The following is a 55,919-nucleotide window of genomic DNA, read 5'->3' as shown; positions in this document are numbered from 1 at the left end:
CGGCCGATCTTCCTGGTCCATCGTCTGGACCGCGCCACCAGCGGCTGCCTGCTGCTGGCCTTCGACCGCGATACCGCCTCGGCGCTGGGCAAGGTGCTGATGTCGCGCGAAGTGGAAAAGGACTATCTGGCGGTGTGCCGCGGCTGGCCGGCGGACGATGCGTTCGAGGTCGACCACGATCTCGACGGCGGCCCCGGCAAGCCGCTGAAGAAGCCGGCGCAGACCCGCTTCGCGGTGCTGGCGCGGACCGAGCTGGCGATCGCGTCCGCGGGTTTCGACACCTCGCGCTACACGCTGCTGCGGGCGCAGCCGCTGACCGGGCGGTTCCGCCAGATCCGCCGCCATCTCAAGCACCTTTCGCATCACCTGATCGGCGACACCAGCCACGGCGACGGCCGCCACAACCGCAGTTTCCGCATGCTCGGCATCCACCGCATGCTGCTGCACGCGCAGCGGCTGGCGTTCGTGCATCCGCACAGCGGCGAGCGGGTCGAGGCGATGGCGCCGGCGGACGCGGAATTCGCCAAGGCGCTGGCGTTGTTCGAGGGCGGCGAGGGGGCGTAGCGGCGGAGCGGAAAGCATCGGGCCTGAAGGCCCTGCCACCAGTCGCCGGCAGGCCTTCGGGCCCGAAGCGAACTCGTGGCAGGGCCTTCAGGCCCGATGCTTTCCGCTCAGCCGCCGCGACCTGTCGCCGCGGCGATCAGGGCCGGCGGCCCTGCTGCTGTTGGTAGTAGTACGGATTGCCCTGGACCTGCACCCGCGGCCCGATCGAGCGCTGGATCGCGGCGTTGGTGATGTCCTGCAGCAACGCGCCGCCGAGCGAACGCCCGGTCGAGGACTGCGGCTGCGGGTAGCCGCCGCGGCTCTGGCCCGGACCCTGCATGCCGTCCGGGTACGCCTGCTGGTAGAGCCGGTCGTAGTCGTTCTGCGCCTGCGGCGCGCGCTGGTACTGCTGCTGCGGGTACTGCGCCTGCGCTTGCGGATATCGCTGCACGCCGCCGCCGCGGCGCCGTTCCGCCATCACCTGCTCGAGCACGTAGCGGCCCTCCGGGGTTTGCTGCATCTGCTGGATCGTGCGCTCGTCGAGCTCCTGCTCGCCTGGCTGGCCGTAGCGCGGGTCGGGCTGCGGCATGCGGTCCAGGGCGTTCTGCATCTGGTTCAGGGCCTGGGTCTGGACCTGGTCGAACTGGCCGAGGATGCGCTGGTCGGTGGCGTTGGCCGAGCGGCCGACCAGGCTTTCGGCGACCGACTGCGCCGACTGGCGCATTTGCCGCTGGAACACCGGATTGTTGACCCGGCTGTTGACGTTGGCGGGGTCGTAGCGTTGATCGACCTGGGCGCCGGCGACGGGCGCGGCGGCGGCCAGCACCGCCAGAGCGAGCAAGCGCAGGGCCGGCGCGGCGAGGCCGCGCGGGGCGAACGGACGGGATGGGCGCTTCATGCGGGGTCCTCCTTGGATCGCATCGAGGGGGTCGCACACATCGGGTGTGGATCGCCATGGTCCCCCCGCGGCGCGGGCCGAGTCAACGACGCGGCCGGGGCAGGGCGACGACATGGCGCCATCGCGCCGGCAACGTCGCCCAATCCGCGCGCAGCGGCCGGCGACGGGCGCTGTCGACGGTCTGTCATGGACGAACGGCCGGCGCCGACTACAATCGCCGGGGGAGGAACCCATGACCATCACCATTCCCGAGACGGAACTGGTCGAACGCTTCGTGCGCTCGACCGGTCCGGGCGGGCAGAACGTCAACAAGGTCGCCACCGCGGTGGAATTGCGCTTCGACGTCGCCCAGTCGCCGTCGTTGCCCGAGGCCGTGCGCGAGCGCCTGCTGGCCAAGCGCGACCGGCGGGTGACCAACGACGGCGTGCTGGTGATCAGCGCCCAGCGCTTCCGCACCCAGGAACGCAACCGCGAGGACGCGCGCGAGCGCCTGGCCGCGTTCGTCGACAGCGGCCTGCGCGCGCCCAAGCCGCGCGTGGCCACCAAGCCCAGCCGCGCCGCCAAGGAGCGCCGTCTCGGCGCCAAGCGCGACCGCAGCCAGACCAAGCGCGCGCGCTCGCAGCGCGAGTGGGATTGACCCGCGAGCCCACGGAGACTGCATGTCAGCCGAACCCGACACCCACACCGACGGCACGCCGCACGGCGCGTCCAAACTCCAGCATCCGCCGGGCGCGCCCGACGGCTCGGTGGTGCTGCCGTTGCCGCCCAACGTGCCGCGGGTCAAGCCGAGCCGGCTGGCGCGCTGGCTCGGCCGCGCGATCCTGCGCCTGGGCGGCTGGCGCATGGTCGGCCAGTTCCCCGACATCCCGCGCGCGGTGCTGATCGGCATCCCGCACTCGTCCAACTGGGACGGGGTGTGGGCGTTCGCGGCCAAGGCGGCGATGGGCCTGAACGTCAACATCATCGCCAAGGAATCGCTGTTCAAGGTGCCGGTGGTGGGCTTCATGCTGCGCCGCTTCGGGGTGATCCCGATCAACCGCAACGCCGCCCACGGGGTGATCGACCAGGCGGTGGCGATGATCAAGGGCGCGGAGAAGTTCTGGCTCGGCATCGCGCCGGAAGGCACGCGCAAGCGGGTGGAGAAGTGGAAGGCGGGATTCTGGAAGATCGCCAAGAACGCCGATGTGCCGGTGGTGCTGGCGTATTTCCATTATCCCGACAAGGTCATCGGAATCGGGCCGGCGTTCCATCTGGGCGAGGACATGGACGCGGACATGCTTCGGATTCGCGAGTATTGCCGGCCGTTCATTGGGAAGAATCGCGGGACGGTGTGAGCGGAGTTGCGGCTTTGGCGACGGCGAAGTTGCGTGCCCGATTGTAGGAGCGGCGAGAGGCGCGACCGTGGTCATTGCTTTCGCTTTCGCTTTCGCTCTTGCTCTCGGCTTGGACGCAACCTCGAATGAGGCCGCAGTTCCGCAGCCCCGAAGGGCGCGCGCATGGATGCGCGCGCGCGCCATGGGACAGGATGTCCCTTATGGCGCGGCCCCGCGCAAGGTGCTGGACCTGGTGGCTTTTGACCTTAAACAAGCGTTTTTCTTTGGCTACTTTCTTTTGTCGCGCTGACAAAAGAAAGTAGCTCGGCCGCTTGCGGACGAAAGCTCTTGATGGTGGCTTGTCGTCGCGCGAGACATCGATAACGGCGAAAGCAGCAGCAACGTCAACATGGGTTCCGGCTTTCGCCGGAATGACGGCCGTGAGGATGCGTATCCGACTGTAGGAGCGGCGCAAGCCGCGACCGCGGCAACGCAACTACGCCGTAACTTTCGCTGCAGGCGCGATGGCGCGGTCGCGGCTTGCGCCGCTCCTACAGGGGGCGTGCCGCGGTGGGGTTCGTCTTTGCGTGTGCGTACTTGTGACGACAAGCGATCATCAAGAGCTTCCGTCCGCAAGCGGCCGGGTCACTTTCTTTGTCTTAAGCCACAAAGAAAGTAACCAAAGAAAAGGCCTTATCTTTTTCGGATCAAGAGCCACTATGGCTCGGAAGGGGCGCGGGGCCGCGCCATAAGGGGCATCCTGCCCCATGGCGCGCGTGCGCATCCATGCGCACGCCCTCCGGGGCTGCGGAACTGCGGCCTGGTTCGAGGTTGGGTCCAAGCCAGGAGCAAAGCGCAGCAACGGCAATAGCAACGGCAAAACCAAAATGGATTCCGGCTTTCGCCGGAATGACGGACAGGGAGAGGACGTCCCCACCTGCCGTCATTCCGGCGAAAGCCGGAATCCATTTTGACTTTGTCGCGCTTGCGCGTTCGAGGGCCTGTCGCGTTCTCTGGTCCGCTTAAGCCAGTTCGCTCAAGCCAACTCACTCAAGTCGATTCGCTCAAGCCCGTCCGCTCAGGCCGGTTCGCGGCGGCGGCGTGGGGCGCGGCGGAAATCCGGGAGCGTCGGGCCGGTCTGCGGGATCTGTTCGAGTTGCGCGCGCAGGTCGTGCAAGGTGCTCAGGATGTGGGTCGACAGCAGTTGGTCGACCCGGGCGGCGTCGCGTTGCAGCCAGGACTGCAGGATGCCCAGGTGTTCGTTGGCCGCGCGCGCTTCGCGTCCGGCCGGTTCCAGGTGCTTGCGCACGTAGCGCTCGGCCAGCACTTGCAGGCGTTCGACCAGTTGCGCGGTGATCTGGCGCCCGCCAGGGGTCACCAGGGCCAGGTGGAAGGCGCGGTTGCAGCGCACGCTGGCATTGGGGTCGGCGTGGTCGGAGCGCTCCCAGGCCTCGAACGCGGCGCGCGCGGCCTCCTGGCCGGCCTCGCAGGCGACCAGGCAGGCCTGGGCGGCGGCTTCGGGCTCGATCTTCAGGCGCAGCGCGAACACTTCCTCGGCTTCGGTCGAGCTCAGCGGCGGCACGAAAAAGCCGCGGTTCGGGTGCGAGGACAGCAGGCCCTGTTCCTCCAGCCGGCTCAGGGCCTCGCGCAGCGGGATCTTGCTGATGCCCAGTTCCTCGGCCAGCAGCTCCTGGCGGATCGGCGCCAACGGCGGGATCTGGGTCGACAGGATCCGTTCGCGTACCACTTCGAAGGCTTGGTCGGACAGCGAACGGGGCAGGATGCTCATGCGGCCAGTCTATCCAAGGGCTGCGTGCGAAATGTGGCGGGGATCGCGTCTGCGCAGCGAGTGCGGGCGGGACGCTTAGTACTTTAGTGGGATGGGCTTCGCAGAAGCGCGGTCCATGGGTCATGCGTACGTCCGACACATTGCCGATGAACGGCAACGAAGGCATGCCGAGCCACGAACGCAGTCACGGAATCGCCACAGATTCCACACATATCGTATACGGTATACCGATTAGCAGCCATTGAAACCGTGCGCATCGCCGCACGCAGGCCGCGGCCGATCGGGGCGCCCGCAACCGTCAGGGGCGGCCGTCGTCGAAGCAGCGCATGCCGGGTTCGGCCTTGGGTCGGCCGTGCCGGCATGGGCCGGCGCGACGCGGCCGGGCGGCCGGGACAGCAATCGAGCAGCGCAGACGGGCCGGCCGCGGCGACGCGGCCGCCACGGGACTGCGCGTCCCGCGCGGCGGCCGCCCGCGCCCGTTTTCCGGAATCGCCGCCCACCGCATCGCCGTTGTGTACCGCCGTCGTCCGATTCGTCCCCGGCCGCAGCGAGCCCCGCTCGCCGGCCCGCGCCCTGCGCGGCCGCCGCGGCCGTCCTTCCTTCGAGGAGATTCGCGATGTCCTTCGTGTTCCGTCCGGGCCCGCTGCGGGCCCTTCTGGCCGGCACGGCCGCGCTGGCGGTGTTCGCCAGCTTCGCCCTGCCGTCCGCGCTGCAATCCCCGCCCGACCATCCTCCCGCCGCATCGGTTGCGCCGAGCCTGGCGACGGCGGGCGCCGCGTCCGTCGCTGCGTCCGCATCCCGGCCCGGTTCGGACCGCGCGGCGTCGTTCGCGGCGTCGCGCGTCGCCGTCGGCGGCGCGCGCAAGCAACCGGCTACCGAGCGGCAACTGTTCGGCGAACACCGCCAGCCGCGTGCGCTGGCGCCGGCGCAGCGCGCGCCGCAGCAACCGCTGTTGCCCGAGCGCGCCGACAGCGCCTACGACGGCGCCGCGCTGCGCCGCGATCCGCTCAAGCGTCCCTCGCTGCTGGCCGCCGCGCGTTCGACCAAGGCCGCCGCCTGCGATCCGGCCAGCTTCGGCGCGCTCAGCGGCGCGGCATTGGCCTCGGCGGTGCGCGCGGCGGCGCCGGATTGCATCAACCAACTGTTCGGCCTCAGCGGCAGCCAGGCCTATGCGACCTTCCGCGAAGCGCAGATGGTCAGCGTCGCCGACGCCTTCGCTGCCTCGGCGCGCGCCTACGACGGCACCAACAACGCCGGCACCCTGCAGTTGGTGCTGTTCCTGCGCGCCGGCTACTACGTGCAGTACTACGACAGCGCGGTCGGCAGCTACGGCGCGAACCTGCGCAACGCGATCCGCCCGGCGCTGGACGCGTTCGCCGCCAACGCCAACTTCGGCCGCGTCGACGACGCCCACGGCGAGATCCTCGCCGAGTACGTAACCCTGATCGACAGCGCCACCGAGAACGCGCGCTACCTGTACGTGGTCAAGCGCCTGCTCGACGCCTACGACAGCCGCTTCGACGCGTTCTACTGGATGAAGGTCGCGGTCAACAACGCCTACACGGTGACCTTCCGCGGACACCAGGACGCGGCCTTCCGCGCCTTGGTGCAGTCCGACACCTCCATCGTCGACACGCTGTACAACTTCGCCAACCGCAACTTCGCCCTGCTCGGCGGCGACCGCGCCTACCTGGTGTCCAACGCCGGGCGCGAGATGGCGCGCTTCCTGCAGTACGACGGCGCGCTCAAGACCCTGGCGCGTTCGCGCGCCAAGGCGCTGATCGAGCGCAGCGCGATCACCGGCGCGACCGCGCGGCTGTGGGTCGGCATCGGCGAGATGGCGCAGTACTACGACGCCGGCAACTGCGCCTACTACGGCCAATGCGATTTCGCGGCGCGGCTGGAAGCGGCGGCGTTGCCGATCCGCCACACCTGCAGCGCCACCTTGACCCTGCGCGCGCAGCAGATGAGCGCGTCGGAACTCGCCGGCGCCTGCGCCACCGTCGCCGGACAGGAAGCCTACTTCCACCGCGAACTCGCCACCGGCGGCGTGCCGGTGGCCGGCGACAACAACGCCAGCCTGGAAATGGCGGTGTTCGACAGCAGCGACGATTACGGCATCTACGCCGGCGCGATCTTCGGCATCGACACCAACAACGGCGGCATGTACCTGGAAGGCGATCCGTCGGCGCCGGGCAATCAGGCGCGCTTCATCGCCTACGAGGCCGAGTGGCTGCGCCCGAACTTCGAGATCTGGAACCTGACCCACGAATACGTCCACTACCTCGACGGCCGCTTCAACATGTGGGGCGACTTCCAGGCGGCGATGCGGCAGAAGACCGTGTGGTGGGTGGAAGGCTTCGCCGAGTACCTGTCCTACCAGTATCGCGAGGTCGCCAACGACGGCGCCATCGCCGAGGCCGCGCGCGGCACCTATGCGCTGAGCACGGTCTACGCCAACGACTACGACAGCGGCACCAACCGGGTCTATCGCTGGGGCTACCTGGCGGTGCGCTTCATGTTCGAACAGCGGCGCACGCAGGTGAACGCGATCCTGGCCAAGTTCCGTCCGGGCGACTACACCGGCTACGCGACCTACATGGCCGGCATCGGCCAGAGCAACGACGCTGCGTTCAAGGCCTGGCTGCCGTGCGTGGCCGACCCGGCCGGCAGCGGCTGCGGCGGCACCCCGAACCAGCCGCCGACGGCGAACTTCAGCGTCGCCGCGAGCGGACTGAGCGTGAACTTCAGCGACACCTCCAGCGACAGCGACGGCCGCATCGTCGCGCGCAGCTGGAACTTCGGCGACGGCACCGGCTCGACTGCGGCGAACCCGAGCAAGACCTACGCGGCCGGCGGCAGCTACACCGTCACCCTGACCGTCACCGACGACCGCGGCGCCACCGCCACCGCCACGCGCTCGATCAGCGTCAGCGAACCGGGCCTGCCGGAGTGCGCCGGCAGCGATGCGCGTACCTTGGGCCGCAATTGTTCGCGCAGCAATGCGGCGGCCACGGTGGGCAACTACGCTTACTTCTATCTGTACTTGCCGGCCGGCGTTAGCCAACTGCGTATCGACACCGCCGGCGGCAGCGGCAACGCGGATCTGTACGTGAGCGCCGGCAGCTGGCCCTCGCGCGATTCGTATCAGTACCGCTCGGCCAAGGCCGGCAATGCGGAATCGGTGACGATCGCCAATCCGCCGGCGGGGTATGTGTATGTGGCCGTGCATGCGGCGAGCGCGTTCTCGGGCGTTAAGGTGAGCGCGCGGTACTGACGGGACTGCGGGCGTTCGCCCTCACCCCAACCCCTCTCCCGCAAGCGGGAGAGGGGCTTTTGCAGGCCGCGTAGCGACGAGGGCTCCCTGTAGGAGCGACGCCCCAAAGGGATTTCCTTCGGTCACGAGTCGCGACTGCGACACCGCGCTTGCGACGCGAGCTTGCGACCCCGCGGTCGCGACTCGCGTCGCTCCTACAGGAAGCATTCAATCAGCGATCGGATTGGCCGGTCGCGTAGTAATCCCCACGCTCGAACAACGCCGGCTGGATCAGCTCGGTGAACGCCCGCGCTTGCGGCGACAAATACTTGCCCTTGCGCACCACCACGCCGTAGCTGCGCGACGGGAAATACTCGGCCAGCGAACGCGCCGACAGCCGCGCGCGGTCGGCCTCGGTCAGGCAGATCGCGGTGACGATGCTGATCCCCAGGCCCATCGCCACGTATTGCTTGATCACCTCCCAGCCGCCGACTTCCAGCGCCACGGTGTACGGCACGCGGTTCTGCTGGAACACCAGGTCGACCATGCGGTACGTGGTCAGGCGCTGCGGCGGCAGGATCAGGCCGTACGGGCTCAGGTCTTGCAGGGTGAGGGTTTCGAGCTGGGCCAGCGGATGGTCGCGCGGCGCGATCAGCATCGGCTCGAAGCGGTAGACCGGGGCGTAGCTGAGGTCGCCGGGCACGTCGAGCATCGAGCCCACCGCCAGGTCGACGCCGTCGGAGCGCAGCAGGTCCAGGCCGCCGGCGCCGGTGACGTTGTGCAGGGTCAGCCGCACCTCCGGATGCGCGGCGCGGAAGGCTTCGACGATCTTCGGCAGCAGGTAGAGGATGGTCGAGCTGCCCGCGGCGACGTTGAGCTCGCCCGCGTCGAGGCCGCGGATGCGCTCGCGGAACACGCCCTCCAGCCCGTCCAGGCCCTCGACCAGGGGGCGGGCCAGTTCGTACAGCGCCTCGCCCTCGCGGGTAAGGGCCAGGCGGCGGCCGCTGCGCTCGAGCAGGCGCACGCCCATTTCGCGTTCCAGCGCCTGCAACTGCAGGGTCACCGCCGGCTGACTGAGGTAGAGCGCCTCAGCCGCTCGTGAGACCGAGCCCAGGCGCGCGGTCTGGCAGAACGCGCGCAGCGGCTTGAGCTTGTCGCTTTTGTAGGCAAATCGCGGACTTAGCGAACGCGTCGAAGTCACGTGAATTCCATATATAAGCTAAGCAAATGATATGCATTGAAAAAACTTGATTGTCAAATACAACACGCCGCCGCATGGTCTGGTCCAGGGACTCGCTCGCTGGGAGCGGTCCTCCCCCACAGGAGTCGCACCATGTCGGCAGTCATGACGCAGTGGCAGGAACCCCATCCCGGGCAACGCGGGCCGGGCGAAGGCATCGAGCTCAGCGGCCGCGCCGCCGGCCAGGAGCAGGTGCTGACCCCGGCCGCCCTCGAGTTCCTGGCCGACCTGCACCGCCGTTTCGAACCCGCCCGCCAGGCACGGCTGGCCGCGCGCCGCGAGCGCCAGGCCTTCTTCGACGCCGGCGGCGTGCCCGGCTTCCGCGCCGACACCGCCGCGATCCGCGCCGGCAACTGGCGGGTCGCCCCGCTGCCGACCGCGCTGCTCGACCGCCGGGTCGAGATCACCGGCCCGGTCGATCCGAAGATGGTCATCAACGCGCTGAACTCCGGGGCCAAGGTCTACATGGCCGACTTCGAGGACAGCACCGCGCCGACCTGGGCCAACCTCATCGCCGGCCAGCGCGCGCTCGCCGCCGCCGTCGCCGGCACCCTGGAATTCGCCGCGCCCGACACCGGCAAGCGCTACGCGCTCAAGCCGTTCGAAGACCAGGCCGTGCTGATGGTGCGCCCGCGCGGCTGGCACCTCGACGAGAAGCACCTGCGCGTCGACGGCGCGCCGGTCTCCGGCGGCCTGTTCGACCTGGGCCTGTTCGCCTTCCACAACGCCGCCGCGCTCGCCGCCAAGGACCGCGGCCCGTACTTCTACCTGCCCAAGCTGCAGTCGATGGAAGAGGCGCAGCTGTGGAACGACGCACTCGACCACATCGAGCGCGAGCTGGAGCTGGAGCCGGGCTCGATCAAGGTCACCGTGCTGATCGAGACCTTGCCGGCGGTGTTCGAGATGGACGAGATCCTGCACGCGCTGCGCACGCGCATCGCCGGCTTGAACTGCGGCCGCTGGGACTACGTGTTCTCCTACCTCAAGACCTTCCGCGCGCACCGCGACAAGCTGCTGCCCGAGCGCGGCCAGGTCACCATGACCCAGCCGTTCCTGCGCGCCTACTCGGAACTGCTGATCCAGACCTGCCACAAGCGCGGCGCGCACGCGATGGGCGGCATGGCCGCGCAGATTCCGATCAACGGCGACGAGGCCGCCAACGAAGCCGCGCTGGCCAAGGTGCGCGCGGACAAGCTGCGCGAAGTCACCGCCGGCCACGACGGCACCTGGGTCGCGCATCCGGCGCTGATCCCGCTGGCGATGCGGATCTTCGACGAACGCATGCCGACCCCGCACCAGCAGCACGTGCTGCGCGAGGACGTGCTGATCATCGCCGAGGATCTGATCAAGCCGTCGTTCGGCACGATCACCCGCGCCGGGTTCGAGGGCAACGTCGAAGTCTGCGTGCGCTACCTCGCCGCGTGGCTCGACGGCAGCGGCTGCGTGCCGATCCATTGGCTGATGGAAGACGCCGCCACCGCCGAAATCGCCCGCACCCAACTGTGGCAGTGGCTGCACGCGCCGTCGCTGTTCCTCGACGATGGCACCCCGGTCGACTTCGCCCTGCTCGAACGCGCGCTGATCGGCCTGCCGAGCAAGTTCGCCGACCGCGCCGCGCTGCCGGGCGGGGCCAAGCTCGACGAGGCCATCGCGATGCTCGACGAGCTGACCCATGCGCCGACGCTGGCCGAGTTCCTGACCCTGCCGGCCTACGAACGCATCGATTAAGCCCCTGTAGGAGCGGCGCGAGCCGCGACCGCGACATCACGCTTGCGACGCAACCGTGCGCCCCCGCGGTCGCGACTCGCGTCGCTCCTACAGTCGGCTCCCGAACACCTGCTTCGCCTCATACCCACGTCGCTACGACCCACACGCAAGGAATCGATGTCATGAGCCACACGCTGCCGACCGCCGACCAACTGCGCCACGAATGGGCCACCGACCCGCGTTGGGCCGGCATCACCCGCCCGTACTCGGCCGAAGACGTGGTGCGCCTGCGCGGCACCGTGCCGGTCGAACACTCCATCGCCAAGCTCGGCGCCGCCAAGCTGTGGAACTCGCTGCACACCGAGGACTTCGTCAACGCGCTCGGCGCGCTGACCGGCAACCAGGCCATGCAGCAGGTCAAGGCGGGGCTCAAGGCGATCTACCTGTCGGGCTGGCAGGTGGCGGCGGATGCCAACATCGCCGGCGAGATGTACCCCGACCAGTCGCTGTACCCGGCCAATTCGGTGCCGCAGGTCGTGCGTCGGATCAACAACACCCTACTGCGCGCCGATCAGATCCAGTGCGCGGAAGGTACCGGCGACATCGACTTCCTGCAGCCGATCGTCGCCGACGCCGAAGCCGGTTTCGGCGGCGTGCTCAACGCCTTCGAACTGATGAAGGGCATGATCGAAGCCGGCGCCTCGGGCGTGCATTTCGAAGATCAGCTGGCCTCGGTCAAGAAGTGCGGCCACATGGGCGGCAAGGTGCTGGTGCCGACCCGCGAAGCGGTCGAGAAGCTGGTCGCCGCGCGCCTGGCCGCGGATGTGATGGGCGTGCCGACGCTAATCGTCGCGCGCACCGACGCCGAAGCCGCCGACCTGCTGACCGCCGACATCGACCCGAACGATCAGCCGTTCACCACCGGCGAACGCACCAACGAAGGGTTCTACAAGACCCGCAACGGCCTGGATCAGGCGATCAGCCGCGGCCTGGCGTACGCGCCGTACGCCGACCTGGTGTGGTGCGAGACCGGCAAGCCGGATCTGGAGTTCGCGCGCAAGTTCGCCGAAGCGATCCACGCCCAGTTCCCGGGCAAGCTGCTGGCCTACAACTGCTCGCCGAGCTTCAACTGGAAGAAGAACCTGGACGACGCCACCATCGCCAAGTTCCAGAAGGAAATCGCGACTTACGGCTACAAGTTCCAGTTCATCACCCTGGCCGGTTTCCACAGCCTCAACTACGGCATGTTCAACCTCGCCCACGGCTACGCGCGCCGGCAGATGAGCGCGTTCGTGGAGCTGCAGGAAGCCGAGTTCGCCGCGGCCGAGAAGGGCTTCACCGCGGTCAAGCACCAGCGCGAGGTCGGCACCGGCTACTTCGACGCGGTGACCCAGACCATCCAGGGCGGCCAGTCCTCGACGGTGGCGCTGAAGGGCTCGACCGAGGAAGAGCAGTTCCACGAGTCGAAGAAGGCGGCGGCCTGAGCCGCCCGACGCTCGCCGAGGCAGCGGACGAATCCAGCGCGTAAGCGAAGCGTATAAACCAAGGCAACAAGACGAAGGGCTCCGCGAGGAGCCCTTCGTCGTTCGTTGCCGTTGCCGTTGCCGTTGCTGTCGCGGTTGCGGTTGCGGCGCGAACGCGCCGGCCGCCGGCGATCAGGCCTGGTAAGCGTCGATCAAGCTCAGCTGGCCGAAGTTCTGGTGATTCACGATCAGGGCGCAACGGCCGCGTTGCACGAATTCGTACACGCCGCCGTTCTCGGACTGATAGATGCAATGCCAGTACAGCGGCGCGATCGCGTTCGCGGCCCGGCTCGGGCCGTCGGCCGCCGCGGCGATGCCCGACAGGCCCAGGGTCAGCGCCAGGGCGGCGCAAGTCGATGGTTTCATGGCGAATTCCTTCTCCGGTTCGACGCCGGACCGACTGTCCGGCCCGCCCGACAGTAGAGAAAGAACCGCGCCGGCACGATGCCCGGGCGCACAGGCGGGCGTTTGCCTGCTTCGTTCTGCACGCCAGTTCGCAGTTGGCGGCCGCACCGGGGCGATCCGGACGGGCCGGCGCCGTGTCCGGCGCCGACCCGTCGGCGGCCGCCTGCGCGCGAGCGGGCGGCTTACTTCTTGACTTGCTGCGTGTGCGTCTTCAACGCCTCGCTCAGTCCCTTGACCCCGTCCGCGCCGGCCGGCACCGAGATGCTCGAACCCTTGAAGTCCGCGCCGATCGGCTGCGCGCGTCCGCCCAGGCACTGCGCCAGGAAGCCTTCGGCCACCGCGTTGAACGCCATCGAGTTCTCCGGCCGGGCGAAGCCGTGGCCTTCGTCGGGGAACAGCACGTAGGTGACCGGGATGTTCTTCTTGCGCATCGCCTCGACGATCTGGTCGCTCTCGGCCTGGTTGACGCGCGGGTCGTTGGCGCCCTGGCCGATCAGCAACGGCTTGTCGATCTTGTCCACGCGGGTGATCGGCGAGCGTTCGGCCAGTTGCTTGCGCCCGGCTTCGGTGCGCGGGTCGCCCATGCGCCGGGCGAACTGTTCGAAGATGCTGGCCCAGTACGGCGGGATGGTCTTGAGCAGGGTTTCCAGGTTGGACGGGCCGACGATGTCGACGCCGCACTTGAACGTGTCGGGGGTGAAGGTCAGCCCGACCAGGGTCGCGTAGCCGCCGTAGCTGCCGCCCATGATCGCCACGTCTTCCTTCTTGCTGACGCCTTGCTTGACCGCCCAGTCGACCGCGTCGATCAGGTCGTCGTGCATCTTGCCGGCCCATTCGCCGTCGCCGGCGTTGATGAAGTTCTTGCCGAAGCCGGTGGAGCCGCGGTAGTTGACCCGCAGCGTGGCGTAGCCGCGGTTGGCCAGCCACTGCGAGCCGGCGTTGTAGCCGTAGTAGTCGCGCGCCCACGGCCCGCCGTGCACCAGCAGCACCAGCGGCACCGGCTTGTCGGGCTTGCCGTCGCCGTTTGCGTCGGCGCTCTTCGGCAGAGTGAGGTAGCTGACCAGGGTCTTGCCGTCGCGCGAGGGGATCTCGACCGGCCACATCGGCACCAGCGGCTGGCCGTCCAGCGCCGGGCGGCTGGAGAACAGCCGGGTCAGTTCGGGCGCGGCGCCGCCGCGGCGATACAGATAGGTGGTGCCGGGTTCCTCGGCGGCGCCGTAGCCGACCACCCAGGTCTTGTCGTCGAGGCTGCGCGAGGCGACCGAGACTTCGCCGGCGCCGAGCTTGTCCTGCAGCCACTGCAGGTCCTTGCCGATGGCCGGGTCGAGCGGTTTCCACTGCTGGCGCAGGTAATAGACCGAGGCCGCCTGGACCCGGTCGCTGACCGGGTCGGTCAGGCGCGCGCCGACGTCGGCGCGGGCGTCTTCGAGCAGCAGCGATTTCTTGCCGGCCGCGTCGATGGCGTACAGCGCGGCGGTGTCGCGGCCGCGCGAGTCGGTCAGGTACAGCAGCTGGCCGTCGTCGCTGTAGCCCTCGTACTCGGTGGTCTGGCTGTCTTCGAACGGGACCGTGTCGACCACCTTCCAGCCGCCCTTGCCGTCGCCGGCGAGCAGTTCGCTGCCGCCGTCCTCGCGCGAGCGGGTGGCGCGGCCGACGTTGAGGTCGCCGTCGGCGAGGTAGCCGGCGAGGCGGTCGTTGTTCTGCAGCGCGAGCTTGCGCTGGCCGCTGCCGAGGTCGACCTCGTACAGGTCGTGCCACTTCGGATCGCGGTCGTTCATGCCGACCAGGATGCGGTCGGGATGGCGGTGGGCGAGGCGGACCAGCGAGGCGCGGGTCTTGGGATACGGGGTGAGGTCGCGCGCCGCGCCGGGTTGGGCGACATCGACCGAATACAGGTGGAAGTTCTCGTCGCCGCCGCTGTCGCGCAGGTACAGCAGGGTGCCGCTGCGGTAGCTCCAGGCGTAGCTGCGGATGCCGCGCGCGGCGTCGTCGGTGACCGCGCGCGCCTTGGCCGGTTCGCCGGCCGGCGCCACCCACACGTTCATGACCCCGTTCACCGGCGCCAGCCAGCTCAGGTAGCGGCCGTCGGGGCTGATCTGCGCGCCGCTGCGTTCGGGATTGCCGAACAGCGCCGAGCGCGGGATCAGTTCGCCGTCGGCGGAGGCGGCGCTCGCGGCGAAGGCGGGCGCGGCCAGCGCCAGCGACAGGCCCAGGGCGAGGCCGGTACGCGACGCGAGCGAGGGCGGATGGATGGGCATGGCGGTTCTCCGTTTCCGTGACAGTCGAGGGTTGAATATGAACAGCGCGCGGCCGGCGGCGCAGTGCCGAAGGCCATGTGCGTGGCGGCGCGCCGCATGTGCGCCTGCGGCCCGCGCGCCGCCGGACGCCCCAGGCGCACGATGAGCGATTCAGTTCCGCAATCGCGACACCCCGCGCCCGAGGCGAGCGCGCAGGCGTGGGCGTTGCGTACGCGCAACGCCCGACCCGGATGTTGCGCGGCGCCCGGGGATTACACTCCCCGGCCATGGGGTGGAGTGTGTATGTATGTGCGGCGAGGGCGAGCGCGAGGGGTGGCCGCTTCTCCCCCCTGCCAGCGTTAGCTGCACAGACCAGGTGTTATCCTGCCGTCAAGGCTCCACAGGGGATGTGGGGCGCGGGGAGATCGGGATGAATCGCGACATGGCGGCGCCATCGGCGGGCCGCGATACCGACAATTCGGCGATGACCGCGGCGCCGACGGATGTGGCGATGGCGGTGCTGACGCCGGGCGAATTCGAATTGTTCGCCGAGATCGGCCGCCCGCGCCGGGTCGAGGCCGGGCAGGTGCTGTTCCGCCGCGGCGAACTGGGCACCACCATGTTCGTGATCGCGCGCGGCGCGATCGTGCTCGACTTCGGCGACGACCTGGTCACCAAGCGCCTGGGCGTGCGCGAATTCTTCGGCGAACTCGGCCTGCTGATCGGCGACCACGCGCGCAGCGCCGACGCCATCGCCGCCACCGACGGCCTGCTGGTGGAACTGCGTCACGAGGAATTCCAGCGCCTGGTCGATCGCGACCCGTCCCTGGTCTCCTACTTCCTGCGCCGCGCGATCATGCGCGTGGTGCTCAACGAACAAAGCCTGATCCGCCGCCTGCGCCGCCGCAACCAGGACCTGGAAGCCGCGCTCGACAGCCTCTACGCGACCACCCACCAGCTCAACCAGACCGAAGAGCTGGTGCGCACCGACGACCTGACCGGCCTGTACAACCGGCGCGGCCTGACCCTGCACCTGCAGGACGCGCGCGCCGCCGGCCTGGCCGAGACCCTGGGCCTGGTGCTGGTCGATTGCGACCGCTTCAAGCAGGTCAACGACGAACACGGCCACCTCGCCGGCGACCGCGTGCTGCAGAGCGTGGCCAACATCCTGCGCTCGGTGGCCGGGGTGGAGGACATCGCCTGCCGCCTCGGCGGCGACGAGTTCTGCCTGCTGGTCGCCGCGCGCACCCGCCAGGACGTGATGCGCTTCGCCGACTTCATCGTCCACACCGTGCACGGGCTGCTGATGATCCCGCAGTCGCCGCCGACGATCTGCCCGGTCAGCGTCGGCGCCTGCCTGGTCAGCGCCAAGCGCGACTGGAACGATTGGTACGCCCAGGCCGACGCCGCGCTCTACCAGGCCAAGCGCCTGGGCGGCAATCGCGTGCATTGGCAGGACGCCGAGCTCAGCGCCGTGTGAACGGCGCGACCAGGAAGCCGCGATGAACGATGCCCACCGCCCCGACGCCGACGGCCCGCAGCTGCGCACCCTGCTGCTGACCGACCTGTGCGACTCGACCACCCTGGTCGAGCGCATCGGCGACGGTCCGGCGGCGGAGCTGTTCCGCGAACACGACCGCCTGGTGCTGGCGCTGCAGCAGCGCTGGCGCGGGCGTTTGATCGACCGCTCCGACGGCCTGCTGCTGTTGTTCGAGCGGCCGATCGACGGCCTCGGCTTCGCGCTGGACTACGCCCGCGGCCTGCGCGAGATCGGCGCGGCGCGCAAGTTCGAACTCAAGGCCCGCGCCGGCCTGCACGTCGGCGAAGTGCTGACCTGGCGCAACAGCGACGAGGCGGTCAAGGTCGGCGCCAAGCCGGTCGAAGTCGAAGGCCTGGCCAAGCCGATGGCCGGCCGGCTGATGGCGACCGCGCGGCCGGGCCAGATCCTGCTGTCGGCGGTGGCCGAGCCGCTGGCGCACCGCGCCGCGCGCGAGCTCGGCGAGCGCGGCCAGCAACTGCTGTGGAAATCGCACGGGCGCTGGCGCTTCAAGGGCGTGCCCGAGCCGCAGGAAATCTACGAGGTCGGCGAACCCGGCATCGCCCCGCTGCGCGCGCCGCCGAACGGGCCCAAGGCCTGGCGCGACATCCCGCTGTGGCGGCGGCCGGCGGCGCTGGCCGCCGAGGTCGCGGTGCTGGCGATGATCGGCACCGGCGCCTGGTTCGCAACCCGGCCGCAGCCGGCGATCGCCTTCAACCAGCGCGACTGGGTGGTGGTCGGCGACCTGCGCAACCTCACCGGCCAGAACGTGCTCGACGATTCGCTGGAACAGGCCTTCCGCATCAGCCTGGAGCAGTCGCGCTACGTCAACGTGCTCAGCGACCTGAAGGCGCGCGACACCCTGCAGCGCATGCAGCGCCAGCCCGACACCACGCTCGACCGCGCGATCGCTTCGGAGATCGCGCTGCGCGACGGCGCGCGCGCGGTGATCCTGCCGACCGTGGCCGAAGTCGGCGGGCGGGTGCGGGTCAGCGCCGAGGTCATCGACCCGCACACCCAGACCACGGTCTACGCCGAATCCGCCGACGGCCACGGCAAGGAATCCACGCTCGCCTCGATCGACAGCGTCACCGCCGGGCTGCGCGAGAAGCTCGGCGAGGCGATGAAGTCGATCGAGCGCGACTCCGAGCCGCTGCCCAAGGTCGCGACCAAGAACCTCGACGCGCTGCGCGCCTACGCCCTGGGCCTGAAGGCCTACGGCGAGCGCCGCCAGGCCGAGGCGCTGCGCTACTTCGACCAGGCCATCGCCCTGGACCCGGAATTCGCCCTGGCCTACCTCGGCGCGCTGCGCGTGCACGTCGGCGACGCCGACAACCGCCGCGCCCAGCCGTACCTGGAAAAAGCGGTCGCGTTGCGCTCGCACCTGGCGCCGCGCGATGCGCTGTACCTGGACGCGTGGTCGTCCGAGTACGGCCCGCAACCGGCGCTGCGCGCGCCGGCGCAGTGGAAGCTGCTGGCCGGCCTGTACCCGGACTATTACGCCGGCCACTACAACTACGCCTGGGCCGCGTTCGCCGCCAACCGCTTCGGCGAGACGCTGAGCTTCGCCAAGGCCGCGACCGCGCCGCAGAACCCGCTGCGCAGCAGCGCGATCGAACTGATGGGCCGGGCCCAGCTCGCCCAGGGCGACGCCAAGGCCGCGCTGGCCAGCTTCGAGCAGGGCGAGAAGGTCGGCCGCTACGGCCCCAACCGCCGCCGCGCCGCGGCGCTGGCGACCCTGCGCCGCTTCGACGAAGCCCAGTCGCTGCTCGCCAAGCTGCCGACCGACAGCAGCACCGACGGCCTGACCAACAACCTGGAACGCATCGCGGTCGCGGTCGATCGCGGCCGCTGGGGCGAGGCGGAAAAAGCCGCCCAGCGCGCCGAGCGCGACGCGGTCGCCGGCACCCCGGTGCTGGCCAACCAGTTCGCGCTGATCCGATTGATGGTGGACGCCTTGAACGGCCGCCCGCCGCGCACCCAGGTGCTGGCGACGCTATGCCGCAAGTCCGCCGAGCAGGCCGGCGACGAGGCCGATCCGCTGCGCAACGAACAGGCCTTCGTCGCGCTGAGCGCGGCCTACCTGGCCCAGCGCGAAGGCGACGCGGCGGTGGCGCGGCAATTGCTGCCGGTGCTGGAGCCGTTGGTCAAGCGGATCGGCGATCCGCTGCTGGCGCAGTTGCTGACCGTGGTCCAGGCCGGGCAGTCGCGCCTGGACGGCAAGCCGGAGGAGGCGATCCGCCTGCTCCGGCCGCTGCTGCGCGGCGACGAACTGTTCCAGGTCCACAGCGCGCTGCGCGCGGCCTACGCCGCCGCAGGCCAGGACGAGGACGCGCTGGCCGAGGCCCGCTGGCTGGCGCAGCACCGCGGCCGCGCCTATATCGAAACCGGCGGCAGCCAGGTGCTGCAGACCCTCAACGTCGCCGATACCACCCTGGCCCTGCGCGATCAGGCGCGCAGTCTCGCGCGCCTGGGCCGGGACGCCGAAGCGCAGCGGCAGGAGGAGGCCTTCCGCCGCGCCTGGCCTCAGAGCGGTTCGTCGCCGCCGGTGCCGCCGATGCCCTTGGCGCGCGCCTCGGCGCCGAGCAGCCCGGTTTCGAAGCAATGAGGATTGGTGTGCGAGGCCGCTGAGGTCAGCATGCCCTTGATCTCCAGGCGCGCGGCTTCGATCTCGGCCTTGGTCGCGATGTTGGCCGCGGCCATGCAGCCGTAGGCGGTCGGCGAATAGCTGCCGCTGGCGATCATGTCCTGCGCCGGCGCGTGGCCGGCCTGCGCCAGCGCCGCGGTGGCGTCTTTCTGGAACAGCTGGCGGAAGTCGTTGTCCTTGCTCAACAGGTCGAGCAGCTTGTCGGCGACTTCAGCGCTCAACGGCGTATGGCCGCCGGATTCTTTGTTTGCCATGTCCTCATTCCCCTCGTGATTGACGTGCCGTTCCGGCGTGAAAACAGCGTGAAATCTAACCTTCCCTCTCTAACGGTACAACCGGAACGCGCCGGACAAATGCGGCATTTCGAGGGTTTTTCCGCCGCACTGCAGCGCGGCCGGCATAAACCAAGCTGAAGTTGCTGAACGGGTCGGTGCGCGTGCCGCCCGGCGCACGCCGCCGCGCCGACGGGCGCCCGGCGCAGTATCCGCGCGGCGCATGGCATGCGCATGCCAGCTCCGGCGAGCGATGGCCGGGGACGCCGGCGGCGACATTGCTGCCCCGGGCCCGCGCGGCCGACAATGCCGGCCCCGGCGCGCCGCGCGCGACGCCGTCCGATCCGCCGCCGGCCGCGGCGGCGCCTGCCCGCGAGCCCGCGATGCGTATCCGCCGTTGCGCCATCCTGTACCTGGAGCCGCGCGAAGACGCCGGTTTCGACCTGGCCTCGTTGCTGGCCGGCGAGGCCGGCATCCGCCGCAGCCTGCGCTGGCTGGCGCTGGCGCCGCATCTGGACGCCGAGGTCGAGGTCGACGCCGCGGCGCGCGAGCTGCTCGGCCGGATCGGCCCGGGCGCGTGGGCCGACGCCGCGCCCTGGCTGCGGACGCATGCCGCGTTGGTCGCCGAACTGCTCGATCGCGGCCTGTTGCTGTGCGAGGACGACGCCGCCGCCGACCGCCGCGAGCACCGCCGCCGCGACGAAGCCCTGCGCGAAACGCATTGGTGGCCGCCGGCCGCGCTGGTCCACCGGCTGGGCCGCTGGCAGGGCCTGGACAGCGCCGCGGCGATGGACGCGGCCGAGATGAACACCGCCGCCGACCTGCGCCGCCAGCTCGGCGCGCCGCCGCCGCACGTGGTCGAGCGCGGCGAGGCCGCGCACCGCCAGGCGCTGCCGCGCCAGGACGACGGCGAATTCGAGCGCCTGCTCGCGCGCCGTGCCACCTGCCGCAACTTCGACGCCGGACGCGCGCTGCCGCTGCCCGCGTTCGCGCGCATGCTGCAGCGCGTGTTCGCCGCGCAGGCGCAGGTGCGCATCGGCGACGACGCCGTGTTCCTCAAGAAGCACACGCCCTCCGGCGGCGGCCTGCACGCCACCGAGGCGTATCTGATCGTGCGCAACGTCGAAGGCGTGGCGCCGGGGCTGTACCACTACCACCCGCTCGAGCACGCGCTGGAGCCGATGCCGCCGCCGCCGCAGCCGTTGGCGCAATTCGCCGCGCAGGCGGTGGCCGGGCAGCACTGGTTCGCCGACGCGCACGCGCTGGCGGTGCTGGCGCCGCGTTACGCGCGCAGCTTCTGGAAATACCGCCGCCACGCCAAGGCCTATCGCGCGCTGCTGCTGGATGTGGGCCACCTGTCGCAGACGCTGTACCTCAGCGCGACCGAACTGGGGCTCGGCGCGTTCGTGACCTCGGCGATCAACGAGGTCGACATCGAGCGCGCGTTCGGCCTGGATCCGCTCGTCGACGGGCCGCTCGCGGTGTGCGGCTTCGGCTGGCGCGGCGAACGCATGCAGACTTCCGAATTCGATCCGGCCGGCGAGGTGTGGCGGCAGGAGTGAGCGCGCGCGTCCGGTCTGGGTCGGCTGGCCGGCGTCGGCCGACGGTGCGCTGCAACGCCTCGCGCGGCGCGCGTGCGGATTTCGTCCGCCCGGCGCATCGTGCGCTTCCGCGCGCGTCGTGGCGTTCGCGCCGCTAATCCCGCGCCCCTGCGTTTCGCGTCCGCGCATCGGCATCGCATAACGACAGCGCCGGCCAACACGGCGCGCGCGGCCGGTGGCATGCTGCGCCGAGGTCTTCGCTGGAGTGCGCACCGATGTGGCCCGACCGCCGTATCCAGGAGCTGTTCGGCATCGCCTTGCCGATCGTGCAGGCGCCGATGGCGGGCGCGCACGATGCCGCGTTGGCCATCGCCGCCGCGCGCGCCGGCGCGCTGGGTTCGCTGCCGTGCGCGATGCTCTCGCCGCAGCAGGCGCGCGAACAGGTCGCGCAGTACCGCGCGGCGACCGACGCGCCGGTCAACCTCAACTTCTTCTGCCATCGCCTGGCCGCGGCCGATCCGGCGCGCGAAGCGGCCTGGCGCGAACGCCTGCGCCCGTACTACCTCGAATTCGGCCTGGATCCCGATGCGGCCAGCGCCGCCGCGGCGCGCGCGCCGTTCGACGAGGCTTGGTGCGCGCTGGTCGAAGAACTGCGCCCGCAGGTGGTGAGCTTCCACTTCGGCCTGCCCGCGCCGGATCTGCTGGCGCGGGTGCGCGCCAGCGGCGCGCGCGCGATCGCCTCGGCCACCACCGTGGCCGAAGCGGTGTGGCTGGAGCAAAGCGGTTGCGACGCGATCGTCGCCCAGGGCAACGAGGCCGGCGGCCATCGCGGTGTGTTTCTGGAAGGAGAGGATGTGTCGGCGCAGGCCGGCCTGTTCGCGCTGCTGCCGCGCATCGCCGACGCGGTGACGGTGCCGGTGATCGCCGCCGGCGGCGTCTTCGACGGCCGCGGCATCGCCGCGGCGTTCGCGCTCGGCGCGGCGGCGGTGCAGGTCGGCACCGCGTATCTGTTTTGCCCGGAAGCCACGATCGCGCCGCTGCACCGGCGCGCGCTGAGCGCGGGCGAGGGCGACGACACCGCGCTGACCAACGTCTTCAGTGGTCGGCCCGCGCGCGGCATCGTCAACCGGGCGATGCGCGAGTTGGGGCCGTTGTCGCCGCTGGCGCCGGCGTTCCCCGGCGCCGGCGCGGCGTTGGCGCCGCTGCGCGCGCGCGCCGAACCCGCCGGCGACGACGGCTTCATGTCGTTGTGGTCGGGCCAGGCGCGGCGTGCGCATGCGTTGGGCGCGTTCGAACTGACCCGCGAATTGGCGCGGCAGGCGCAGGACCTGCTCGACCGCGGCTGAGCCGGTCGCCGCGGCTGCGCGCGGCGCGAACGCCGCCGCCGCGCCTCAGCGCACCCGCTGCGGCGCCCACGCCGCCCACAGCCGCTGCGCTTCCTCGGCGATCACGTCGGGCCGCTCTTCCGGCCAGAACAGCTTGTAGCCCTCGAGCTTGCGCAAGCCGCGCGACCGGCCGAAGGCGTCGGCCAGCGGCTGCGCCTGGGCGGGATCGAAGATGTCGTCGGCCATGCCCCACAGCACCCGCGCCGGCGCGCGGCTGCGGCCCAGGCGCGCGCCGATGCCTTCGAGCACGTTGCGCTCCAGGCCCAACGCATAGGCATGGGTCAGCGCCTTGCGCCGCTGGGTCGACAGCAGCGGGCCGAAGTACATGTCGATGGCGTCGTCGTCCGGATGCGCGGGATCGGCGTAGCACATGCCGCCGAAACCCTGCGGCGAGCGCGCCAGCGCCTTGTCCTGCCACCACGGCGCCAGCCATTCGTCGACGAAGCGGCCTTGCCTGGACAACTCGATCACCGGCAGCAGTTTCGGCGGCGGGTTGTCGAATTCGGTGTCGCAATTGGTCAGCAGCACGGTGCGCACGCGCTGCGGATGCGCGGTCAGCAGCAACTGCGCGATCGCGCCGCCGCTGTCGTTGGCGACCAGGTCGGCGCTGTCGATGCCCAGCGCGTCCATCAGCGCGAGGATCATCGCCGCCTGCGCATGCGGGTCCACCGATTGGTCCGGCGCGACCCGGGTGTAGCCCAGGCCGAGCCAATCCGGCGCGATGCAGCGCCGGTACGGCGCCAGCCGCGGCAGCGCGCCGCGCCACTGGAAGCCGTTGAGCGGGAAGCCGTGCAAGAACAGCGCCGCCGGCCCCTCGCCGCGTTCGACGTAGGCGATGTCGCCGAAAGCCGTGCGGGCGAACTTGCGGCTGGCGTGGAATTCGGCGGCGTCGAGGTCCGGGCGCGCGTCCGCGCCGTCGGTCGCGGCGACGGCCAGGCCGGGCACGCGGGCGATCGCGCCGAGGCTGCCGGCGGCGAGCAGGCCGCTGCCGCCCAACAGGAAGGTTCTGCGGTTCATGGGGGAAGTCCTCGTTTCTCGCGATGGCGCGGACAGGCGGTCGGATGCGCGCGCGCACGGGTCCGTTGCGGCGCCGGCGCGCCGCTTCGGAATGTCGGTGTGGGGATGCGGCGACGGGCGTCGCCGCGCCGGCTCAGGCGTCGGCGGCGGCCAGCCAGTGTTCGCGCAACAGCAGGTTGAACTCGGCCCAGCGCTCTTCCGGGAAGAAGATGCGCGCGCCTTCCAGCACCACGCGCCGGCGGGTGCCGGGAATGGCCTCGGCCAGCCACTGCGACCAGCGCGCGTCGAAGTAGACGTCGTCGTCGCCCCAGGCGATCAGGGTCGGCGCGCGCAACTGCCGCAACTGCGCTTCGATGCGCACGGTGTGGACCGGGTCGAAGCCGGCGAGGAAGCGCTGCAGGTCGGCCAGCCGCTGCGGGCTGCGCAGCAACGGCCGCAGGTAGGCGTCGATGTCCTCGTCGCCGAGCGCCTGCGGCTGTTGATAGGCCGGGCCCAGCGCCTGGGCCGAACGATAGACCGCCTTGTCGTCGACCATCGCCTGCAAGGTGGCGCCCAGCCCGCCGCCGGCGGCCATCGCCAGGAACGGCTCGAACGCTTGCGGCGGCCAGTTGTCGTGGGCGTCGCAGTCGGTCAGGGTCAGGCTGCGCACGCGTTGCGGATACCGCGCGGCGAAGATCTGGGCGATGCCGCCGCCGCTGTCGTTGCCGACCAGATCGACGCGTTCGATATCCAGCGCGTCGAGGAACTGCGCCAGCATGTGCGCGTTGGCGGTGACCGACACGTCCTGGCCGGCGCCGCTGTCGGTGTCGCCGTGGGCGAGCAGGTCGACGGCGATGCAACGGCGCAGGTCCGACAAGTGCCGCAACTGGTGCCGCCACAGGTGGCCGTTGAGCAGAACGCCGTGCACGAACAGGGCGACCGGTCCGTCGCCGCGCTCGCGATAGGCGATGCGGCCCGACGGCGTATCGACGTGGCCGCGGGCGAACGGCGCGGGGTCGCGCGAAGAACCGTCCATGGCGCTCAGCCCCGGTCCGGCGACTGCGCCGACGCATACGCCGCATCGAGCTTGCGCGCGCAGTCGTCGCAACACACCTCGACGGTCTTGCCGCCGATGGTCACTTGGAACGCGGTCTCGTCGAGCGGGCAGTCGCAGGCCGCGCAGGTCTTGTCGCTCATGGGGATTCTCCGGGGCGCCCGGGATTGGGCGCGCTCAGTAGGCCAGCGCGTCCGGCCGGCCGCTGTCAGAAAATTTAGCGATCGCCGCCGGGGGGCGATGGGAGCCTCGCGGGGTTGGCGCGAGCGGCGACGCGGGGCGCCAGTCGAGGGCAGGGCAACGGCGACGCGGGGGGGGGCGTCGGTCGGTGGCGGGGCAACGGCGACGTGGTGCGCTGGGCGGTGTCGGGGCAACGGCGACGCGGGGGCGTCGGTCGGTGGCGGGGCAATGGCGACGTAAGGCGTCGGTCGGTGGCGGGGCAATGGCGACGTGGGGCGCCGGTCGGTGTCGGGGCAACGGCGACGGCGTGGCGCTTGGCTGGCCGAGTCCGGGTGCGGAAGGTGGCGCCGTGGTTCGGTCGGCGCGGTCGCGGCTTGCGCCGCTCCTACAGTGAGCTGTCTGTGGCCGCGTGCAGGCGCCGGATTGGCGCTTCAGCGATACAGCGCCGACTGCCGGAACTCCGACGGCGAGCGTCCGTAGGTCTGCTGGAACGCCGCGCTGAAGTGGCTGTGGCTGGAAAAGCCGAGATCCTGGCCCAGCGCGCTCAGGTCCTCGTACTCGCCGAGCAGGTCCAGCGCGCGCGCCAGCCGCAGGCGCAACTGGTAGCGATACAGCGGCAACCCTTCCACGCGCTGGAACACCTGGGTCAGGTACACCGGCGAGACGCCGACTTCGGCGGCGATCTCGGCCAGGGTCCAGCGCCGCGACAGGTCGCTGACCAGCACCAGCTTGGTCCGCTCGACCAGCCGCTGCTGGCCGGCGCTGGCGCCGGCGGCGTGGGCGGTGCGCGGCCCCAGCGCGCGCTGCGCCAGGGTCAGCGCCAGGCTCTCGGCCTCCAGCGGCTCGGCGATGCCCTGGCGCAGGCTGTGGCGCAGCAGCATCGCCAGCGACTGCGCGCGCGGATCGATGCGCAGGCGCGGCTGGCGGAAGGCCAGCGCCTCGCCGTCGCGCAACAGCGCCTTGGGCGCCATCTCGCGCAGCATCGGTTCGGCGATCGACAGCGACAGGCTGGCGTCGCCGCCGTCGATCGGGTGGCTGACCCGGTAGCCCTCGCCGGCGTTGAAGAACAGCACCTGGCTGGCTTCGGCCACGCTCGCCTGCTCGCCGAGATGACGCACGTAGACGCCGCGATAGGGGAACACCAGATGGGTCGCGGCCGCGCATTCCTCCGGCCCGCGGTGCTTGCACCCGCCCGGGCAATAGACGTCGCGGACCGTCACGGTCGGCGTCTTGAGCAGGGTGTGGACGGTGAACCCGGACATGCCGAAGGCCTCGATGGCGCCGCGCGTTCGCGGCCAGCGGGCCGTCGCCTGCGCTGGCCGGGTCCGCGCGGCGACTATAGCCCAGCGCGCCGGCGCCGACGCGGCCCGGTCGCGCGCGGGGCGGGTCGTCGCCGCACGCCCGCGGATACGCGGCGAAAGCTGTTTTGTCGGTGGAAACCGGCCGGCGGCCGTAGGCCCGTGGGTGCCCGCGGAACGCAGCATCGTATCGGCGCTATCGGATCGGCGCGGTCGCATCGGCGCCATCGCGTACCCGTCATCGCCGCGGGATGCGAGCGCGCCGCCGCGCTCGGCGACGCATGCCGCGCGATGGGCGACGGCTAGGACGCTCGCGCGGCGCTGTCGCGATCCGCGCGCCGATAACCGATGGCTTCGGTCAAATGCGCGGTGCCGATGTTGGCGCTGTCGGCCAGATCGGCGATGGTGCGCGCGACCCGCAAGATCCGGTGCATCGAGCGCGCCGACAGCTGCAGGCCGTCGACCGCCCGTTCCAGCAGCGCCTGGTCGCGTTCGCCCAGGCGGCAATGCTGGTTGGTCTGGGCCTGGTCGAGGCGCGAATTGGTCCGGCCGCTGCGCTCGGCCTGGCGCTGCCGCGCGGCGGTCACGCGCTCGCGGATCGCCGCGCTGCATTCGCCCTCGGGCTGGTCGGGGCGCAGCGCCGCCGGCGGCAGCCGCGGCACTTCGATGTGCAGGTCGATGCGGTCCAGCAGCGGGCCGGAGATGCGCGCGCGGTAGCGGCGGATGAGGTCTTCGGTGCAGCGGCAGCGCGCGCTGCTGTCGCCGGCCCAGCCGCAGGGGCAGGGATTCATCGCCGCGACCAACTGGAAGCGCGCCGGAAACTCGGCGCTGCGCGCCGCGCGCGACACCGTGACCGCGCCCGACTCCAGCGGCTCGCGCAGCACTTCCAGCGCGCGCCGCTCCCATTCGGGCAGCTCATCGAGGAACAGCACGCCTTGGTGCGCCAGCGATATCTCGCCGGGCCGCGGATCGGCGCCGCCGCCGACCAGCGCGACCGCGCTGGCGGTGTGGTGCGGGGCGCGGAACGGGCGCTGGCGCCAGCGCGACGGGTCCAGCGCGCGGCCGTGGCCGCCGCCGCCGACCGAGGCGATCGCCGCGGTTTCCAGCGCTTCGTCTTCGCTGGCCTCGGGCAGCAGGCCGGGCAGGCGCGAGGCGAGCAGGGTCTTGCCGCAGCCGGGCGGGCCGATCAGCAACAAATGGTGGCCGCCGGCCGCGGCGATCTCCAGCGCGCGTCGCGCCTGGGCCTGGCCGCGCACGTCGCGCATGTCCAGTTCCGGCGCGCGCGCCAGCGGCGGGGCCACGGCGCGCGGCAGCGACGCGCGTTCGCACAGCATCGCGCAGACCTCCGACAGCGTGCGCGCGGTGCGCGCCTCGACCCGGCTGGCCAGAGCCGCTTCGGCGCCGTTGCCGGCCGGCACCACCAGCCGCCGGCCGGCCTCGGCCGCGGCCAGCGCCGCCGGCAGCACGCCGTCGATCGCGCGCAGCTCGCCGGTGAGGCCGAGCTCGCCGAGGAACTCGCAATCGGCGAGCGCCGGCAGCGGCAGCTGTCCGCTCGCGGCGAGGATGCCGAGCGCGATGGCGAGGTCGTAGCGGCCGCCGTCCTTGGGCAGATCGGCCGGCGCGAGGTTGACGGTGATGCGTCGTTGCGGGAATTCGTACTGCGCCGAGGCGATCGCCGCGCGCACCCGGTCCTTGGCCTCGCGCACCGCGGCCTCGGGCAGGCCGACGATGTTCATGCACGGCAGGCCGCCGCCCAGATGCACTTCGACGCGTACCGCCGGCGCACGCACCCCCGTTCGCGCACGGCTGTGCACGAGCGCCAGGTTCATGGCGGACGGCTCAGTGCTGGGGGGCGTGCTGTGGTTCGGAAGCGTCGTCGAGCCGGGATTCGAGCTCGGCCACGGTGCGCTGCAGTTCTTCGAGCTTCTCGCGGGTGCGCAGCAGCACCGCGCGCTGCACTTCGAATTCCTCGCGGGTGACCAGGTCGAGCTTGGACAGCCCGGTCTGCAGCACGGACTTGAAGTTCTGCTGCATTTCCTCGCGGCCTTCGCGCACGCCAGGCGGGACCAGGGTGCTGAGGCGGCGGGCGAGGTCGTCGATGTAGTTCAGGTCGATCATGTAGATGCAACTCCTCCGGTATTGGGGTCAGCTTGACCGCCGGACCGGGGCGACGCCGTCGGCCGGGGCCGGGGCGGGCTGTCGGAAAAGTCCGAAGTGGATGACGCGGTCACTACATCACGGCGCTGGCGCGCGCGGCAAGCCTCCCCAGAGGCCGTTCGCCGCAGCTTTCATGTGCCGTTGCCATCCTCCGACGCACGCCGCGCAGGCGATGTGAACGCCGCCCGACCGGCGGCGCGGCGCCCGGCCGCGCTAGGTCGCGGCGCGCCGGCGCGCTATCCTGCGCGGCAATCGCAACGCCGGCGCGGCGCGGATCGGCAGGAGACAAGCGTATGAAGATGGTCATGGCGGTGATCAAGCCGTTCAAGCTCGACGACGTGCGCGAGGCGCTGGCCGAGGCCGGCGTGGCCGGCATCACCGCGACCGAGGTCAAGGGCTTCGGCCGCCAGAAGGGCCATACCGAGCTGTATCGCGGCGCCGAGTACGTGGTCGATTTCCTGCCCAAGATCAAGCTGGAAGTGGCGGTGACCGACGATCAGGTCGAAACCGTGGTCGAGGCGATCATGAAGGCCGCCGGCACCGGCAAGATCGGCGACGGCAAGATCTTCGTTTGGGACCTGGAGCGCGCGGTGCGCATCCGCACCGGCGAGATGGACGGCGACGCGCTGTAGCTCGCGCCTGCATTGCCGGCACCGGGTGAGTCGCGCCCGCGCCGTCGCGCCGCGCTTGCTCCCCGCGGCGCCCACGCCGCCGCTGCGCGCGCCGCGACAGGACTTTCGACCGATGCGGCCGCCCGCGACACTCGCGCTTCTCCGCGGCTGCGGGCCTCCCGTGAACTGGCTGCGCTTTCTCCGCCCCCGCGGCCTGTTCGTCAAGCAGGCGGTGAGTTTCTTCCTCGTCTTCAGCGCGGTGCGGTTCGTCGCCGGCATGATCGATGTGTGGATGTTGAGCGCGCGCTTCGAGCGCGCCGATCCGGCGACGACGCAAGCCAAGCGATTCGAACGATGCTCCGATCAGCGCCGCGCCGCCGTTGTGGGAGGGACTTCAGTCCCGATGCTCTTGTCCCAGGTCGCTCGAACAGCCCTCAAGGTCTGAACGAAAAGCATCGGGACTGAAGTCCCTCCCACAACAGCTAGGGTCGCCGTGTCTCAATGCTCGCGTTCGTATTCCAGGAACGCCTGCAAGGCCGGCGCGCGCGGACGGTTGGCCAGTTCCAGCCGGTACAGCGGGCGGCTCAGGGTTTCGTCCTCGCCCAACGCGATCGGGCGCACGCGCTGCATCAGGATCAGGTCGGCGACCACGGTCGCCGGCAGCAGGGCGATGCCGACGCCGGCGACGACCGCGCGGGCGATGGCCTCGCTGCTGCCGATCTCCATGGTCCGTTCCGGCGCGATGCCGCGCGCGGCGAACAGCGACTGGGCGACCTGGCGGGTGCCCGAGCCGGGCTCGCGCAACAGCCAGGTCTGGCGCGACAGCTCGCCGATCGACGGCCGCCGGCGCAGGCCGAGCGCGCTGTCGGCCGGCGCGACCAGGCGCAGCGGTTCGTCGCGCCAGTGGGCGACGGCGATGCGCGGGTCCTCGACGCTGCCTTCGACGTAGCCGATGTCGACCGTGCAGTCGATCACCGCGCGGCTGATTTCCTCGGTGTTGGCGACCGCCAGTTCGGTCGTCAGGCGCGGATGCGCGCGCACGAACGGACCCAGTTGCTGCGGCAGCCAGTAGGCCGCGACCGTGGTGCTGGCGCCGATGCGCAGCCGGCCCTGGCGCAGCTCGACCCGGTCGCGCACGTCCTCGGTGGCGATGCGTTCCAGGGCGAAGATCGCGCGGGCGTGCTCGAACACGGCGCGGCCGTGGTCGGTCAGGGCGATGCCGTGGACGCCGCCGCGCACCGCCTTGCCGTCGCTGCCGGTGCGTTCCAGCAGCGGCAGGTCGAGCTGGTGCTCCAGTTCGCGCACCGCCTTGGACACCGCCGACTGGCTGACGAACAGCGCCTCGGCCGCGCGCGAGAAGCCTTGTTGCTCGACCACGGTCAGGAACACGCGCAGCAGGTGCAGGTTCATGGCTATGAGCTCAACTCATGGATCGTTGAATTATATGTATTGGACTCCGAAAAGGGGCGGGCCTACCGTGGCACCGCCTTTCCGCATCGAGTACGCCGCCGTGTCCGCCGCCCTGACTCCGACCTCGCCCGTCCCCGCCGCCCCGCAAGGCGCGCACCGGCAACCGGGGTTCTGGCCCGGACTGGCGCTGGCGGCGGCGATCGCGGCCGCGGCCATGGGCTTGGCCGCGCTGCCGGCGCTGCAGGCGGCCGGGCTCAGCGCGCTGACCCTGGCGATCGTGCTGGGCATCGCCGCGGGCAACACCGTGTTTCCGGCCATCGCCGGCCGGGTCGGCAGCGGCGTGGACTTCAGCAAGGCCATGCTGCTGCGCGCCGGCATCGTGCTGTACGGCTTGCGGGTGACCTTCCAGGAGATCGCCGGGGTCGGCGCGGCCGGGCTGGCGGTGGACATCGTCGTGGTCGCCGGCATCTTCTGCCTGGGCACCTGGCTGGGCACGCGCTGGCTGAAGCTCGACCGCGAGACCTCGATGCTGATCGGCGCCGGCAGCGCGATCTGCGGCGCGGCGGCGGTGATGGCGACCGAGCCGGTGGTCAAGGGCCAGGCGCACAAGGTGTCGGTGGCGGTGGCCACGGTGGTGGTGTTCGGCACCGTGGGCATGTTCGTCTACCCCTGGGCCTATCCGTACCTGGGCCTGAGCGAGCATGCCTACGGCGTGTTCGCCGGTTCGACGATCCACGAGGTGGCCCAGGTCGTCGTCGCCGGGCGCGCGGTGAGCGAGCAGGCGGCGTCGGCGGCGGTGATCGAGAAGATGCTGCGGGTGATGCTGCTGGCGCCGTTCCTGCTGATCCTGTCCTCGCGCCTGGGCGCGGGCGCCGGCGCGGACGGAACCCGGTCGAAGATCGTGATCCCGTGGTTCGCGCTGCTGTTCGTCGCGGTCAGCGGGATCAATTCGCTGCACCTGCTGCCAGCGGCATGGAAGGCCGCGCTGATCCAGCTCGACACGGTGCTGCTGGCGATGGCGATGGCCGCGCTGGGGCTGCGCACCCACATCGGCGCGATCCGCCAGGCCGGCGCCAAGCCGATGCTGCTGGCGGCGGTGCTGTTCGCGACGCTGACCGTGGGCGGTTATGCGCTCAATGTCGGCGCGGCGAAATTGTTCGGCTGAGCCTGGCGGACGCCGCGCGAGTTGCGGCCTGGGTGCCGCACATGCGCAGTAAGCGTGGTTTCGCGGTCGCAGCTTGCGTAGTTCCTACACTTTGGGACAGCTCCGCGTCTGTCGGGGCTGTCGGTCGTTCGGCCCGATAAAAGCGTCGCTGCGCGCATCGGCAGGCTTCGACCTGCGCGGCCCGGAAGTATCAAACCGTGAATATGTGATGCGCCCCGTGTTTCGCGGCGCGCGCGGCGCTTGCGCGCTCGATTCGGCCGCCGCGCCGCGTGCCTAAGCTCAGCAGCGTTCGCGGTAGCTCGACCGCGCCCCTGCGCCATCGCCCCGACGCGACCGGCAAGCGGCGATGCGGCCATGAACCCATCGCGCGGCCATCGCCGCCGCGGTGCCCATCATCGCTGCAACGTTGAGGAGAGAACTCAGATGCGCAAGACCTTGTTGGTAGCCTCCATCGCCGGCGCGATCGCGGCCGCGGCGAATCTCGCCGGCGCGCAATCGGCCACGGCGCCGGAACTGTTCCGCGCGCAGCCTTCGCGCGCCGCGGCGACCGCCGCGGTTCCGGCCCATGTCCAGGGCATGCTGCGCGGCAACAGCGCGCACTGGGCGGCGGCGGTGTCGATCGACCGCAAGCTGCTGGTCGACGGCCAGCGCGAGATGGTGCTGAGCCTGCCCGAAGGCGCGCGCATGCACATGCGGCTGGCCAAGTCGTACCGCACCGCGGACGGCGAGGTGGTGTGGTCGGGCGCGGACCGGCTGCTGGCCAACGGCCAGCTCCAGCTCGGCGCGCAGGCGCCGTCGACCGCGCTGTTCGTGGTGCGCGGCGAGCGCGTCACCGGCCAGATCGCCACCGCCACCGGCGAGGTGTACGAACTGCTGACCTCCGAGAACGGCGCGCAGCAATACCTGGTCAAGCGCGATCCGGCGAGCCTGGAAGGCGGCGACGACACGCCGGCGCACGTCGACCTGCCGCCGCAGCGCGACAACGGCGCGCGCGCGTCCGCCTCGGCCAACGCCTTGCTGGCCGATCCGGTGGTGCGCGTGTTGCAGGTCTATACGCCCGAAGCGGTGGCCGAACTCGGCGGCGAGAACTCGGCCAACGACCGCGCTGCGTTCTTCATCGCCCAGTCGAACACCGCGTTCGCCAACAACGGCCTGGCGGTGCGCTTCCAAAGCGCCGGCGTGCGCTTCGCCAGCCAGGGCCAGGCGACCAACACCGCGTCCACGCTGGTGTCGCGCATCAAGACCACCAACGACGGCTGGTACGACGCGTATGCCACCACCGAGCGCGACAACACCGGCGCCGACCTGGTCGCGCTGGTCGTGCGCACCGGCCTGACCAGCCCCAGCGGCGCGTTGTGCGGCCAGGCCGCGGCGATCGGCGCGAGCGCGGCCAACGGCTTCTTCGTGCAGAACCATTCGTGCAGCACCTTCACCTTCGTGCACGAGGCCGCGCACCTGTTCGGCGCGCGCCACGACAACGATTCCACCACCACGCCGTTCGCGTACGGACACGGCTACGTCAACTCGACCGGCAACTTCCGCACGATCATGGCGGTGAACTCGAACCCGCAGCCGCGCATCGGCTATTTCTCCACGATCGACCAGAGCTATGTCTCCGGCGGCGTGAGCCGGCCGCTGGGCACGAGCACGCGCGACAACGAGCGGGTGATGCGCGAGCGCGCGGCGGCGATGGCGGCGTTCCGCTGAGGGGAGTCCGATCCGGAGCCCGGTTGGGTTCCGGATCGCGAACTTGCCCGGGACGCTATCGGTAGGAACTGCGCAAGCTGCGACCGCGTTGCAGCCGTTTGCGTCGTCAGCGCGGTGTCGCGGCCGCGGCTCGCGCCGCTCCTACAGTCGTGCTATGAAAAAGCCCCGCGAGTGCGGGGCTTTTTCTTCCAGCGAAACCTGCGAAGCGCTTACTCGCCCAGCGCCTGCGCCACGAACGCCGGGGTCGACAGCGCGCCGTGGTGGATGCCGGCGTTGTAGTACTTGGTCGCGAAGCCCTTGCCCTGGGCGTCGGCCTGGCGGAAATCGAAACCGCCGGCCTTGCGCGCCAGGGTGCAGCTCCACCAGCCGGTCGGGTAGCACGGCTGCGGGAACGGCAGGGTCTTGAAGGTCGTGAAGCCGGCCTTGCCCATCTCGGTGCGCATTTCCTGGATCAGCTTGAGCAGCATCAGCGGCGATTCGGACTGCTGCACCAGGATGCCGTCCTCGCGCAGGGCGCGGAAGCAGCTGTCGTAGAACGCCTTGTTGAACAGGCCCTCGGCCGGGCCGACCGGGTCGGTGGAATCGACGATGATGAGGTCGACGCTGCCGGCCGGGCGGTTGGCCATGTAGGCGATGCCGTCGTCGAACAGCAGCTGGGCGCGCGCGTCGCCGTTGCTGTCGCACAGCTCCGGGAACCACTTCTCGGCCATGCGCGTGACCTGCTCGTCGATGTCGCACTGCACGGCTTCCTCGACGCCGGGGTGCTTGAGCACCTCGCGCAGGGTGCCGCAGTCGCCGCCGCCGATGATCACCACGTTCTTCGGCGCGGCGTGGGTGAACAGCGCCGGGTGCGACATCATCTCGTGGTAGAGGAAGTTGTCGCGCGTGGTCAGCATGACCGCGCCGTCGATCAGCATCAGGTTGCCCCAGTCGGTGGTCTCGAAGATCTCGATCTTCTGGAACGGCGACTGCACCTCGTCGAGCTTGCGGGTGATGCGATAGCCGATGGACGAGCCGGTCGGCTCGAAGTTCTCGTAATGCCACTGGGCTTCGTTGGTCATGCGCTTGCTCCTGAATAAGACGACGCGGGTTCGGACGATGGATCGGCCTTCCGGCGGGCGGCGGCGAACGGCGGGCCGGACCGGCGGCGGCCCGGGCGGCGCCGGGCTTGGGGCGCGGATTGTAGCGGACCGGTATGAACGCACGTCGCGAGGGCGGCCGGCGGGCGGTTCCGGCGCGCCCGGCGGACCCGCGGCGCGGCGGTTTTTGCCGATCCGGCCGATCCGGGCCGCGCGCGGACGGTCCCCCGGAAGGACGCGGCCTGTAGAATGCGCCTTCCCCACGGTTTTCTACGGTAACGCGCCGATGTCCGACTGGTCGCTCGATCAGGCCCGCAAGACCTATTCGATCCCGCATTGGTCCGAAGGCTACTTCGACATCGACGGCGCCGGCCGGATCGTGGTCAAGCCGCGCGGCGAGCGCGGCCCGACCGTGCCGCTGCCCGAAGTGGTCGATGCCGCGCGCGCGGCCGGCGCCAAGCTGCCGCTGCTGGTGCGCTTCCCCGACATCCTCGGCGACCGCCTCGGCAAGCTGCAGAGCGCGTTCGCCCAGGCGATGAAGGATTGGGACTACGCCGGCGGCTACACCGCGGTCTACCCGATCAAGGTCAACCAGCACCAGGGCGTCGCCGGCACGCTGGCCTCGCACGCGGGCGAGGGCTTCGGCCTGGAAGCCGGCAGCAAGCCCGAGCTGATGGCGGTGCTGGCGCTGAGCCGGCCGGGCGGGCTGATCGTGTGCAACGGCTACAAGGACCGCGAGTACATCCGCCTGGCCCTGATCGGCCGCAAGCTCGGCATGGAGACCTACATCGTGGTCGAAAAGCCGTCCGAGCTGGCGCTGGTGTTCGAGGAAGCCAAGGCGCTGGACGTGAAGCCGGGCCTGGGCGTGCGCATGCGCCTGGCCTCGCTGGGCGCGGGCAAGTGGCAGAACAGCGGCGGCGACAAGGCCAAGTTCGGCCTCAGCCCGCGCCAGGTGCTGGACCTGTGGAAGCAGCTGCGCGACAACGGCCTGCAGGATTGCCTGGGCCTGCTGCACTTCCACATGGGCTCGCAGATTTCCAACGTGCGCGACATCGCCAACGGCATGCGCGAGGCCACGCGCTATTTCGTCGAACTGTCCAAGCTCGGCGCCAAGGTGCGCTACATGGACGTCGGCGGCGGCCTCGGCATCGACTACGAAGGCACCCGTTCGCGCAGCTATTGCTCGATCAACTACGGCGTCAATCAATACGCTTCGAACATCGTCCAGCCGCTGGCCGAGGCCTGCCAGGAATACGGCCTGACCCCGCCGCGCGTGGTCACCGAGTGCGGCCGCGCGATGACCGCGCACCACGCGGTGCTGGTGGCGAACGTGTCGGAGATTGAAGAAGCGCCCGAAGGCCGGGTGCCGCCCGCGCACGAGGACGAGCCGGCGGTGATCCGCCACCTGCGCGAGATCCACGACGAACTCGGCCAGCGCCCGGCGGTGGAGCTGTTCCACGAAGCCCAGCACCATCACGGCGAAGGCCTGTCGCTGTACGCGCTGGGCCAGATCGACCTGACCCACCGCGCGCGCATCGACGATCTGTTCTACGCGATCGCCCACGCCGTGCGCGCGCGCCTGGACGTGGGCGAGAAGAGCCACCGCGACCTGCTCGACGAGCTCAATGAGCGCCTGGTCGACAAGTATTTCGTCAATTTCAGTGTGTTCGAGTCGATGCCGGACGTGTGGGCGATCGATCAGGTGTTCCCGATCGCGCCGATCGAGCGCTTGAACGAGAAGCCGCAACGGCGCGGCGTGATCGCCGACCTGACCTGCGATTCGGACGGCAAGATCGACACCTACGTCGAGACCGAAGGCCTGGACAGCTCGCTGCCGCTGCATGCGCTCAAGCCGGGCGAGAGCTACCGGCTCGGCTTCTTCCTGGTCGGCGCGTACCAGGAAATCCTCGGCGACATCCACAACCTGTTCGGCGACACCGACGCGCTGGAAGTGCGCGTGGACGGCGACGGCTATCGCTTCGCCCAGCAGCGCCGCGGCGACACCACCGACGTGATGCTCGACTACGTCGGCTACAAGCTGGCCGAGCTGCGCGCCGCCTACAGCGCCAAGGTCGCCGCCGCGGGCCTGCCGGCCGAGGAGGCCGCGCGCCTGGAAGCGGCGCTGGAGACCGGGCTGACCGGCTACACCTATCTCGACGACACTCCGCTGGCCTGAGGAGGCGCGATGAACCGCTATTTGGTCATGGTCATGCGCCTGCCGCAGTTCGACACCGAACAGATCGGCCCGCACCGCGAGTTCCTCGACGGCCTGCGCGCACAGGCGCGGCTGGAGCTGTCCGGCGGCTTCGGCGACAAGACCGGCGGCGCCTACGTCCTGCGCGCGGTCGACCTGGAAGAGGCGCGGGTGCTGGCTTTCGCCGATCCGCTGCACCTGACCGGGTCCTCGCGGGTCGACGTTTACGAGTGGCAGGCCGCCTGAATCGGGCTTGAGGCGCCCGGCGGGCGCCTGCCCGGGCCCGGGCGGCCGCGCCGCGGACCGGCCTGCGGGCCGCCGCCCGGTGGCGGCAATGAACGGTTTAGGGACGCCGGCGGCTGGCGCGACTGGCGGCCGGGAACGGGATCTCCCCCCTGCGCCGCCGGCACCGGCCCGGGCGCGAGCGCCGGGTCGCGACAGCGGACCGAGCGCGCAACGCGGCGATGCCGCATCATGGTTTGGCAACAATCAGCGCCCGGACGGGCAGAAGGTTCGAAATGAAAGCAGGGGTGATCGGTCTGGGAGCGATGGGCGCGCCGATGGCGCGCTACATACACGCCACGGGGGGGCTGACCGCGGTCGGCAACCGGACCCAGGCCAAGGCCGACGCGCTGGCGTCGGAACTGGGCGTGCGCGCGGCGCGGTCGGCGGCGAACTTCGCCGACTGCGACGTGGTGGTGCTGTGCGTGTCGCTCGACGCGGACGTGCTGGAGAACGTGGCCGCGCTGGCCGAGGTGCTCAAGCCGGGCGCGATCGTGGTCGACCATTCGACCGTCTCGGTCGAGACCGCGCGCCGCGCGGCGGCGACGCTGGGCGCGCACGACATCGGCTTCCTCGACGCGCCGGTGTCCGGCGGCGTGGAAGGCGCGCGCAACGGCAAGCTGTCGATCATGGTCGGCGGCGACGCGGCCCAGTTCGAGCGCGTGCAGCCGATCGTCGCCAGCTACGCCGCGCGTATCACCCACATGGGCGGCACCGGCGCCGGCCAGGCGACCAAGGCGATCAACCAGGTGCTGGTCGCCGGCATCAACGAAGCGGTGTGCGAAGGCCTGGCGCTGGGCGAGAAGCTCGGCCTGGACGCGGACAAGCTGCTGCCGACGCTGATGGCCGGCGCGGCCAGCAACTGGTTCCTCGACAAGCGCGGCGCGACCATGCTGCGCGACGAGTTCGCGCCCGGCTTCAAGTGCCAGCACATGCTCAAGGACCTGCGCATCGTCCAGGGCATCGCCCGCGACACCGGCATCCGCACCGCCACCCTCGACCAGGCCGCGGCCGACTACGCCGAACTGATCGAGCGCGGCTACGGCGAAGCCGACACCTCGGCGCTGATCGCGCTCAAGCGCGTCCGCGCCCAAGCCGAAAGCGACGCGGCCTGAGCCCGCGCCATCGCGCCGCCCGGCCAATCCGGGCGGCGCGCACCCAATCGCCGTGAATCCGCCCCGCTCCTTGTAGGAGCGGGGCAAGCCGCGACCGCGCCACCGCAACTACGACGATTCCCGCCGGCAGCCCGTGCCGGCACAACGATGGCTGCCGCCGCCGCGAACCCGCGGCTGCCCCCTGTAGGAGCGGCGCAAGCCGCGACCGCGCCACCGCGCCTGCGACGATTCCAGCCGAGAAGCCGACACCTCGGCGCTGATCGCGCTCAAGCGCGTCCGCGCCCAAGCCGAAAGCGACGCGGCCTGAGCCCGCGCCATCGCGCCGCCCGGCCAATCCGGGCGGCGCACCCAATCGCCGTGAATCCGCCCCGCTCCTTGTAGGAGCGGGGCAAGCCGCGACCGCGCCACCGCAACTACGACGATTCCCGCCGGCAGCCCGTGCCGGCACAACGATGGCTGCCGCCGCCGCGAACCCGCGGCTGCCCCCTGTAGGAGCGGCGCAAGCCGCGACCGCGCCACCGCGCCTGCGACGATTCCAGCCGAGAAGCCGACACCTCGGCGCTGATCGCGCTCAAGCGCGTCCGCGCCCAAGCCGAAAGCGACGCGGCCTGAGCCCGCGCCATCGCGCCGCCCGGCCAATCCGGGCGGCGCGCACCCAATCGCCGTGAATCCGCCCCGCTCCTTGTAGGAGCGGGGCAAGCCGCGACCGCGCCACCGCAACTACGACGATTCCCGCCGGCAGCCCGTGCCGGCACAACGATGGCTGCCGCCGCCGCGAACCCGCGCCTGCCCCCTGTAGGAGCGGCGCAAGCCGCGACCGCGCCACCGCGCCTGCGACGATTCCAGCCGATAGCCCGCTGCAACGCAGCGGCAAGCCCCGCGCGCGCCTCGACGTCGCCGATCGGCAAGGATGGGGTTCGCACGCCACAGACCACCGTATGGCGCGCGCTCGTCTGCGATCGAACGACGCGCCACTGCCTCGGTTACCGGCGATAGGCCGGGATCGTCGCAGGCGCGGTGGCGCGGTCGCGGTTTGCGCTGCTCCTACACGCGGATGCAGGCATTTCCGCCGCGGGGAAAAACGCCGCCGAAGTTTCAGCGGCGCATCAGGCCGTCGCTTCCGAGCGCGCCGAAGCGCTTGCGGCCGAAGCGTTCGCCCAGCAGGGCGCCGGCGAAGGCGGCGGCGAGGGTCAGCGCGATCGCCAGCGCGTTGTACTTCAGCGCCGCGCCGATCGAGCGCATCGGCGGTGGGCTGTCGGGCTGGGCCATCGCGACCACGGCGAACAAGGTCAGCGCCCACATCGCGCTCGGCAGCAGCAAGGCGATCCAGCGGAAACGGGCGTGGCGGGCCAGCGCGCCGCCGAGGAACATCGAGACCAGCGCCGCCAGGATGTCGATCAGGGGCAATGGGCCGATGCCGGTGTCGATCGCCTGGCGCGCATCCAGGCCGAACAGCTTGGTCAGCAATCCGAACAGCAACAGCATGCCTGCCCCGCCCAGGCAGCCCAGAAGAATGCGTTTGTCCATCCCATCCCCAAGCGACGTGCAATCAGCCGGCGAAGTCTATGCGGCGCCTGTGCGGGGCAGGGTGACCGTCGTCGCGCTGTGGCCGGACGCGCTGCCGGAAGGCGTCCGTACGCCGACGCGCGGTTGCGTGCAATCGGTATTCCGGGTTGCGTCCGCGGGCGGAAGCGGCGGGTGCCGCGGGCGAATATCGTGGGAGGGCCTTCAGGCCCGACGCTTTCGGCGCAGATCGCTGCGATCCGAATGGAAGGCATCGGGCCTGAAGGCCCTCCCACTGCATCAAGAGCGGAGGACCTGAAGGCCTTCTCACTGCATCAAGAGTGGCGGACCTGAAGGCCCTTCTCACTTCGCCAGCAGCACTGGGCCTGAAGGCAATCCCGATGCGCCTTGAGCGTCGGGATTGAAAGCCCTGCCGCCGCGGTCGAATCCGAGGCGGCGCGAGGCCTTACTGGACCTTGATCGCCATTCCCGGCAGGCCGCCGTCGGCGAGCTTGCGCTTGGCGTCGGCCAGGTCGCCGGCGGTGCCGTAGGGTCCCATGCGCACGCGGTAAACGGTCTTGCCGCCGATCTGCGCCGATTCCACCCGCGCGCCGAGGCCGAGCATGGCGATCTTGGCCTTCATTTCCTCGGCCTGGCCGGAGGCCTGGAACGCGCCGGCCTGCAGCAGGTAGCGGGTGTTGTCGCTGACCGCCGGGGCGGCGGCCGCGGCGACCGTCGCGGTTGCGGGCGCGGTGGCGGCGGGCGTGCCCTGGGCGGCGGCCACGACCGGCGGCTTGGGCGCGACCGACGACGCCGGCGGCGCGGTGGCCGTGGCGACCTGGGCCGGCGGCTTGGACGGCGCCGGCGCGATCGTGTCGACCGGCTTGGGCAGGGTGGTCGCGACCGGGCCCGAAGCCGGCGCGGCGGCCGTCGCGGCCGTCGTCGGCTGGGCCGCGGCGGTCTGGCCGGCGCGACGCTGCTGGGCGGCGCGGCGCTGCTCTTCGGCGGCTTCGGTGGCGGCGAGCTCGGCGTCGCTCATCTCCACTTCCTTGCCGGGCAGCATCTTGTAGAAATCGTACTCGGGGCCGTCCTTGGTCTTGTCGGCGGCGCCCTTGGGCTTGTCCGCCTTGGCCTGGGCCTCGGCGCGGGCCGGCCTGGCGCTGCCTTCCGGCGCGACCGCGTCCTCCTCGGCGCTGACCGAGGCCGGTTGCGCGTCGGGGTTGGGCTGCGGGCGGAAGAAGCCGTCGCCCTTGCCGTCGGCCTTGAAGTACTTGGGCACCACCAGGATCAGCACGACCCCGAGCAGCAGCCCGAGCACGCCCCAGGCCCAGCCGGGCAGGCTGTCGTTGCCCTGGTTGTTGCGCTTGGCCTGCGATTTGCCGCGTCGTGCCGCCACTTACATCACCTCCGGGGCGTGGATCCCCAACAGTTCCAGACCGTTCGCCAGGACCTGGCGGGTCGCCATCGCCAGCACCAGCCGCGCGTGGCGCTGGGCGTCGTCGTCGACCAGGAACTGGTGATCGTTGTAATACGTCTGGAAGGCCTGCGCCAACTCCAGCAGGTAGGCGGCCACCTGGTGCGGTTCCAGGTCGCGGCCGGCGGCGGCGACCACGTCGGGGTAGCGCAGGATCGTCACGATCAGCTCGTGCGCGGCGACGTCGTCCAGATCCAGCGGCTGGGCCAGGCCGTGGGCCTGGTCGTAGGACAGGCCGCGTTCGTTCAGCTGCCGCACCAGGCCGTGCATGCGCGCATGCGAGACCTGCACGTAGTAGACCGGATTGTCCATCGACTGCGAACGCGCCAGGTCGATGTCGAAGGTCAGCTGCGAATCGGGCTTGCGCGCGATCAGGAACCAGCGCACCGCGTCGCGGCCGGTTTCGTCGATCAGGTCGCGCAGGGTCAGGTAGCTGCCGGCGCGCTTGGAGATCTTCACCTCCGCGCCGCCGCGCACCACCGTGACCATCTGGTGCAGCACGTATTCCGGCCAGCCCTGCGGGATGCCGGCATCGAGCGCCTGCAAACCGGCGAGCACGCGCGCGAGCGAGCCGTGGTGGTCCGAGCCCAGTTCGGTGATCGCGCGCTCGTAGCCGCGCTGCCACTTGCTCAGGTGGTAGGCGACGTCCGGCACGAAGTAGGTGTAGCTGCCGTCGGACTTGCGCATCACCCGGTCTTTGTCGTCGCCGAAGTCGGTCGAGCGCAGCCACAGCGCGCCGCCTTCCTCGTAGGTGTGGCCGTGGGCGACCAGCTCGCGCACCGTCTCCTCGACCTTGTCCTGCTCGTACAGCGCGCTTTCCAGGAAGTACACGTCGAAACCGACGCCGAACGCGGCCAGGTCCTCGTTCTGCTCGCGGCGCAGGTAGGCCACGGCGAACTGGCGGATCGCGTCGAGGTCGTCGATGTCGCCCTTGCCGGTGACGGCGTGGTTCTCGAACTCGACGGTGGCGCCGTCGAGGTAGGCGCGGGCGACGTCGCCGATGTAGTCGCCGTTGTAGGCGCCTTCCGGCCACGCCTCGTCGCCGGGCTTGAGGCCGCGCGCGCGCGCCTGGGTCGAGACGGCGAGATTGTTGATCTGCACGCCGGCGTCGTTGTAGTAGAACTCGCGCATCACGTCCCAGCCGTTGGCCTGGAGCACGCGCGCGATGCAGTCGCCGATCGCGCCGCCGCGGCCGTGGCCGACGTGCAGCGGTCCGGTCGGATTGGCCGAGACGAACTCGACCCCGGCGCGGCGGCCGGCGCCGCTGGCGTTGCGGCCGTAGTTCGCGCCCTGGGCGAACACCTCGCCGATCTGGCGGCGCCAGGCGGCTTCGTCGACATAAAAGTTGATGAAGCCCGGGCCGGCGATCTCGACCTTGGCGATGTCGGCGTTCGCCGGCAGCGCGGCGACCAGCTTCTGCGCCAGCTCGCGCGGATTGCCGCGCGCCGGCTTGGCCAGCAGCATCGCGGCGTTGGTGGAGAAGTCGCCTTGGCCGCGGTTCTTCGGTCGCTCGATCACGAAGTCGGGCGTGGACAGGTCGGCCGGCACGGTGCCGGCGTCGCGCAGGGCGTCGATGGCCTGCGCGACCAGGGCGTGGAGGGTGGTTTTCACGGGAGATGCGCTTTCGCGGGGCGTTGCGGAACCGCGCATTTTACTCGCTTCCGGGCTGGCTGGGCGGGGCGGCCAGGAGATAGCGGACGCGGTGAGGAAACGGTGAACGGCGGTTGCGGCCGGATCCCGGCGTCCGCTGCCTGCCGACGCCTGTCCGCCGACTGCCGTCCGCTAGATCCAGCCGCGCATCGCCATCGACACCGGCTTGCCGTCGCCGATCACGAAATGGTCGAGCAGGCGCACGTCGATCAGCGCCAGCGCCTGCTTGAGCCGCTGGGTCACCGCGCGGTCGGCGGGGCTGGGCTCGGCGTTGCCGCTGGGGTGGTTGTGGCCCACGATCACCGCCGCGGCATTGTGCTGCAGCGCCTGCCGCACCACTTCGCGCGGGTGCACCTCGGCGCCGTCGACGGTGCCCTGGAACAGCTCCTCGTAGCCGATCACGCCGTGGCGGCTGTTGAGGAACAGCGCCGCGAACACCTCATGCGGGCGGCCGCGCAGTTTCTGCGCCAGATAGCGGCCGGCGGAGGGCGGATCGGTGACCGCGCTGCCGCGTTCCAGCTCCGCCATCTGGCTGCGCGCGGCCAGTTCCAGCGCGGCCTTGAGCGCGCAGGCGCGGGCCTTGCCGATGCCGCGCATGCGCAGCAGCCGCGCCGGCGGCTGCTCCAGCAACGCGTGCAGCGGGCCGTGTTCGTTCAGCAGGCGGCGGGCGGTGCCGACCGCGTCGTGGCCGCGCACGCCCGAGCCGAGGATCAACGCCAGCAATTCGGCGTCCGACAGCGTGGTCGCGCCGCGGGCGAGGAGTTTTTCGCGCGGCCGCTCCGCGCTGGGCCATTCTTGGATTCGCATGGCCGCATCGTGGCGGCGAAGACGGCGCGGCGTGATCGGGGCGCGACGGCCCATCGGGTAAGCTATCGGCTTGGGCGGAGGTAGGAAATCGCCGGGCCGCCGCGGCCGGCCGAGTCGTTCCGCCCGCAACGCGAACACCCGTCAGCAAGAACTCCAGCGAGCCCGGCCGAACATGGCGCAAGACCCCACCCCGCCGCTGCACGCCCAACGCATCCTGCTTTGCGTCTGCGGCGGCATCGCCGCCTACAAGGCCGCCGACCTGGTGCGCCGCCTGCAGGACGCCGGCGCCCAGGTGCGCGTGGCGATGACCGAGAACGCCACCCGCTTCGTCGGGCCGGCGACCTTCCAGGCGCTGTCCGGCCAGCCGGTGCGCACTTCGCTGTGGGACGAGGCCGCCGAGTTGGCGATGGGCCATATCGAACTGGCGCGTTGGGCGCAGCGGATCCTGATCGCGCCGGCCACCGCCGACATGATCGCCAAGCTCGCCCACGGCTTCGCCGACGACCTCATCAGCACCCTGTGCCTGGCGTCCGAGGCGCCGGTGACGATCGCCCCGGCGATGAACCACCGCATGTGGGGCCACCCGGCCACCCAGGCCAACGTCGCCACCCTGCGCGGGCGCGGAGTCGGCTTCCTCGGCCCAGGCGAGGGCCGCATGGCCGAGCCCGAATCCGGCCCCGGGCGCCTGCTCGAACCGCACGAAATCGTCTCTGCGTTGGAGCAAGCCGCCGCCCTGGTCCAGGAGGCCCGCGCATGAGCGCCGCCAGCCTCGGCGGACGCCGCATCGTGGTCAGCGCCGGCCCGACCTACGAGGACATCGATCCGGTCCGCTTCATCGGCAACCGCAGCAGCGGCAAGATGGGCTTCGCGATCGCCGAAGCCGCCGCGCGCCGCGGCGCGCAGGTGGTGCTGGTGGCGGGCCCGGTATCGCTGCCGACCCCGGCCGGCCTGGAGCGGGTGGACGTGCGCTCGGCCCGGCAGATGCGCGAGGCGGTGATCGCCCAGCTCCCGGCCGATGTCTACATCGGCGCGGCCGCGGTCGCCGACTACGCCCCGGCCGAGATCGCCCCGGGCAAGATCAAGAAGAAGGACGAGCAGCTGACCCTGGCGCTGGTGCGCACGCCCGACATCCTGGCCGAGGTCGCGGTGCACGCGCGCCGTCCGACCGTGGTGGTCGGCTTCGCCGCCGAGACCCACGACGTCGAGTTCTACGCCCGCGGCAAGCTGGAGAAGAAGAAAGTCGACATGATCGCGGCCAACCGCGTCGGCGTGTCCGGCAGCGGCTTCGAAAGCGACGACAACGCCCTGACCGTGTACTGGCGCGACGGCGCGCTCGCGCTCGGGCCGGCGCCGAAGACCGAGCTGGCCGACCAACTGCTCGACCTGATCCTGGCGCGCTGGCCGGCCTGAGCCCCGGCGCGCCGTCGTTCTTGAAATACCGTTCGTTTCGGAAGACCGCATGCACCACACCCTGGAATTGAAGATCCTCGACCCGCGTTTCGGCGGCGAATGGCCGTTGCCCGCGTATGCGACCCCGGCCAGCGCCGGCCTGGACCTGCGCGCCGCGCTCGAACAACCGCTGACGCTGCAGCCCGGCGACGCCGCGCTGCTGCCCTCGGGCCTGGCGGTGCACGTCGGCGATCCGGCGATGTGCGCGGTGGTGCTGCCGCGCTCCGGCCTGGGCCACAAGCACGGCATCGTGCTCGGCAACGGCACCGGCCTGATCGACGCCGATTACCAGGGACCGCTGTTGATCAGCGTGTGGAACCGCGGCAGCGAGGCTTATACGATCCAGCCGGGCGACCGGGTCGCCCAGTTGGTGGTGCTGCCGATCGTGCGCGCGAGCCTGCAGGTGGTGAGCGAGTTCCAGGCCAGCGAGCGCGGCGAGGGCGGCTTCGGCCATACCGGCGTGCGCTGAATCCCGCGCGGCGGCCCTGGGGGAGGGCGCTCGCGCGAAGCTGGCACGCATCGTGCTTGTGACTTTGCGGATGCCCGCCGCGATCGGCACGATCGCCGCGCGGGCCGGGGGACCCGCCGCGACGGACCGCGACCGTGCGTTCGATGCGCGCTTTCGGCCGATGCCGGGGCGCAGTCGACGGACGCGGCCGCGGGCGGCGGGGCAGACTGGGCGGCGCTGGCCGCCGGCCCGGGACAGAACACTCTGAGGGGAAGGTTGCAGGTTATGGTCGAAGTGAAGCTGGAAAAGCCGCAGATCTCCGCGGCGCAACTCAGGCCCGCGCTGTTGCCGGCGGCCGCGCTGTGCGGCGTGCTGGCGCTGTGGATGGCCTGGGCCGGTGTGCAACAGCACCGCGATGCCCTGCGCCGCGCCGACCTGCTGCAGGTGCGCGACGCGGCCGTGAGCAGCGCCCACGACGCGCTCGGCGCCGAACACAAGCGCCTGCGCGAGCGCTTGGAGTCCGCGCCGATGCAGGCGGCGCTGCAGGCCGGCGACTTCAAGGCGGCCAGCGCCGAACTCGGCAAGAACTGGCCCGGCGCCAGCGCCGGCACGGTGCTGCCGCCGGACCTGGCCGAGGAATACGCGGCCCTGCCCAAGAGCGGCTACGGCCGGCTCGGGGCGATGGAGGCGGCGATCGTCGCCGACAAGCCGATGGCGGCGATCGTGCGCGACGGCGGCAAAGCGGTGCTGGCGATGGCGGCGCCGGCGCGGGTCGGCGAGCAGCTGGTCGGCGTGGCCTACGTGCAACTGCCGCTGCAGCGCGTCGGCGACGGCGTGGAGAAGGCCGACCTCGGCAGCGACAGCTACCTGGCGCTGCGCCAGGGCGGCTTCAGCGTGATCGAGCGCGGCGACACCGCGCTCAACAACGGCGCCGAAGCGCTGGCGGCGAAGATCCCCGGCAGCGACCTGCGCGTGGCCGCGGCGGTGCCCGACATCGCCGGCGGTCCGCTCGGCATGGGCGCCTTGCCGTGCTTCATCGCCGCGGTGGTGCTGGCGCTGCTCGCGTTCGTGCTGGTGCGCGTGCGCCAGCGCCTGGGTCGGGCGGGCGGCCCGGTGGAGGACGAAGGTCCTGTTCAGACGCTGGCTGAGACCATGAGCGCCCCCTTACCCGAAGCGAACGCAGTGACCGTGAGCGAGAACACCTCCCAGGCCGCGTCGCGGCCGCTGGCCGTGGACAACGGCATCTTCCGCGCCTACGACATCCGCGGCGTGGTCGGCCAGAACCTGGATCCGGGCATCGCCGAAATGATCGGCCACGCCGTCGGCTCGGTCATGCACGACCAGGGCCTGAGCGAAATCGTGGTCGGCCGCGACGGCCGCCTGTCCGGCCCGAGCCTGATGGACGGCCTGATCGCCGGCCTGCGCAAGGCCGGCCGCAACGTTACCGACATCGGCCTGGCGCCGACCCCGGTCACCTACTTCGGCGCCTACCACTTGCGCGCCGGCTCCTGCGTGTCGCTGACCGGCAGCCACAACCCGCCGGACTACAACGGCTTCAAGATCGTGGTCGGCGGCGAGACCCTGTCGGGCGACGCCATCACCGACCTGTACCGGCGCATCGTCGGCGGCCGCCTGCACACCGCGGACGAGCCGGGCACGCTGACCGAGCGCGACATCTCCGAGGACTACGTCCAGCGCATCGCCTCCGACATCCAGATCGACCGCCCGCTCAAGGTCGTGGTCGACGCCGGCAACGGCGTGGCCGGCGACATCGGCCCGCGCGTGCTGGCCGCGATCGGCGCCGAGGTCACCCCGCTGTACTGCGAGATCGACGGCGAGTTCCCCAACCACCACCCCGATCCGAGCGAGCCGCACAACCTGGTCGACCTGATCAAGATGGTGCAGCGCCTCAACGCCGACCTGGGCATCGCCTTCGACGGCGACGGCGACCGCCTCGGCGTGGTCACCCGCGACGGCCAGAACATCTTCCCCGACCGCCTGCTGATGCTGTTCGCCGCCGACGTGCTCGAGCGCAACCCGGGCGCGATGATCATCTACGACGTCAAGTGCACCGGCCGCCTGCCGGGCCACATCCTGCGCCACGGCGGCAGCCCGCTGATGTGGAAGACCGGGCATTCGCTGATCAAGGCCAAGATGCGCGAGACCGACGCCGAGCTGGCCGGCGAGATGAGCGGCCACTTCTTCTTCAAGGAGCGCTGGTACGGCTTCGACGACGGCATCTACTCGGCCGCGCGCCTGCTGGAGATCCTCGCCGCGCAGCCCGACAGCCCGAGCCAGACCCTCAACGCGCTGCCCAACGGCGTGGCCACTCCGGAGATCAAGGTCGACGCGCCCGACGGCGACCCGCACAGCTTCGTCGAGCGCTTCCGCAACGAGGCGTCGTTCGAGGGCGCGCGGCTGTCGACCATCGACGGTCTGCGGGTGGATTTCCCCGACGGTTGGGGCCTGGTGCGCGCGTCCAACACCACGCCGATCCTGGTGATGCGTTTCGACGCCGACAGCCAGGCCGCGATGGAGCGCATCCAGGGGCTGTTCCGGGCCCAGCTGCACGCGATCAAGCCGGATCTGGCGCTGCCGTTCTGAGCCGCGGCGCCCTCGCGGGGACCGGCGCTCGAGGGCGCCGGCCCGATGCGGGCGTAGCTCGAGGCCGGGCGTAGCTCGAAGGCGGCGGCGAGGCCGCCGTCCGCGTCGCGGGCCGGTCGCGCCGAGAACCTGCGTCCACCCGCGCCTTGCCCGCACCGGCACGCACCGACTGCAGAAACGAAAACGCCGCGGCCCGCCGCGGCGTTTTGGTTTTCGGCGATGGGAGCTCGCGGCGGTCGCCGCGTCGCCGGCTCAGCCGCCGCGTGCGTTCTTGGTCTTGAGCGCGTTGTAGCGTTGCAGCGCGGTGGCGAGGTCTTCGTCGGCGAGGCTGCGCTCGAGCAACTGCTGCTTGAGCACCTCCTGCTGGTGCAGCAGTTCGTCGTGCTGGCCGCGCACGTTCTGGGCCAGCACCTTGCTGACCGGCTTGCCGTTGAGCTCGGCCTCGCCGGCCTTGCGCAGCAGGCTCAGCACGGTCTGGCGGCGGCCCTCGATGCCCAGTTGCGAGGCCTTGACCGTCTCGTCCAGCAGCACGATCCGCTCCTGGAAGGATTTGCGCAGGTCTTCCTCGGTGGCGTAGGACTCGGCCATGGCGCGGTCGCGGCGCTTGAGCGCTTCGGCCGCCAGATCCGCGCTGCGCTGCGCGCGCGCGGCCTGGTTGGCGGCGACGCGCTCGTCCGCGGTCAGCGCGCGGTCGACCTGGGCGGTGGCCAGGCCGCTCTTGGCGCTGATCTCGGTGCGCGCGCTGTCGACCGCATGCGCCGGCAGCGCGTCGCCGCAGACCTTGCGGCCGTCTTCGTTCCAGCAGTACAGCTTCTTGGCCTTGGGCGCGGTCTGGGCGCCGGCGAGCGGGGCGGCCAACGCGAGCGCCACCGCGGCGGCGAGCAAGGGAATCGTGGCTTTCATGTCGCGTTCTCGCCTTCGGGCTGTCTGTCGAAGAGGCGTTGACGCAAGAGTCGGGCCATGGCCCGGAAATTACTTGTGACGAAATTCACAATTTTACGCCTGCGCCCGACCCCCGCGGGCCGGGCGCGGCGCCGGCGCTCAGGCCTCGCGGCCGTAGGCGGCGCGGTAGGCGAGCAGGCGCTCGCGCTGGGCGGAAAACTCGGCACTGGCGCCGGTGAAGGCGAGCAGGTCGTCGAGGGTGGCGATCGCGATCACCGGCAGGCCGTGTTCGATTGCGACAGTTTCTGCCGCCGAGCGTCGGGATTGTGCAGGGTCCACGGCTTCCTGCCGGTCCAGGGCGATGACGATCCCGGCGACCGTGCCGCCGGCGTCGCGGATCAGGCCCAGCGCTTCGCGGATCGCGGTGCCGGCGGTGATCACGTCGTCGACGATCAGCACCCGGCGCCCGGCCAGCGGCGCGCCGATCAGCATGCCGCCCTCGCCGTGGGCCTTGGCTTCCTTGCGGTTGAACGCCAGCGGCAGGTCGCGGCCGCGGCCGGCGTACTCGCAGCCCAGCGCGGTGGCCAGCGGGATGCCTTTGTAGGCGGGGCCGAACAGCAGGTCGAAGTCGAGCCCGGCGGCGTCGATCGCGTCGGCGTAGCAGCCGGCCAGGCCGGCCAGCGCGGCGCCGGAATCGAAGCGCCCGGCGTTGAAGAAGTACGGGCTGACCCGGCCGGACTTGAGGGTGAATTCGCCGAAGCGCAGGGCGTCGGCCTTGAGGGCCAGTTGCAGGAAGCGGGTGCGGTGGTCGGTCATGGCGCGGTCGCAGTGGGGGAGGGGGAAGGCGGCGCCAGCCGCAGCAGCATCAGGTGCTGCGGGCCGGCCGAGCCGCCGTGGTAGAGCTCGCCGGTGTCGGCGAAGCCGGCCTTGCGGTAGGCGGCGATGGCGGCGAGGTTGCGCACGTTGACCGTCAGCGCCAGCAGGCGCCGCTGCGGATGGCGCAGGCGCAGGTCCTCGACGCAGGCGCGCATCGCCGCGGTGCCGTAGCCGCGGCCTTGCTCGCGCCGGTCGATGGCATAGGCGCGCAGGCCGACGCTGGGTTCGCCGAGCGCGCGGCCGGCGATCGCATCGACGCTGAAATCCAGGCGGTAGAAGCCGACCACGCGTTCGCCGACCAGCACCGCCATGGCCTCGCTGTGCGGGTCCAGCCGGGTCTGCTCCAGGTTGTAGGCGGTATCGCCGACGAAGGGCAGCTGTTCGGGCGCGACCTGCAGCATGCGCACGGCCGGGGCCAGCATCGGCGAGACCACGCCGACGCGCACGGCGGGCGGCGCGGCGCGCGCGTCCGCCGGGGCGGCGCTGTCGGGGGAAAGGCTCATGGGCGGCACACGCTCATGCGCGGCATGATACCCGCGACCGGCCGGTTGCTATGATCGTGCGCACTTCCCGCCCCGGAACGCGCATGCGCATCATCAGTTTCAACGCCAACGGCCTGCGTTCGGCCACCACCAAGGGTTTCTTCGACTGGTTCAAGGCGCAGGACGCCGACGTGCTGTGCGTGCAGGAGACCAAGGCCCAGGAGCACCAGCTCGCCGGCCCGGAGTTCCTGCCCGAGGGCTACCGCGCCTACTTCCGCGACGCGATCACCAAGAAGGGCTACAGCGGCGTGGCGATCTACGCCAAGCGCGAGCCCGACGAAGTGCGCACCGCGCTGGGCTGGGCCCCGTTCGACGACGAGGGCCGCTACATCGAGGCGCGCTTCGGCAACCTCAGCGTGGTCTCGTTCTACATCCCTTCGGGCTCCTCCGGCGAGCTGCGCCAAGGCTTCAAGTTCGAAGTGATGGAATGGCTCAAGCCGATCCTGGACGAGTGGCTGGCCAGCGGCCGCGACTACGTCCTGTGCGGCGACTGGAACATCGTGCGCAGCCGCCTGGACATCAAGAACTGGACCAGCAACCAGAAGAACTCCGGCTGCCTGCCGCCGGAGCGCGACTGGCTCAACGGCGTGTGCGCCGACGACAGCGGCTGGGTCGACGCCTACCGCGCGCTCAAGGCCGAGGGCCAGGACTACACCTGGTGGAGCAACCGCGGCGCCGCGCGCGCCAACGACGTGGGCTGGCGCATCGACTACCAGTTCGCCACTCCCAGCCTGCGCGGCAAGCTGCGCGGCTGCTCGATCCTGAAGGAACCGCGCTTCTCCGACCACGCCCCGTTCACGGTCGACTATGACCTCTGAGGCCGGCGCTCCGGCTCCGGCCGGCGCCGCTTCGCCGCCGGCCCGCAAGGGCTGGCGGCTGGTGCTGGCCAACCTGCGCCAGCCCAAGGTGCTGGCGATGCTGTTGCTGGGCTTCAGCTCGGGCATTCCGATCTACCTGGTCGGCAACACCCTGGGCTACTGGATGCGCGAGAACGCGATCGAGCTCAGCACGATCGGGTTCCTGTCCTGGGTCGGCCTGGCCTATTCGCTGAAGTTCGTGTGGGCGCCGCTGGTCGACAAGATCGACGCGCCGGTGCTGGGCCGCTGGCTCGGCCGCCGCCGCGGCTGGATGCTGCTGTCGCAGTTGGTCGCCGCGGCCGCCCTGATCGGCATGGCCCTGGTCGAGCCGCGCCAGGGCGAGTTGCTCTTCGCCGGCGTCGCGCTCGACCAACTGCTGGTGTTCGGCGCGCTGGCGCTGGTGGTGGCGTTCGCCTCGGCGACCCAGGACATCGTCATCGACGCCTGGCGCATCGAGAGCGCCGACAGCGCCGAGCAGCAGGGCCTGCTGACCTCGACCGCGACCCTGGGTTACCGCGGCGCGCTGCTGGTCACCGACTCGCTGATCCTGATCCTGGCCGCGCACGCGGGCTGGTCGCTGTCCTACGAAATCATGGCGCTGCTGCTCGGCGTCGGCGTGGTCGCCACGCTGCGCGCGCGCGAGCCGCAGGCCAGCCTGATCGCCGCCGCCGGCCCGCACCCGGCGCTGTTCACCGCGCGCGGCCTGTTCGACGCGGTGATCGGCCCGTTCGTGGCGTTCTTCCGCCAGCACGGCCGGCTGGCCCTGCTGATCCTGCTGACGATCAGCCTGTACCGGCTGCCGGACTTCCTGTTCGGGCCGATGGCCAACCCGTTCTACGCCGACCTGAAGATGGACAAGGAAACCGTCGGCGCGGTGCGCGGCTCGTTCGGCCTGGTCGCGACCGTCGCCGGCGTCGCCGCAGCCGGCCTGACCGCGGTGCGCTACGGCTTCATCCCGACCCTGATCGCCGGCGCCGTGCTCGGCCCGCTCTCGAACCTGGCCTTTGCCTACCTGGCCCTGCACGGCAACGACGCCCGCGTGTTCACCGCGGCCATGGTCATCGACAACTTCTGCAACGGCTACGCCGGCGTGGCCCTGGTCGGCTATATGTCGAGCCTGACCAACATCGGCTACACCGCCACCCAGTACGCCCTGCTGAGCTCGTTCTACGCCCTGCTCGGCAAGCTGCTCAAGGGCCTGTCCGGGGTCGCGGTGACCGAACTGGCCGCCGGGCGCACCCTGCTGGAGGGCTATGCGCTGTTCTTCGTCGGCACCGCCCTGGTCGGCGTGCCGGCGCTGGCGCTGTGCATCGTCCTGGCGTTGCGCCGGCCGTCGCCCGTCAGCGTCCCGCATGCCTGAACGCCGCGGCGAAGGTGCCGGCGAAGTCGTGCCGGTGAACGCGGTTCAGCCAATTTCGTGTTGCGCAGCGCGGGGTCGGGATGGCAACTTGCCACACAGTGACCGACATCATCCTGCACAACCTGGACCCCGTACTCTCCGACCGGCTGCGCCGGGTGGCGGAAGCGCGCGGCTGGAGCCTGCAGCGCACCGCCCTGCACCTGATCGAGACCGGCCTGTTCGCGGTCGAGGCCGAGATGGCCGGCCGCTTCGAAGACCACGACAGCCGCGCGTTGCAGGAAGCGATCGCGGCGATGGAAGGCATTCCCAGCGACCCCGGTTTCGCCCTGATCGGCCGCGCCGACCCGCAGGACGCCCCGGCGCCGCGCCCGATCGGCCCGGACCTCAGCGGCCTGGAACTGCTGGAAGAATTCCGCCCGAACCGCGAGGGCTGAGGCGCGCGCGGCGCACTGCCGGGGCTGACCTGTAGGAGCGGCGCGAGCCGCGACCGCGCCGACGCAACCGCGCCGCCGCATCCCGGAGCCCGGATCGCCGAGTCGCGCCAGGTCCCCGATCGCCTCGTCCGCCAACCGCCCGCGTCGCGACTCGCGCCGCTCCTACAGCGGCTTCCGGCAGCTTCGGCCACTCCCTGTAGGAGCGGCGCAAGCCGCGACCGCGCCAACACAACCACGGCGGCACATCCCGAAGCCAGATCGCTGGGGTGCGCCGCGTACCCGCACCGCCGCGTCTCCCAACCGCCCGCATCGCGGCTCGCGCCGCTCCTGCAGCGGCCTCCGGCCAAACGACCTACCCCGCCGGATGCACCGTCCCCAGCACCCGCAACCCGCGCGCGCCGGTCACACTCGGCAGGTTCCCGGGCAATCCCGCCAGGGTCTGCCGCGCCAGCCAGGCGAAGCCCATCGCCTCGACGAAATCCGGGTCCAGCCCATAGGCCTGGGTCGTCTCCACCGCTACGCCCGGCAGCCGCTCCGCCAGCCGCGCCAGCAGCGCGCCGTTGCGCACGCCGCCGCCGCAGGCCAGCACCCGCCGGGTCGCCGGTTGCTGCGCGCGCAGCGCCTGCGCGATGGTGACCGCGCTGAGCTCGAGCAGCGTCGCCTGCACGTCCTGCGGCCGCTCGCCGCCGCCCAGGCGCGCTTCGACCCAGTCCAGCTGGAACTGCTCGCGCCCGGTGCTCTTCGGCGGCGGCAGCGCGAACCACGGTTCGTCCAGCAGCCGCGCCAGCAACGCCGGGTCGACCTCGCCGCGGGCCGCGAACGCGCCGTCGGCGTCGAACGCCGTGCCCAGGTGGCGCAGCGCCCAGGCGTCCATCAGGCAGTTGGCCGGCCCGGTGTCGAAGCCGCGCACCGCGCCGCGCGCCGGCAGCAGGGTGAAGTTGGCGATCCCGCCGAGGTTCAGCGCGGCGCGGTCTTCGTCCGGCGAGCCCAGCAGTGCGGCGTGGAAGGCCGGCATCAGCGGCGCGCCGTGGCCGCCGGCGGCGACGTCGCGGCGGCGGAAGTCGGCCACGGTGGCGATGCCGCAGCGCTCGGCGATCACCGCGCCGTCGCCGATCTGCCAGGTGAAGGGATGGCGGCCGTCGAAGGCCGCGCCGGCCGGGCGATGGCGCACGGTCTGGCCGTGCGAACCGATCGCGGCGACCTCGCCGGGCGCCACGCCGGCGTCCTTGAGCAGGGCGCGCGCGGCCGCGGCGAAGGCCTCGGCGGTCTGGATGTCGAGCGTGCCCAACTCTTCCAGCGAGCGCGCGTCGCCGCCCTGGCCGAGCGCGACCAGACGCTCGCGCAGCGCCGCGTCCCAGGCGTAGGTGCGGCCGATCACCAACTCGCAGCGGGTCGGCGCGGCGCCGGCCTCGAAGCGGACCAGGGCGGCGTCGATGCCGTCGGCGCTGGTGCCGGAGATCAGGCCAAGATAAAGGCCTTCGTGGGGCGTAGCGACGTCTGTTTCAGCCGGGACCGAAGAATTCTCAACCACGGCGAATGCCCCCAAGGCCTGCGCTGGGCGTAGCGACGTCTGTTTCAGCCGGGACCGAAGAATTCTCAATCACGACGAATGCCCCCAAGGCCTGCGCTGGGCGTAGCGACGCTTGTTTCAGCCGGGACCGAAGAATTCTCAACCATGACGAATGCCTTCCAGTAGCGCTCGCCGGCGCTTGATCGTGATCGTTCCGCGCGTCGCGCCGCGCGTATGCGGTGTCATGCGCAACGCCGCAGCATCCCGGTATCCGCACAAAAACGAAAGGGCCCCGCAGGGCCCTTGTCGTTGCGACCGTCGCGCCGTTCAACCGCGCGAGGTCTTTTTCTTCTTGCCCTTGGTCTTGGCCACCGCCACGGTCTTGGCGACCGCCGCCGCGGCGACCGCGGGCGCCGCGGCCGGCGCCGGGCCGGCATCGGCGTAGATGATGTTCTCGACCTGGCGGATGCGCCCCAGCGCCACCGCGGTCTGCTGGCGGAACTGCGCCAGCGCCATGCCGCTCAGCGGCTCCGGCGGCGGCATGGTGATCGACAGCGGATTGCGGTGCACGCCGTTGACCCGGAATTCGTAGTGCAGGTGCGGCCCGGTGGCCATGCCGGAGCTGCCGACGTAGCCGATCACCGTGCCCTGCGGCACGCGCTGGCCCGGCTTGATCTTGCTGAAGTTCGACATGTGGCCGTACAGCGTGGTGTAGCCGCGGCCGTGGTCGAGGATCACCGCGCGGCCATAGCCGCCCTTCCAGCCGACGAACTGCACGCGCGCGTCGCCGGCGGCCATGATCGGCGTGCCGGTGCCGGCCGCGTAATCGACGCCGGCGTGCATGCGGATGCTGCCCAGCACCGGGTGCCGGCGGGTGCCGAAGCCCGAGGTCAGGCGCGCGTACGGGATCGGCATGCGGATGAAGCTCTTCTTCAGCGGGCGGCCGTCGCCGGTGAAGTATTCGGGCTTGCCGCCGCGGTCGAAGCGGAAGCCGGTGTGCAGCTTGCCGTCGCTGGTGAAGGTCGCGGCCAGGATCGGGCCGGTGCTGATCAGCTCGCCCTCGCGCCAGGTCTGCTCGACCACCACGCTGAAGCGGTCGTCGGTGCCGACGTCCTCGTTGAAGTCGATGTCGTACTTGAAGATGTCGTCGGTCAGCGTGTTGATGTTGGCCGGCGTCAGCCCGACCTTGCGCGCCGAACGGAACAGCGACTTGCCGACCTTGCCGCTGAGCACCACGGTGCGGACCTGGCTCTGGCGGGCGATGACTTTCTTGTCGGTGACCTTGTCGCCGGCGATGCTCAGCTCGACCCGGTGGCCTTCGTCCTGGTCGTAGCGGAAGGTGCGCAGCGAACCGTTGACCGGAATGTCGAAGCCCAGCTCGGTGCCGGGCTTCATCCGCATCAGCGCTTCGCGCGCGCCGGGCTGCTCGAGGATCTGGCTCATCGTGGACTTGGGAATGTCCATGTCCTTGAACACCGAACCCAGGGTCTGGCCGCGGTTGACCCGCACCAGTTGCCAGCTGTCGCCGGTCTCGCCCTTGAGCCGGGCCAGGGTCAGCGGCGGCAGCGCCAGCGCCAGCGACTGACGCGGCTCGTGCGCGCGCACCGACGCGGTGGACTGGCTGAAACCGGGAACCACGGCGGCGACCATCATGCCCAGGGTCGCGAACAGACCGGCCTGGACCCACTGGCGCCCGCTCCAGCGGCCGTTGAAGCCGTCGGACAGATGGCGCGCCAGCACCTTCCGTTTCAGTGCCTTTTCCCGCAGGGCTTTCAGGCGTTCGCGTCGTTCGGCGCCCACACTGGAAGCCTGCTCGGGTACTGTCATGGAAGGAATCCTCGGACGAGGTGTGAAGGCTACGTAGCGGCGTTACCATAGACACGCGAGCAGTACGCGTCAAACCCTTGTCCTGAATAGGGTTTTTCGCCACCGACGGGTACAGTTTCGTTTAACCCCCAATTAACCTGAATTCGTGATGCGGT

At 71.0% G+C, this 55,919-nt stretch carries 46 protein-coding genes and 3 pseudogenes (1 of these 49 only partly in view); 24 read left to right on the top strand and 25 right to left on the bottom strand.

Features of this window, described 5'->3' with window-relative positions; translation table 11 throughout:
- Nucleotides 1-564 carry the 3' portion of a pseudouridine synthase gene (locus tag RDV84_RS05535; protein ID WP_309152718.1) on the top strand. The gene continues 195 nt to the left of window position 1, outside the view, so the window shows 564 of its 759 coding nt (coding positions 196-759); the start codon falls outside the window, past its left edge; it ends in the stop codon at nt 562-564.
- Between the two features lie 136 nt (nt 565-700).
- On the opposite strand, the gene RDV84_RS05530 is transcribed toward RDV84_RS05535, so the two are convergent.
- Nucleotides 701-1,441 carry a hypothetical protein gene (locus tag RDV84_RS05530; RefSeq protein ID WP_309152717.1) on the bottom strand — a complete coding sequence of 247 codons (741 nt, stop codon included), beginning with the start codon at nt 1,439-1,441 and terminating at the stop codon, nt 701-703.
- A 232-nt stretch (nt 1,442-1,673) separates the two neighbouring features.
- Between RDV84_RS05530 and arfB the strand changes: the two genes are divergently transcribed.
- The 3 genes from arfB (at nt 1,674) to RDV84_RS05515 (ending at nt 3,064) form a co-directional block, all read left to right on the top strand.
- Complete coding sequence (arfB, locus tag RDV84_RS05525; RefSeq protein WP_057945878.1) at nt 1,674-2,078, top strand: alternative ribosome rescue aminoacyl-tRNA hydrolase ArfB; 405 nt, start codon at nt 1,674-1,676, stop codon at nt 2,076-2,078.
- A 22-nt stretch (nt 2,079-2,100) separates the two neighbouring features.
- Nucleotides 2,101-2,775 (top strand): 1-acyl-sn-glycerol-3-phosphate acyltransferase, encoded by a 675-nt coding sequence (locus tag RDV84_RS05520; RefSeq protein WP_078999963.1) that lies wholly within the window; start codon nt 2,101-2,103, stop codon nt 2,773-2,775.
- Between the two features lie 166 nt (nt 2,776-2,941).
- Nucleotides 2,942-3,064 (top strand): hypothetical protein, encoded by a 123-nt coding sequence (locus RDV84_RS05515; RefSeq protein WP_309152716.1) that lies wholly within the window; start codon nt 2,942-2,944, stop codon nt 3,062-3,064.
- A 768-nt stretch (nt 3,065-3,832) separates the two neighbouring features.
- Here the strand turns inward: RDV84_RS05515 and RDV84_RS05510 are convergent.
- Nucleotides 3,833-4,543 (bottom strand): GntR family transcriptional regulator, encoded by a 711-nt coding sequence (locus tag RDV84_RS05510; protein ID WP_309152715.1) that lies wholly within the window; start codon nt 4,541-4,543, stop codon nt 3,833-3,835.
- 616 nt (nt 4,544-5,159) lie between these two features.
- On the opposite strand from RDV84_RS05510, the gene RDV84_RS05505 reads away from it, so the two are divergent.
- Complete coding sequence (locus tag RDV84_RS05505) at nt 5,160-7,820, top strand: collagenase (RefSeq protein WP_309152714.1); 2,661 nt, start codon at nt 5,160-5,162, stop codon at nt 7,818-7,820.
- A gap of 211 nt (nt 7,821-8,031) precedes the next feature.
- Here the strand turns inward: RDV84_RS05505 and RDV84_RS05500 are convergent, their stop codons facing one another.
- Nucleotides 8,032-9,000, bottom strand: a complete 969-nt coding sequence (locus tag RDV84_RS05500) for a LysR family transcriptional regulator (RefSeq protein ID WP_123645800.1) — start codon at nt 8,998-9,000, stop codon at nt 8,032-8,034.
- A gap of 132 nt (nt 9,001-9,132) precedes the next feature.
- Between RDV84_RS05500 and aceB the strand changes: the two genes are divergently transcribed.
- Both aceB and aceA read left to right on the top strand, forming a co-directional pair.
- A complete protein-coding gene (gene aceB, locus RDV84_RS05495; protein ID WP_425606304.1) occupies nt 9,133-10,767 on the top strand; it encodes a malate synthase A in 1,635 nt (544 codons plus the stop codon).
- 161 nt (nt 10,768-10,928) lie between these two features.
- Nucleotides 10,929-12,230 (top strand): isocitrate lyase, encoded by a 1,302-nt coding sequence (aceA, locus tag RDV84_RS05490; protein ID WP_057945882.1) that lies wholly within the window; start codon nt 10,929-10,931, stop codon nt 12,228-12,230.
- A gap of 171 nt (nt 12,231-12,401) precedes the next feature.
- Here the strand turns inward: aceA and RDV84_RS05485 are convergent, their stop codons facing one another.
- Together RDV84_RS05485 and RDV84_RS05480 are read right to left on the bottom strand one after the other, a co-directional pair.
- Entirely contained in the window at nt 12,402-12,635 is a 234-nt protein-coding gene (locus RDV84_RS05485; protein WP_309152713.1) for a hypothetical protein, read from the bottom strand.
- 221 nt (nt 12,636-12,856) lie between these two features.
- Nucleotides 12,857-14,932 carry a S9 family peptidase gene (locus tag RDV84_RS05480; protein ID WP_309152712.1) on the bottom strand — a complete coding sequence of 692 codons (2,076 nt, stop codon included), beginning with the start codon at nt 14,930-14,932 and terminating at the stop codon, nt 12,857-12,859.
- A gap of 409 nt (nt 14,933-15,341) precedes the next feature.
- Between RDV84_RS05480 and RDV84_RS05475 the strand changes: the two genes are divergently transcribed.
- Complete coding sequence (locus tag RDV84_RS05475; protein WP_057945884.1) at nt 15,342-16,391, top strand: GGDEF domain-containing protein; 1,050 nt, start codon at nt 15,342-15,344, stop codon at nt 16,389-16,391.
- A 22-nt stretch (nt 16,392-16,413) separates the two neighbouring features.
- Nucleotides 16,414-19,056 carry a putative peptide modification system cyclase gene (locus RDV84_RS05470; RefSeq protein WP_309152711.1) on the top strand — a complete coding sequence of 881 codons (2,643 nt, stop codon included), beginning with the start codon at nt 16,414-16,416 and terminating at the stop codon, nt 19,054-19,056.
- Here RDV84_RS05470 and RDV84_RS05465 read toward each other — a convergent pair.
- The gene (locus tag RDV84_RS05465; RefSeq protein WP_057945886.1) at nt 18,975-19,349 is read right to left on the bottom strand and encodes an NHLP-related RiPP peptide; all 375 of its coding nucleotides are present in this window, start codon (nt 19,347-19,349) and stop codon (nt 18,975-18,977) included. The genes RDV84_RS05470 and RDV84_RS05465 overlap by 82 nt on opposite strands.
- A 401-nt stretch (nt 19,350-19,750) precedes the next feature.
- On the opposite strand from RDV84_RS05465, the gene RDV84_RS05460 reads away from it, so the two are divergent.
- Both RDV84_RS05460 and RDV84_RS05455 read left to right on the top strand, forming a co-directional pair.
- Entirely contained in the window at nt 19,751-20,929 is a 1,179-nt protein-coding gene (locus tag RDV84_RS05460) for a putative peptide maturation dehydrogenase (protein WP_309152710.1), read from the top strand.
- A gap of 254 nt (nt 20,930-21,183) precedes the next feature.
- Complete coding sequence (locus RDV84_RS05455; protein ID WP_309152709.1) at nt 21,184-22,254, top strand: NAD(P)H-dependent flavin oxidoreductase; 1,071 nt, start codon at nt 21,184-21,186, stop codon at nt 22,252-22,254.
- A gap of 45 nt (nt 22,255-22,299) precedes the next feature.
- On the opposite strand, the gene RDV84_RS05450 is transcribed toward RDV84_RS05455, so the two are convergent.
- From RDV84_RS05450 to ubiK, 6 genes are all read right to left on the bottom strand, one after another.
- Nucleotides 22,300-23,310, bottom strand: a complete 1,011-nt coding sequence (locus tag RDV84_RS05450) for an alpha/beta fold hydrolase (protein WP_078997298.1) — start codon at nt 23,308-23,310, stop codon at nt 22,300-22,302.
- Between the two features lie 133 nt (nt 23,311-23,443).
- Nucleotides 23,444-24,325 (bottom strand): alpha/beta fold hydrolase, encoded by an 882-nt coding sequence (locus RDV84_RS05445; protein WP_309152708.1) that lies wholly within the window; start codon nt 24,323-24,325, stop codon nt 23,444-23,446.
- 5 nt (nt 24,326-24,330) lie between these two features.
- Nucleotides 24,331-24,486 (bottom strand): hypothetical protein, encoded by a 156-nt coding sequence (locus tag RDV84_RS05440; RefSeq protein WP_168356157.1) that lies wholly within the window; start codon nt 24,484-24,486, stop codon nt 24,331-24,333.
- Between the two features lie 468 nt (nt 24,487-24,954).
- Nucleotides 24,955-25,785 (bottom strand): helix-turn-helix transcriptional regulator, encoded by an 831-nt coding sequence (locus RDV84_RS05435; protein ID WP_057945890.1) that lies wholly within the window; start codon nt 25,783-25,785, stop codon nt 24,955-24,957.
- A gap of 338 nt (nt 25,786-26,123) precedes the next feature.
- Nucleotides 26,124-27,650 (bottom strand): YifB family Mg chelatase-like AAA ATPase, encoded by a 1,527-nt coding sequence (locus tag RDV84_RS05430; RefSeq protein WP_309152707.1) that lies wholly within the window; start codon nt 27,648-27,650, stop codon nt 26,124-26,126.
- Between the two features lie 10 nt (nt 27,651-27,660).
- Nucleotides 27,661-27,939, bottom strand: coding sequence for a ubiquinone biosynthesis accessory factor UbiK (gene ubiK / locus RDV84_RS05425; RefSeq protein WP_057945892.1), 279 nt, complete (start codon nt 27,937-27,939; stop codon nt 27,661-27,663).
- Nucleotides 27,940-28,271: 332 nt separating this feature from the next.
- Between ubiK and RDV84_RS05420 the strand changes: the two genes are divergently transcribed.
- A complete protein-coding gene (locus RDV84_RS05420; protein WP_057945893.1) occupies nt 28,272-28,610 on the top strand; it encodes a P-II family nitrogen regulator in 339 nt (112 codons plus the stop codon).
- Between the two features lie 342 nt (nt 28,611-28,952).
- Here the strand turns inward: RDV84_RS05420 and RDV84_RS25870 are convergent, their stop codons facing one another.
- Together RDV84_RS25870 and RDV84_RS05410 are read right to left on the bottom strand one after the other, a co-directional pair.
- The gene (locus tag RDV84_RS25870) at nt 28,953-29,045 is read right to left on the bottom strand and encodes a DUF6053 domain-containing protein (RefSeq protein WP_425606305.1); all 93 of its coding nucleotides are present in this window, start codon (nt 29,043-29,045) and stop codon (nt 28,953-28,955) included.
- Between the two features lie 42 nt (nt 29,046-29,087).
- A complete protein-coding gene (locus tag RDV84_RS05410) occupies nt 29,088-29,999 on the bottom strand; it encodes a LysR family transcriptional regulator (RefSeq protein WP_309152705.1) in 912 nt (303 codons plus the stop codon).
- Between the two features lie 100 nt (nt 30,000-30,099).
- Between RDV84_RS05410 and RDV84_RS05405 the strand changes: the two genes are divergently transcribed.
- Both RDV84_RS05405 and RDV84_RS05400 read left to right on the top strand, forming a co-directional pair.
- Nucleotides 30,100-31,164: a YeiH family protein gene (locus RDV84_RS05405; protein WP_425606306.1), complete on the top strand. Its 1,065-nt coding sequence runs from the start codon at nt 30,100-30,102 to the stop codon at nt 31,162-31,164.
- 423 nt (nt 31,165-31,587) lie between these two features.
- Complete coding sequence (locus tag RDV84_RS05400; protein WP_057945895.1) at nt 31,588-32,871, top strand: M12 family metallo-peptidase; 1,284 nt, start codon at nt 31,588-31,590, stop codon at nt 32,869-32,871.
- 209 nt (nt 32,872-33,080) lie between these two features.
- Here the strand turns inward: RDV84_RS05400 and speE are convergent, their stop codons facing one another.
- Nucleotides 33,081-33,932, bottom strand: a complete 852-nt coding sequence (gene speE, locus RDV84_RS05395; protein WP_078997307.1) for a polyamine aminopropyltransferase — start codon at nt 33,930-33,932, stop codon at nt 33,081-33,083.
- A 304-nt stretch (nt 33,933-34,236) separates the two neighbouring features.
- On the opposite strand from speE, the gene speA reads away from it, so the two are divergent.
- The 3 genes from speA (at nt 34,237) to RDV84_RS05380 (ending at nt 37,541) form a co-directional block, all read left to right on the top strand.
- A complete protein-coding gene (speA, locus tag RDV84_RS05390) occupies nt 34,237-36,126 on the top strand; it encodes an arginine decarboxylase (RefSeq protein ID WP_250448120.1) in 1,890 nt (629 codons plus the stop codon).
- Nucleotides 36,127-36,135: 9 nt separating this feature from the next.
- Entirely contained in the window at nt 36,136-36,390 is a 255-nt protein-coding gene (locus RDV84_RS05385) for a YciI family protein (protein WP_057945898.1), read from the top strand.
- A 272-nt stretch (nt 36,391-36,662) separates the two neighbouring features.
- Nucleotides 36,663-37,541, top strand: a complete 879-nt coding sequence (locus tag RDV84_RS05380; protein WP_057945899.1) for an NAD(P)-dependent oxidoreductase — start codon at nt 36,663-36,665, stop codon at nt 37,539-37,541.
- 1,095 nt (nt 37,542-38,636) lie between these two features.
- Here the strand turns inward: RDV84_RS05380 and RDV84_RS05375 are convergent.
- Entirely contained in the window at nt 38,637-39,026 is a 390-nt protein-coding gene (locus tag RDV84_RS05375) for a hypothetical protein (protein WP_057945900.1), read from the bottom strand.
- A pseudogene (locus tag RDV84_RS25865) lies at nt 39,002-39,328 on the bottom strand (DUF6053 domain-containing protein); the annotation flags it as partial. The pseudogene RDV84_RS25865 and the gene RDV84_RS05375, both read right to left, overlap by 25 nt.
- On the opposite strand from RDV84_RS25865, the pseudogene RDV84_RS25860 reads away from it, so the two are divergent.
- Nucleotides 39,270-39,398, top strand: a pseudogene (locus RDV84_RS25860) (DUF6053 domain-containing protein); the annotation flags it as partial. The pseudogenes RDV84_RS25865 and RDV84_RS25860 sit on opposite strands and share 59 nt — an antisense overlap.
- A 112-nt stretch (nt 39,399-39,510) precedes the next feature.
- Here RDV84_RS25860 and RDV84_RS05370 read toward each other — a convergent pair.
- From RDV84_RS05370 to radC, 3 genes are all read right to left on the bottom strand, one after another.
- Nucleotides 39,511-40,440, bottom strand: coding sequence for an SPOR domain-containing protein (locus tag RDV84_RS05370; protein ID WP_309152704.1), 930 nt, complete (start codon nt 40,438-40,440; stop codon nt 39,511-39,513).
- Entirely contained in the window at nt 40,441-42,129 is a 1,689-nt protein-coding gene (gene argS, locus RDV84_RS05365) for an arginine--tRNA ligase (RefSeq protein WP_309152703.1), read from the bottom strand.
- Nucleotides 42,130-42,300: 171 nt separating this feature from the next.
- A complete protein-coding gene (gene radC / locus RDV84_RS05360) occupies nt 42,301-42,975 on the bottom strand; it encodes a RadC family protein (RefSeq protein ID WP_057945903.1) in 675 nt (224 codons plus the stop codon).
- Nucleotides 42,976-43,147: 172 nt separating this feature from the next.
- On the opposite strand from radC, the pseudogene coaBC reads away from it, so the two are divergent.
- From coaBC to RDV84_RS05345, 3 genes and pseudogenes are all read left to right on the top strand, one after another.
- A pseudogene (gene coaBC / locus RDV84_RS05355) lies at nt 43,148-44,385 on the top strand (bifunctional phosphopantothenoylcysteine decarboxylase/phosphopantothenate--cysteine ligase CoaBC).
- Nucleotides 44,386-44,434: 49 nt separating this feature from the next.
- Nucleotides 44,435-44,893, top strand: coding sequence for a dUTP diphosphatase (dut, locus tag RDV84_RS05350; RefSeq protein ID WP_057945904.1), 459 nt, complete (start codon nt 44,435-44,437; stop codon nt 44,891-44,893).
- A gap of 264 nt (nt 44,894-45,157) precedes the next feature.
- Complete coding sequence (locus RDV84_RS05345) at nt 45,158-47,476, top strand: phosphomannomutase/phosphoglucomutase (protein ID WP_309152702.1); 2,319 nt, start codon at nt 45,158-45,160, stop codon at nt 47,474-47,476.
- 252 nt (nt 47,477-47,728) lie between these two features.
- Here the strand turns inward: RDV84_RS05345 and RDV84_RS05340 are convergent, their stop codons facing one another.
- The 3 genes from RDV84_RS05340 to RDV84_RS05330 all read right to left on the bottom strand — a co-directional run bounded on the left by RDV84_RS05340 (nt 47,729) and on the right by RDV84_RS05330 (nt 49,737).
- Nucleotides 47,729-48,379: a hypothetical protein gene (locus RDV84_RS05340; RefSeq protein ID WP_250448109.1), complete on the bottom strand. Its 651-nt coding sequence runs from the start codon at nt 48,377-48,379 to the stop codon at nt 47,729-47,731.
- Between the two features lie 138 nt (nt 48,380-48,517).
- Entirely contained in the window at nt 48,518-49,174 is a 657-nt protein-coding gene (pyrE, locus tag RDV84_RS05335) for an orotate phosphoribosyltransferase (RefSeq protein ID WP_309152701.1), read from the bottom strand.
- On the bottom strand, nt 49,171-49,737 hold the full coding sequence (locus RDV84_RS05330; RefSeq protein ID WP_057945908.1) for a GNAT family N-acetyltransferase: 567 nt from the start codon (nt 49,735-49,737) through the stop codon (nt 49,171-49,173). The genes pyrE and RDV84_RS05330 overlap by 4 nt, the downstream gene beginning before the upstream one ends.
- 83 nt (nt 49,738-49,820) lie before the next feature.
- Here RDV84_RS05330 and RDV84_RS05325 point away from each other — a divergent pair, with 83 nt between their 5' ends.
- The 3 genes from RDV84_RS05325 to RDV84_RS05315 all read left to right on the top strand — a co-directional run bounded on the left by RDV84_RS05325 (nt 49,821) and on the right by RDV84_RS05315 (nt 52,427).
- Nucleotides 49,821-50,594 (top strand): exodeoxyribonuclease III, encoded by a 774-nt coding sequence (locus RDV84_RS05325; protein ID WP_078997312.1) that lies wholly within the window; start codon nt 49,821-49,823, stop codon nt 50,592-50,594.
- Complete coding sequence (locus tag RDV84_RS05320) at nt 50,584-51,993, top strand: AmpG family muropeptide MFS transporter (protein ID WP_309152700.1); 1,410 nt, start codon at nt 50,584-50,586, stop codon at nt 51,991-51,993. Before RDV84_RS05325 ends, RDV84_RS05320 begins: the two co-directional genes overlap by 11 nt.
- A 98-nt stretch (nt 51,994-52,091) precedes the next feature.
- A complete protein-coding gene (locus RDV84_RS05315; RefSeq protein WP_309152699.1) occupies nt 52,092-52,427 on the top strand; it encodes a hypothetical protein in 336 nt (111 codons plus the stop codon).
- Nucleotides 52,428-52,779: 352 nt separating this feature from the next.
- Here RDV84_RS05315 and RDV84_RS05310 read toward each other — a convergent pair whose 3' ends face one another.
- Complete coding sequence (locus RDV84_RS05310) at nt 52,780-53,958, bottom strand: anhydro-N-acetylmuramic acid kinase (RefSeq protein ID WP_309152698.1); 1,179 nt, start codon at nt 53,956-53,958, stop codon at nt 52,780-52,782.
- 306 nt (nt 53,959-54,264) lie between these two features.
- Entirely contained in the window at nt 54,265-55,764 is a 1,500-nt protein-coding gene (locus RDV84_RS05305) for a M23 family metallopeptidase (RefSeq protein ID WP_057945912.1), read from the bottom strand.
- Between the last annotated feature and the right edge of the window lie 155 nt (nt 55,765-55,919).

This window comes from Lysobacter yananisis (assembly GCF_031199375.1).
Classification (GTDB): Bacteria; Pseudomonadota; Gammaproteobacteria; order Xanthomonadales; family Xanthomonadaceae; genus Lysobacter; species Lysobacter yananisis.
The sequence above is the reverse complement of the archived record's forward strand: the minus strand, read 5'-3'. Positions and strand labels throughout refer to the sequence as shown.

What these genes read in the sequence shown, in the direction of transcription:
- RDV84_RS05530 (WP_309152717.1), bottom strand. Translation starts at nt 1,441, where the DNA reads ATGAAGCGCCCATCCCGTCCGTTCGCCCCGCGCGGCCTCGCCGCGCCG.
- arfB (WP_057945878.1), top strand. Translation starts at nt 1,674, where the DNA reads ATGACCATCACCATTCCCGAGACGGAACTGGTCGAACGCTTCGTGCGC.
- RDV84_RS05520 (WP_078999963.1), top strand. Translation starts at nt 2,101, where the DNA reads ATGTCAGCCGAACCCGACACCCACACCGACGGCACGCCGCACGGCGCG.
- RDV84_RS05515 (WP_309152716.1), top strand. Translation starts at nt 2,942, where the DNA reads ATGCGCGCGCGCGCCATGGGACAGGATGTCCCTTATGGCGCGGCCCCG.
- RDV84_RS05510 (WP_309152715.1), bottom strand. Translation starts at nt 4,543, where the DNA reads ATGAGCATCCTGCCCCGTTCGCTGTCCGACCAAGCCTTCGAAGTGGTA.
- RDV84_RS05505 (WP_309152714.1), top strand. Translation starts at nt 5,160, where the DNA reads ATGTCCTTCGTGTTCCGTCCGGGCCCGCTGCGGGCCCTTCTGGCCGGC.
- aceB (WP_425606304.1), top strand. Translation starts at nt 9,133, where the DNA reads ATGTCGGCAGTCATGACGCAGTGGCAGGAACCCCATCCCGGGCAACGC.
- aceA (WP_057945882.1), top strand. Translation starts at nt 10,929, where the DNA reads ATGAGCCACACGCTGCCGACCGCCGACCAACTGCGCCACGAATGGGCC.
- RDV84_RS05485 (WP_309152713.1), bottom strand. Translation starts at nt 12,635, where the DNA reads ATGAAACCATCGACTTGCGCCGCCCTGGCGCTGACCCTGGGCCTGTCG.
- RDV84_RS05480 (WP_309152712.1), bottom strand. Translation starts at nt 14,932, where the DNA reads ATGCCCATCCATCCGCCCTCGCTCGCGTCGCGTACCGGCCTCGCCCTG.
- RDV84_RS05475 (WP_057945884.1), top strand. Translation starts at nt 15,342, where the DNA reads ATGAATCGCGACATGGCGGCGCCATCGGCGGGCCGCGATACCGACAAT.
- RDV84_RS05470 (WP_309152711.1), top strand. Translation starts at nt 16,414, where the DNA reads ATGAACGATGCCCACCGCCCCGACGCCGACGGCCCGCAGCTGCGCACC.
- RDV84_RS05465 (WP_057945886.1), bottom strand. Translation starts at nt 19,349, where the DNA reads ATGGCAAACAAAGAATCCGGCGGCCATACGCCGTTGAGCGCTGAAGTC.
- RDV84_RS05460 (WP_309152710.1), top strand. Translation starts at nt 19,751, where the DNA reads ATGCGTATCCGCCGTTGCGCCATCCTGTACCTGGAGCCGCGCGAAGAC.
- RDV84_RS05455 (WP_309152709.1), top strand. Translation starts at nt 21,184, where the DNA reads ATGTGGCCCGACCGCCGTATCCAGGAGCTGTTCGGCATCGCCTTGCCG.
- RDV84_RS05450 (WP_078997298.1), bottom strand. Translation starts at nt 23,310, where the DNA reads ATGAACCGCAGAACCTTCCTGTTGGGCGGCAGCGGCCTGCTCGCCGCC.
- RDV84_RS05445 (WP_309152708.1), bottom strand. Translation starts at nt 24,325, where the DNA reads ATGGACGGTTCTTCGCGCGACCCCGCGCCGTTCGCCCGCGGCCACGTC.
- RDV84_RS05440 (WP_168356157.1), bottom strand. Translation starts at nt 24,486, where the DNA reads ATGAGCGACAAGACCTGCGCGGCCTGCGACTGCCCGCTCGACGAGACC.
- RDV84_RS05435 (WP_057945890.1), bottom strand. Translation starts at nt 25,785, where the DNA reads ATGTCCGGGTTCACCGTCCACACCCTGCTCAAGACGCCGACCGTGACG.
- RDV84_RS05430 (WP_309152707.1), bottom strand. Translation starts at nt 27,650, where the DNA reads ATGAACCTGGCGCTCGTGCACAGCCGTGCGCGAACGGGGGTGCGTGCG.
- ubiK (WP_057945892.1), bottom strand. Translation starts at nt 27,939, where the DNA reads ATGATCGACCTGAACTACATCGACGACCTCGCCCGCCGCCTCAGCACC.
- RDV84_RS05420 (WP_057945893.1), top strand. Translation starts at nt 28,272, where the DNA reads ATGAAGATGGTCATGGCGGTGATCAAGCCGTTCAAGCTCGACGACGTG.
- RDV84_RS25870 (WP_425606305.1), bottom strand. Translation starts at nt 29,045, where the DNA reads ATGCTTTTCGTTCAGACCTTGAGGGCTGTTCGAGCGACCTGGGACAAG.
- RDV84_RS05410 (WP_309152705.1), bottom strand. Translation starts at nt 29,999, where the DNA reads ATGAACCTGCACCTGCTGCGCGTGTTCCTGACCGTGGTCGAGCAACAA.
- RDV84_RS05400 (WP_057945895.1), top strand. Translation starts at nt 31,588, where the DNA reads ATGCGCAAGACCTTGTTGGTAGCCTCCATCGCCGGCGCGATCGCGGCC.
- speE (WP_078997307.1), bottom strand. Translation starts at nt 33,932, where the DNA reads ATGACCAACGAAGCCCAGTGGCATTACGAGAACTTCGAGCCGACCGGC.
- speA (WP_250448120.1), top strand. Translation starts at nt 34,237, where the DNA reads ATGTCCGACTGGTCGCTCGATCAGGCCCGCAAGACCTATTCGATCCCG.
- RDV84_RS05385 (WP_057945898.1), top strand. Translation starts at nt 36,136, where the DNA reads ATGAACCGCTATTTGGTCATGGTCATGCGCCTGCCGCAGTTCGACACC.
- RDV84_RS05380 (WP_057945899.1), top strand. Translation starts at nt 36,663, where the DNA reads ATGAAAGCAGGGGTGATCGGTCTGGGAGCGATGGGCGCGCCGATGGCG.
- RDV84_RS05375 (WP_057945900.1), bottom strand. Translation starts at nt 39,026, where the DNA reads ATGCTGTTGCTGTTCGGATTGCTGACCAAGCTGTTCGGCCTGGATGCG.
- radC (WP_057945903.1), bottom strand. Translation starts at nt 42,975, where the DNA reads ATGCGAATCCAAGAATGGCCCAGCGCGGAGCGGCCGCGCGAAAAACTC.
- dut (WP_057945904.1), top strand. Translation starts at nt 44,435, where the DNA reads ATGCACCACACCCTGGAATTGAAGATCCTCGACCCGCGTTTCGGCGGC.
- RDV84_RS05345 (WP_309152702.1), top strand. Translation starts at nt 45,158, where the DNA reads ATGGTCGAAGTGAAGCTGGAAAAGCCGCAGATCTCCGCGGCGCAACTC.
- RDV84_RS05340 (WP_250448109.1), bottom strand. Translation starts at nt 48,379, where the DNA reads ATGAAAGCCACGATTCCCTTGCTCGCCGCCGCGGTGGCGCTCGCGTTG.
- pyrE (WP_309152701.1), bottom strand. Translation starts at nt 49,174, where the DNA reads ATGACCGACCACCGCACCCGCTTCCTGCAACTGGCCCTCAAGGCCGAC.
- RDV84_RS05330 (WP_057945908.1), bottom strand. Translation starts at nt 49,737, where the DNA reads ATGAGCCTTTCCCCCGACAGCGCCGCCCCGGCGGACGCGCGCGCCGCG.
- RDV84_RS05325 (WP_078997312.1), top strand. Translation starts at nt 49,821, where the DNA reads ATGCGCATCATCAGTTTCAACGCCAACGGCCTGCGTTCGGCCACCACC.
- RDV84_RS05320 (WP_309152700.1), top strand. Translation starts at nt 50,584, where the DNA reads ATGACCTCTGAGGCCGGCGCTCCGGCTCCGGCCGGCGCCGCTTCGCCG.
- RDV84_RS05305 (WP_057945912.1), bottom strand. Translation starts at nt 55,764, where the DNA reads ATGACAGTACCCGAGCAGGCTTCCAGTGTGGGCGCCGAACGACGCGAA.